Below are 56,077 nucleotides of genomic sequence, written 5' to 3' on the forward strand. Positions count from 1 at the left end.
CGTTGAGATTGATCGTCGCCGAATTGTGCATGATGTCGGCGTCGTTCTCGCCGGTGAAGATGTATCCCGCACCGCCCATGTCGGCCGCCAGCTGGTAAACCTCGTCGAACCGCTGGTCGACGACTTCGCGCACGAAGCGCTGGTCGCGCAGATCGCCGATTGCGAAATCGTCTGCCTCGGTTTCGGCATGCTCATGGAACTTCAGGTCAACGCCGCGGACCCAGAAGCCTTCATTCTTGAGGCGCTTGACCAAGTGTCCACCGATGAACCCACCGGCACCGCAAACCAGGGCAGTCTTCTGCATTTCAAGCATCCTTTGCTTTGCCCCCGAATTTCGATCCGATCCGTATCCGGCCGACATTCCCATGCCGCGCAGTGGCGAGTGGCTCCGGAAATTCGGGGAGGAAATTTGCGTGAGCCGCTTAGCAGCGTCGATCCGAGAATCAACTGCCGAGCTTGGCCGCGTTACAGCCTGAGATCTTCCATCTCGATCCCTTCGCGCACCACGCGCGCCGGATTTCCGGCCATGATCGTGTTGGATGGCACGTCCTTGGTGATAACTGCGCCCGATCCGATCACGCACTGGTCGCCGATTCGCACGCCGCCCATGATCACCGCGCCGATCCCGATGACGCACCATTCGCCAATATAGGTATGCACCTTCTCGCCATCGTAGCGGCCCAGGCTCTTCTTGGGCACGAGCTTGTGGCTGAGGATCGTCACCCGGCTGGTCAGGATCGTGTGCGCGCCGACATGGATTCCTTGCGGGAAATAGCGGTCTAGGTTCAGCCCGCGCTCTATCTCGCAACTCGGGTGGATATCGTATCCCGCCATCTTGTAGCGATACCAGCGTAGCCACTGCACCCGCTTCGCGATGCTCTGCCGCAGTCCCTTGGTTTCTTCGCTCACTGCGATTCCCCTGCTGGCGCCAGCAGCTGGCGCGCCCAGTTGTCGACCGAAAAGCGCTCTACCTCCAGCTCGGAGGTAATCGGCTTTGCCAGAAATTCCGGCACGGCCGAAAGATCGTGATCCTCGATGACCAGAAAACGATCGTCGCGGTAGAAATCCTCGGTCGCGATGCGCTTTTTCTCGGTCACCACCTTCACCCCGGCGGCCATGTTCTCGATAAGCCGCATCGTGTAGCCAGACTGCGCGTGGTTGGCGAAATCGAAGGTGCCGCGCGACCGTTCGATCAGATCGATGATCGCCTCGAAGGGCAGCGAATCGCCGGTTATTCCGGGCAGGCTCTTACCCTTACGCTTCAGCATCAATTGCACCGCCGGGCTGCACTTGAGGTGGAAGTGGGTGACGAGGCCGTGCACTTCGCAAAAGGCGTGGAGCTTCTCCAGCGCCTCGAACCGGGCGAGCGATCCGATCGCGCCCACGAAATAGAGATCGATGTCCTTCGGCCTGCTGCGATCGACCGCGTAGAAGGCGGGAATTGCGAATAGCGGCAGGTAGGTGACGCCGGCGGCCTGCGCATCGTCCGGGTCGAAGGTGAGGATGTGGTCGAAAAACGGCTTGTAAGGTCGGTAGTCGTGCGTGGTCAGCGAATCCCAGTTGTAGAGCACGAAGCGGGCCTGCGGCTGGAGTTCGCGCAACCGCTGCATATTCGCGTGGCTGACATGGTGGACCTGGATGAACAGCACAATGTCGTACTGTGTTGCCGCGCTCTCTTCGATGATCCGCGCATGATAGGCGTCGAGCCGCTTTTGGTAGGGGCCGGGGAGGAACTTCTTGGCGGTCTTGCTCCAGAAGTCGATGTGCTCGATCGGATGGAAATCGCTGGTGTAACCCAGCCGCTCGAACGCAGCTCGGATTTCCGTGGTGTAGGCATAGAAATCGATGCCGATGAACAGGATCTTGGGCATTGTTTCGCCTTAGCTGCGGACGGCCAGTGCACTCCGGGGGCGCGCGGTCGCCGCGCGGGCCTGGGGGGCTTTACGTGTCTTGAGCAGCAAGCCGCTGAACACGATCATCAGGATGAAAGGTGTGAAGATGAGCGGCTCCGACGTCATCGAAAGCAATACCAGCCCCGCCATCAGCAATCGTGGCCTGAACATCCTTTGGCGCAGCGCACTCCACAGGAATACGAGCCCCAACGGGATGCCGATCGAATAGAGAAGCGTTACGATTCCGTTGCTGTTCGAGCGTTCGGTCATGTTCTCGTCGGACAGGTCGAGGTCGCGATAGCCGACCTCCTGAGCGACGTCGAAATACCGTTCGTAATCGAACCCGATCCCGGTGAGGGGATTTTCCATCACCACGTTCAGGCCTGTGCGCAGATCGTATTCGCGCGCCTCGGCCGAGCCGCTGAATTCCCCGTAGAATTTCTCCGCGAGGTTATAGGTTGCGTAGGTCGCGATGGGCAGCAGCAGGATCGGACCTACGATCAGCACCGCGAGCTTCTGCATGCGCCCGGCCGTCTTGAGGAAGCGCCAATAGGCGACGCAATAAAGCATCACGAGAATGGCGGCACCCGTCGTCGACTGGGTCGCCATCACCGCGAGGGTGGCAAGGCCGACGTCGAAATACGAAAAACGCCGCAGAAAAAGGCATATGAAGAGAAATATGTTCAGATAGATTTGGAAGACGCCGGGCTCGAAGAAAAATCCATCGGGTCTTTTAAATAGCGTGGCCCCTACAATAAATTCATGGTAAGTGAAAATGTACAGAAAAGTAGTGTAAATAGTATTCTTGTACATAAATGTTGTGAAAAGCTGTGGCACAATCAATGCAAATAACGGGGTCAAGACCGCCTGAAATGCCATAAACTTAAGCATGATATAGAGATCTTCGGCAATCGCTCCGGGCCGCCTGTCGATATACATCGCGAGTAGGGCAAGGCCTGCGAGGAAATTCGAATACCGGATGAGCATGGGCGCAACCTGGAAGGATTGCCCGCCCAAAAGTGCGACGGCGACCGTGGCCAGCAGCAAAATCCAGATGGCGCCGAATTCTGCCTTGAACATGCGAAGCGGGTTCGTGAAGGCGAAGCAGATCGCAAGGACGAGCACCAGTAGCGGTTCGCGGGGAATTGTCTGAAGACCACCGGACATCAGGATGCCCGCAAACAGGGCAAGCTGGCGCATACGCAGCGCGGCCATATCGCGCATTGCCTGACTCTTGCCGGCCCGGATGGTCACGGCATCCATGTCAAAAGCCTTCGGGTGCGCTTGCGATCGCTTCGGGAAGGTCGCCAAGCGGCAAGGTGGCATGAAATGGCAGCAAGGGCGGGCGCTCGCCCAGACGCAGAGTCAGCATGTCTTGTTGCCCGTTCAAGCTCCCGGATCGGATGTTTCGCCTACACGCTCGGCAGTGGAGCAGCAAGCTACCCCTCTCTAGCGGATCGTCATTCGGAATTCCGGATAGCTGCGTGACAGTCGCCACCATCCGACTATAAGAATCGCGGCCATGGCCGCATAGATTGCGCTGCGCAGGATCATCATCCCGTCGAGCGTGAATGGTGCGTCGAACAGGATTGCGCCTCCCAGAATTCCCGCAGTGCTCGCCATGCCCACGCCATATGCCACGACATACCACCGATAATCGATCACCACGTTGAATGTGAGGGCGAATGGTGCCGAGAGGGTGAAGGCGATCAGCCCCGGCGCAAGCAGATAGACCCATCTCAGGTCGGGTACGTATTCGGGCAGGATCAGCTGCAAAAGCGGCTCTGCCAATAGCCACAATGCCAGGCAAGCCGCCGTGGCATATCCGGTGGTTACAATCAGAAGATGGCGCAATTCGCGCGAGACTGTGGCTTTTTCGCGCGCTTTGAAGGCGTTGACGATATTGGGCAGGAACACTTGCTGCACGAGATTGGGCGCGAGTTGGAACAGCGTCAGGAACAGGAAGGCGAGGTAAAGCCGACCAAGCGCCTCCAGCCCCAACTGGCCTGAAACATAGGAACGTTCCATCAGGTTCATCAGCTGGATTGCGATCCCGGTCAGGAACAGGGTGAAGCCTGCTGCAAAGATCACCCTGGACAGGCGTTTCGATGCCTTGAAACGCCGCGGCTTGAGCACTGCACCGCTTGCAAACGACAGGGCGACGAACAGCACGGGCTGAACCGCAATCGACAGCACAGCGACAAGTGCGGGGTCGAACGGGGCCAACCCCGGATACAGCAGCCCGACCAGCGCAAGCGATGCCAGCATCGAGATACCGTTGATCGCATTGACAGAACGCAGGCGCCCAGCCGCGACCATCTCGTTGGTCATCCATGACCGGATCAGCGTGCAGAACCCCGCCAGGGCAGTCAGCGCAGCGATCACGCGATAGAGGTCGCTGTCGATCCAGAAGGATACGATCAGGGCAGAAAGTCCGATCAGCGCGCCAATCGAAGCGAAGCCCGTATAGGCGAGATCGACGATGCGCTGTTTGTAGGCCGCGCCTGCATGGCACAGCAGGCGATAGCCACCATTGAGCAGCCCGAAATGCATCAGCCCGGAAAACAGGATCACCGACTGGACCAGCGCGACCAGCCCCAGATCCTCGTAGCCCAGTATTGTCATGAAGATGATGCCGCGCACCATCATCAGCACGTTGACGGCCAGCCCTACGGCCACGAATGCTGCGCGGGTCGCTAACATTGCTGTGCCAGCCGGCGAGTGTTGCGATCAGACCTGGAGGATCGAATCGATATACTCGCCGGGCAGGTCCGGGCGGACTTTGCGCGCCTGCTCCGCGGCGCGTTTGCGATGGCTGCCGAGCGGCTGCATCATCTCGGTATAGGGTACGTGGGTGTTGAAGGTGACGAACACTGCGGTGCGCGGAGTCTTGCACCGGCTGCCGAAGTGATAGCAGACTGCAGGATCGGTCAGGATCGCCTCGCCCGCCTTGCCGTAAAACCGCTCGTAGTGATCGTCGCCCGTTTCGGCCGCGATCTCATCGTCGGTCAGGCGGCGGATGACGGGAGAGCGATTGACCTTCTTGCTCTTTTCGCGGTCGATATAGGCAAACGGCCCGCCATCGTCATCCAGCACATCGTTGAGATAGAGGATGAAATGGAGCGACTGGCTGTCGCCGTAATCGCGATGCCACTTCTGGCTCTCGCGCAGCTTGCCCTCGGTCGGGAATGAGCGGATGACCTGGATGCTGGCAAACGAGAACTTGCCATCGAAATAGGCTTCCGCCGCATTGAGGATATCGTCCGAGAAGGCGAGACGAAAAACCGGATTGTCCGCGTGATAGTCTTCCGGAGGCATGACGTTGGTGAACGGATGCCCGCGCGTGGTGGGCACCACCTTTTCGGCGCGCGGCATGTACATATCCTGGATTTGCGCAACCAGGCCCTGATCGACAGGTAGCGCCGGGCAGCAGCCTACGGCATGCAATTGTGCTAGCCGGTCAGGATCGAAAGATGTTGCGCGGCGCGGCGGTGCGGCGCGCCCTACCAGCTGGTTCTTCACTTTGCCGAGCTTGCGCACCGGAACAAGGCGCCAGCGCAGGAAATTGGCGGTATCATGCAAAGCGGCACTAGCCATCACACTTCATTCCTTCATCAAGCCGGTGCCTGAGCCTTGGCACCCGAGCGCGACACCCAGATGTCGCTTGGGACATCGTCCCTTATTCGTTTGGCGGGAATCCCGACATAGGTCCCCGGTTCGGTGATCGAGCGATTGACCAGCGACATTGCGCCGATCACCACATTGTCACATATCTCTACCGGGCCGACGACCACCGAGTTCGCTCCAATAACCACATTGTCGCCCAAGCGGAATACGTCACCTGTCCGATGGCGTTCCAGATAGCGTTCGTTATCCGGCGCAGGCCCGACAAATTTTACGCCCGACATTACCGCCACACGGCCATCCGAGACGATCCCGTTGCCGCCCAGCAGCACGCCATTGGGATGCGAGGCCTGCAATTGGCGGACGTTGACCCGATAGGAGGTCACTTCGAAACCATATCGCAGCAGCAGCGAACGGTCGAGGATCATGGAGATCGCCCGGCCAACTAGCGGAACCTTGAAATGGAACCATTTCGACAGGCGCATGGTCCCGCGAATGTTGGATTCGACCATCCATAGTTTGACGAGAATACGTTTCACGTGCGCTGATTTAGGTCTTTGCCGCAATCTGCGCAATTCCCGCGCCTGCCACGATCGCATCGCGCACATCGGCAATATTGGCAGGATCGTACAGATGCGGATTGGGTAGCGGGCGACCCTTGTGGCTGAATTCGGCGAGCCCGGCGACGAAGCGTCGCGCGTCTTCGGGATCGACCCGCTCCATGTCTGCGACCGGCGTGCGCATGGCTTGGCGCAAATCCTGCCATGAGCCGATCCGGGTCACGCCCGGTACGCTGTCCCAGTAGATTTCGCCCATGACGCATACGCTCTTGCCAAGACACGCAGCTTCCCAGCCGACGCTGCTGGTGAGTGTCACTACCCGGTCGCAGCGGGTCAGGATCTCGCGTGCATGGACCTCCGCAGGCAGGAACACGAGGCTGGAATAGCGCGCCCGGATGTCTTGGAACTTGGGGCGTAGCAGCGCACCCTTGTCGACCGGATGCTCCTTCACGACGAGCGTCTGGTGTGGGCCGAGACACTTGAGGATGTTCTCGATCGTGGCGACTTGGTTGGCCATAAACTCGCTCATGTAATTGAGCGTGGCCTCCGGCTCCTGATGGAGCGGATAGAGGACGATCTCGCGGGTTTCCGGGATTGCGTCCAGCTCGTCGTAGCTACGTGTGAAGCTGGCCGAGAAGACCTGCAGGCGCTTGCCGTATTCCTCCGAGTAGCTTTCGTATCGGAAGGCGCCGGACTTGTCCGAATTGCGCGAACGCCGGTCGCGCAGCCGCCACTGCACCGACTTTGCTAGGCCGATCGCCACGGGCCTGAGGCTGCGCCGCCCCGCCAGGTTGCGAACGTAATAGGGTTTGTAGTCGCTTTGCCGCACCTGCTCCAGATAGGCATCGGCGAGTTCCAGCGCGTGCGGCGAGGGTTCCGGCAGGTCGAGCGACTGGCCCGACAGCGTGAGCGGATCCGGTTGCCAGTAGAACATGCCTTCGATGAGGCAGTACATCGGAGCCAGATACTCGATACCGCGCTGCCGCGTTTCGATCAGCAGGACTTCCGAAATTTCGATCGCAACGATCTCGTTGAGCACTGCGATGGGCGTATATTCGTCGAGCAGGCCGCGCCAGAAAGCGATTTCCTTGCCGAGGATTTCCAGCCGCGTTTCCTGGTCGTACCGGCCCAGGAACCGCTCCGACATCAGCGATGTCAGCAGGTAGTGCGGCGGGACCTCTGCGGGTTCGATCGTGTCGAAATCTTCCTCGAAACAAGCTGCGACCTCGCACCCCTTGGAACGAACTTGCTCGGCCTCTTCGCGAGTCAGCGTGACGAAGACCGCTTCGTAACGGTCGTCACGCAGTTCCGGATAGAAGCCGGTCTGGTATCCGCGCGCGAAGAAAAGGATGCGCGGCTTGGCCTTCGCCTGTTCGCTCATGCGTAGAAATTCCCGCTGCGTCCTTCGATGGACATGGAGGGGTCGATTTCTTCCAGCTTCACCGGTCGCCCCCCTTCGAGATGCGATTGCACGATCGCGAACAGGATCTTCTGTCCCGTCACGATATCGCGCTTGAGCAGCCGGTTGGCCGTCTGCGCCTCGGCATCGCCCTGCAAGGCTGCGACTAGCTGCCTGATCGGCACTAGCACACCCTGCGGCCCCGCTTCGCCGTCCCGTTCGATACGCTCAGGTTCGTGATAAGGGTTCGGACCTGCGGGACCGGTGGACGCAGGTGCGCCCGGATCGGGCATTTCGCGCCCCGAAACCCACAGGCTGTGGCCATTGGCGACCACCGCGATCTGCGCAGTTTCGGTCGCGAGCCGGAAATCGGTACCGGGCAGGCGGGTGATGTGGCCCGCAAACCCGCCATCGAAGAAGATGCTCGCATGCTCGACCAGCGGGTCGTTGACGATGGTCGAACCGTCGCGCTCCACCGCGCCCAGCCGCGCCTGGACCGCTTCCACACGCGCGCCCGCCGCCGCCATCAGGAACAGATCGACCGTATGCGGGTGCGACCAGTAGAGCGCGCGCTCCCCGAACTCGCCGTGCGCCTCTTTCAGGGCGCCGAAGCGCCCCGATTGCGCCATGTCGACAGCTTCGCGATAGGTCGCGAGATGGCGCCGCAATGCGCCAAGAGTCACGAACACATCGTCGCGCGCGAACAGTTCTTCGAGCTTCTCCAGCTCTGCGACCGAATTGCACACCGGCTTTTCGACATGCAGCGCCCGCGTGCCAGCCGCGATGGCATCGAGCATGATCTCGGCCCGCCCGATGGTGCGGGTCGCGACGCCGAGCAGGTCCGGCGCACCTGCGGCGAGCAGCGCCCGATGATCGGTGTAGAGCCGTTCGACACCATAGTGCTCGCCAGCACGCGCGAGGCTTTCCTCGTTGGGATCGCACAGCGCGATCAGGTCGACGCCGCCCGCTGTGTCGATCGCCTCGGCATGGGCAAGCGGGAAGAAGCTTTGCGGCCCATGCACACGCATGCTTTCGCTGCTGAATGCGCCCATGCGCCCGCAGCCGATCACGCCGGCGGTCAGGTCTTGCGGTGCGCTCATCGGTTCCATTCCAGCAGGTAGGTCACCGCGTCATCCTTACGTGCGTCGAGATCCCGGTATGCCTGCTCGATATCCTCGCCCGGATAGGTGCCCGAGATGATCGGTGCGGGGTCGAGACGTCCATCCTCGATCGCGCCGGCAAGAAAGGCGATATTGTCTCGCTGGTTGAACCGCGCGAAGCCCCGGCTGTCATTCTCGAGCGGGGACCAGCCGACCGCCTCGATCCGCAACTGCTTCATGTAGAAATGCTCGCTCGCCAGCGGGTTGAATTCGCCGGGAGCCTGCCCGCGACCGGGAAAGCCGAGGCAGGCAATCGTCGCATTCTGCGCAGCGGCCCGCAGGGCGAGATCGAAATCGCCCCAGCCATTGGTGGTCGCAATGACAATATCCGCTTCGCTTGCAGCTTCGTACTCGTCGCGAGCGAACACTGAACGCGCTCCATATTGGCGCGCAATATCCGCAGGCACCGCATGCCCGGATATCGCACTCACTTGCGCCCCGGCGAGGTTGGCCATCGCGACCGATGTCAGGCCCAATGCACCAAGGCCGATCACTAGCACCCTATGTCCAGCGCGCACATTGCTGCGCAGCACTGCATTATAGCCGAGGTGGAAGAGGTAGGCTGCGACAACGCGGTCGGCCCGCGCCTCGGGGGGCAAGACATAGACCGCGCCCGCCTGATCCGTCACGAAATGGCTGCGGTGCGATTGCAGGCTGAGTACGCGATCCCCAGGCTGGATACCGTCAACGCCCGGCCCGCATTCCAGCACGCGTGCGACATTGCAGTATCCCTGCAGGCGCGGATAGACCACGCCGGGCCTGAGCGGGGGGAGGCCACGCCATGCGGCCAGTTCCGTGCCCGGAGAGATCGCGGTAACGATCGTCTCGCACAGGATTTCGCCTTCCCCCGGGGACGCGAGCGGCTCTTCGCGCAGCGCAAGCTGACCTGGCTGTTCGAGCCAGACCGTTCGGGCGGACATGGAGGTCATCGCGCGCATCGCCCGCTGCTGCCACTGCGGGCTGCACCGGCTCGGCTCATGGGTCTATCAGCGCGAAAACACATGGCCACGCGCCCTGTCATCGCGGGGGCGAAATCGCAAGCGCTTCTCGTGCTGCGCGCAGGATTGGCTCAGTCGTCGTCTGCAGGGCCTTCGATAACATAAGGGGCCATCGCATCGCGCCAGGTCTTATTGCCCTTGGCCGCAAGGTGGATACCGTCCCACGTCATTTCAGGTTTCAAGCCATCCTCGTCCGCCATCACCTGGTTGAGATCGATAAAGGGAATGTCTTTCGCCTGCGCCATTTCGGCCAGCCGCTGGTTGAGCTCTCGTGCATTTCGACGCTTGCGCGGCGTACAAGCCGGATTTTCGCCGCAGATGAGAACGGATTGGACAACCGGCTCGACTTCGGCCGCCTGCAGATTGTCGACTAGGGCTTCGAACCTTGCGAAAATCTCATCGACCGGATTGTCGACCAGGATGTCATTATGCCCGATGAAGATGAACGCACGTTGCGGCCTGAGTTCAAGAATACCTGGAAGGCGATCCAACGCACCCTGTATCGTGTCGCCACCAACTCCGCGATTGGCGATGGACGCTTGCGGAAACATCTCTTCCAGGCGTGCATTGGCGGTCAGCGAATCGCCGATAATCACATTTCGGGCGCGAGTATTCCATTGAGGGTCGCTAGCGCCCACCTCCACCGCCTTGGGGTTGTCGATATACTCTGTCGGGTCGCGTGATCCGTCATCGCCATCGATGGCATTCTTCAGGGCCCGAACCTGCTCGTAGGGAAAGATCTCGTACGTCGCGGCGGCCATCCCCCCCGAAAAGGCAACCAGCGCCAGGGCGCCAATCCCAAGCCAGAGCCACAGGCTTTCAGTCTTAACAATCATGTCCGATCGCCGAACATGGGCGCGGTGTCGAAGCGGTTATTCATGGCGGCTTTCCTTCTTGTGGGACCCGCAGCCCTTCAGGGCAGGGGAATTCCCTCGCGGCGCATCCATCCGGCCAGGTGCCTGACCACAAGTTCGCTGCCAAGCTGCGAGAGATGGCCATTATTGTCGCGCAGCAAGGGGTATCCTTCTTCGGTGCGATAGTCGCACACGCCCTGGTCGCAAAACACTCCGGCAAGGTCGAAGTAATGGATATTCTCCTCGCGATCGGCGATTTCTTCCAGCAAGCGGAGGGTCTTCCCGGTCTGAGCGAGGTAATCCTCCTCGTCCATACGGCAATCGCGGGTAGCCGGACGAAGGGGGCGGGCGTAACAATCGGCCATATCGTATCTCAATTCGGCTTTTGGACCGATCAGGATGACCCTATGACCTAACGCCGAGAGATCGCTCATCTGCTTCGTAAGTGCGCGGCGGTATGCGTCGATATCGGGATAGTCCACTGACTGGCCCGGACGATCGGGTTTCAGCACGAACATGCGGCCATCAGTGCCGAAAACGGGCCACTGGTTCGATACGATAACCAGCGAACCCTTGGGCAGCCCGCGCAGGATCTTCCACTGCGCATCGCATTGATCGTAGGCTGCTGGCATCGACCTGCTCACCTCACAGGTTTCGATATTTACGATCGTTGCATTGCTGAATCCGGGGTGTGCGATCAGGCCCGGGTAGAGATGATTCACGTAGCTATTGCCGAACAGGAATACATCGGGTTCGCCGGATCGGTTTTGCATGCAGAATGCGCTGTATTCGGTCCCGTGCTCGGCGCGGCATAGATCGTTGGCCGTCCAGCGCCAGGCCACGCCTTCCAACTGCTCCTGCGCCACAATCGCGAGGCGGTCCGTACCCGCAGGTCGCAGAAACAGCATCGCGCCCGCCACGGCTGCGAGCGCCAGCGATCCGATCGCAAGGCCGCCAACGATCCTTTTGGTGCGCGCAGCCCGGCGCAGCGGGCGCTCTATCCAGAGGTACGTGATCGCGGCGAGCACCAACGCGCAGATCACCATTGCAAGACGAACCAACGCAGGCCCGCGCTCCTCTTCCGCCACGATCGAGAGGTAGCTGAGCAGCGGCCAGTGCCACAGGTAAAGCGGGTAGCTGATGAGGCCGATCCAAACGGCAGGCCTGATTGCAAGCAGGCGGTTTCCCAGCGAACGGGGACCGGTTGCGATGAGGATGCAGGTTGCCACTACGGGTGCCAACGTGATGAGGCCAGGGTGGAACATGGCTTCGTTTGCCAGCAGCATCGTTACGGTAAGCGCCCCGAGTGCGACGAGCGAGAGAATGCCGGACAATCGGTGGGAGGCCATCGCCGGGCCGCCGGTTCGCCCGGCATGCCACCATCCGAGCATAGCGCCTGCGGCCAGCTCCCACGCCCGCGTGAGGGGCGAATAGAAGTGCCACGCCTCGGGCAGTGCGCCGAAAAACGTGATGGCCAGGGACGCGGCGAGGATGCCTGTTATCAGCAACGCGAGATTGCGGCGCGACCCGGCCAGGGCAATCAGGGCCAGCGGCCAGACGATATAGAATTGCTCTTCGACTGCCAGCGACCAGAAATGGAGCAGGGGCTTCTGGTACGCATCGACGTCGAAATATCCGCTTTCACTGGCGAGCAGGATGTTCTCGACGAAAAACAAGCTGGCCCAGACGTGCTTCACCAGCCGGGCGAATTCATGGGAAAAGAGCAGGAAAGTGCCAACCAAGGCGGTTGTCGCCACCACCAGCAGCAATGCAGGAAAAAGGCGGCGGATACGGCGCGCGTAGAAATCCGTCAGGCTCATCTTCCCGGCGTGCTCGTGCTCTCGCATCAGCAGGCCGGTAATCAAATAGCCCGAGATGACGAAGAACACGTCCACGCCGAAAAATCCGCCGGGAAAATAGCCCGGGAAGGCGTGAAAACCTACCACGGAAAGGACCGCCATAGCCCGCAGCCCGTCGATATCGGGGCGGTAGGCGAGACTGGCGCCGCCTAACGCTTGGCTAGATGCGCCGGATGTCGTCATGCGGCAGTACACAGTCGGGCGCCCACGGCGGCAGGCATGAAATGGCCGTACGGCCAGCTTCGAGGGCAATCACGAGCGCGAAGGAATTGAGCCCGGCAACCCAGCGTGCGCCAGCCAGTGCAGCGCCCATGTCGAGGGAGGGATCGATCGATGTGCCCGAATGCCCATCGATCCACGTATCGTACTTGCCCGGTTCGTCGGACGGGTGGGGCCGTACGCGCATCGGGACTTCGGCGCCGATGCCGAGCGAGGCACGCTGCGCCATGAAGTGATCGAGCGCCTGGAACTCGCCCGGCGATCCGCGACCCCAGTCGTTGCGTGCGGGTTCTGCCACGAACAAGATGTCCCCCTCAGGAGGCACTGGCCCTGCTGCCTGCGCCTGATCGCGCAAATAGAGGTTGGTCAACTGTTCGACCCGCGTATCGGGGAAGGTGTCGCGCGCAATCGCCGCGGCGTAATCGTCACCCACAAGGATCGTGTCGGGTAGCTGGCGTATTCCGTCCCGCTTGAACCGGGGCGCGTAATTCACCCAGTGGTCGATTACCGCCACCGAGCGAATATCGCGCTGAGCCGCCATTACACGCGCATCGTGCTCCAAGTCGCTCGCCCAGCCGGTGCCGCTGAGGAGCGTAGCAGCTCCGTCGATCGCCTCCTCTGCGCCCGACAGCGGCGGATGGTCGGGGAACTGTGCGCGCCACAGCTTCTCCGCCGGGCCGGCGACGGCGACCTGCAAGTCCCTGCGCCCGCTCGCCGCAAGCCATGCGAAAAGGATGTTCGCCGCCCCCGCGTCATGCGCGACCACCGCGACCGGTCCCGGTAGCTCTCCGATCATGCGAAGCGCCCGTAAAGGACCATATCCTGCGGCGCGCCCTCGACGATTTCCTGCGCCACGCGCACGCCTTCGCGTGCCATGCCGGAGCGCTCCATCAGCTTCACCATGCCGCCATTGCAGGAGAGCGTACCTGCAGTGACCTTGCGGATTGCGCCGCCGTCGGGCGAGAGCAGCCAGTCGAGCAGCAGGTTCCATGCCTCCTGCCCGTAACCGCCCGACCAGTAGTCGCGATTGCCGATCATGATGCCGACATCGCAGGTGCCGTGGTGCGGGTTGGCGTAAGCGGTCATCGTCCCGATTGCCTTGTCGCTCCCCCTGTCATGGATCGAGACGAAGCGATTGGGCGTGCCTTCGAAGCTCGCGAGATACTCCCGGCAGGTGTCGAGCGTGTGGGTACGGAAGCGCTGGTTGGAAAAGCGGGTGACTTCCGGGTCCCCGAGCCAGCCGACATAGGCATTGGTGATATCCTGCGGACCGAACGGCCGCAACACCACCTTGTCGCCGGAAAGCTCGGGAAAGGGCGCCATGTTCAGTCCTTCAAGGCGTGGAGATTGTTCCATACCTTCCGGAACGCTGTCACAATGTCTGCCACATCCTCGCTCGGGAGTTCGTTGAGGCAGATCGACAGGCCGAGGAAGCTCGTATCGTGCAATTCCTCCGCCACCGGGCAGACACCGGTGCCATAGGCGAAATTGCGATCCTCGCGCAGGCTCCAGGGGAAGCTACCGGTGCCATAGGCGATCTGCTCGGTAAACAGCGGCAGGCGATGGATGTTGAGATAGCCGTTCATCAGCGCGGGCACGCCTTCGGCCTTCAGCGCCTCGATCAGTTGCGGGCGCGATACGCCCAGCGCCTCGGTATCGAGGATCATGCCGTAGACGTAATAGACGTTGGTCGCGCCTTCGAGCAGCTTGGGCGTTTGCAGGCCCTCCAGCCCGGCAAGGCCTTCGTTCAGCTCGTCCGCCACGCGCTGGCGGCCGGCAATCTGGTTGGCCAGCTTGTCGAGCTGCGAGGACGCAATCGCCGCCTCGATTTCGCCCATGCGGAAATTATAGCCGATGATATTGGCCAGATCCTCGCGCTTCTCGTGGTCGATCACGTTCTCGCCATGGTTGCGGATCAGCGCGAGGCGGCGCGCATATTCGTCGTCGTCGGTGACGAGGATGCCGCCTTCCCCGCAATGGATGTGCTTGTGATAATTGAGGCTGAAGCCGCCGATATCGTAGCCGGTCCCTGTGGGTGAGCCATCGTTCTTCGCGCCCGGCGCCTGCGCGGTATCGCCCAGCAGCTTGAGGCCGAACTCGTCCGCAATCTTGCGCAGCGCGGGCACGTCGGCGGACTGACCGAAAATATCGACCGCCAGGATCGCCTTCGTGCGATCGGTGACAGCTGCGCGCACGCTTTCGGGATCGAGGTTGAAGGTGTCGCGATCAATATCGGCAAACACGGGGATCGCGTTCCAGTGCAGGATCGCCATTGCGGTGGCGGACATGGTCCAGGGCGAGGTGATGATCTCGTCCCCAGGCTCCACGCCGATCGCGCCGACTTCGGCGATCAGCCCGCTGGTCCAGCTGTTGACTCCGAGCGCGTGCTTGACGCCGAAATATCCCGCCGCCTTCTTTTCGAAGGCGCGCACTTCCGTGCCGCCCATGAACATCTCGCCGCGCGAGCCGATATAGGCTGACAAGACGCCAGATTTGACGACGCGCGCCGCAGCGGCCTCTTCCTCCGGCCCGATCGTGCGGAACGGCGCGAGTTCGCGATCGATGACGGGGGTGCCGCCATACAGGGCCAGTTTTTCGGTCATGAGGGAGTGCCTTTGTCCAATCTATCGAATGCCTTGCGGCGGATGTCTTCGCACAGGCGCTGTGCGGCGAGCGCCGTCGCGCCAGTGCTCGCGAGCGGCGCATTCTGCTGGAGCGTCTTGTGGATATTGCCATAGGCGTTCGTCATCGCGCCATCCAGCGCCCCAGCCGAGGACGTGGCCGGACCCAGTTCGAGATAGCCCGCATAGACCGCGCTGTCCTCCACGACCCTGTGCTCGATCCGCCGGCCCCCATCGCGGAGGGCGACCTGCGCTTTCTCGAAGCTCAGCTCCAGTTCGAACTGCGTGACGTGACGCGCATCGCCCGCGACCAGGTGCACGGGCGCCTGGTTCTTCGCGGTCAGGATCGCGCTGACCGTGGGATCGTCGTCCCAGTGATCGAAGCGCGCGGGGCCGACCGAATGCAGTTCGAGATCGCCGATCAGGAAGCGCAGGAGGTCGACCATGTGCCCGCCATTATGGACGATGCCCTTGGTGTAGATCGCCGAGGCCGAAATCAGCGCGCCATATTTGCCGGCGGCGATCCGCCCCGCTTCCATGACGATCTTCGGTGCCCAGCGACGCAGGTAGTTCACGGCGAGAGGGATGCCGCCGGCTTCGTATCGGTTTGCCAGCTCCTCGGCCTGCGCAATTTCGGACCCGAGGGGCTTTTCGCAGAAAACGGCGCGGGGCTTCATCGTCGCCGCCCATTCCAGCTGTGCGGCATGATGCCCGGTGGGCGAGGCGATGACGATCAGGTCGAAATCGCCCGGTTTCGCGCCCAATGCGTCCAGTGAGGGGAGGGACTGCTGCACATCCCAGCGGCTGGCGAAGGCATTACGCGTCGCATCGTTCGGATCGACGCAGGCCATCAGTTCGAACCGGTCGTCGCGGGCAATCGCCCCGGCATGGCTCAGCGGCCAGTCTTGGGGCGAACGATCGGCGTCATAACCGCCCGCAATGGCGCCGCAGCCGATGATGAGGACGCGATACGCCATGATGCGATCAGGCGATCAAGTCCCAGCTCACCGGCGTGCCCTTGGTGAGCTTGCGGTTGACCCGCTTGCCCAGCAGCACGTCGTAATGCTTGGGCTCCAGCCCGAAGCCGGGGCGGACCGAGCGCAGGTTCTTTTCATCGAACGGCTCGCCCTCTTCCATGTCCTCGGCGACATAGAGCGAACGGCGGAACTGGCGCGAATTGTCCTCGGCCCTGGTGCCGCCATAAGTGACCTGGCCCAGCGACTGCCAAGCGCGCTCGGTCTCTTCGCGCAGAGCGCGCATTTCGTGGGGCTCCATGCTGAAGGCGCTGTCGACCCCGCCATCGGCGCGAGCGAGGGTGAAATGCTTCTCGATCAGCACCGCGCCCAACGCGGTTGCCGCCACGGACACTCCGGTGCCCATCGTGTGGTCCGACAGGCCGATCAGGCAGTCGAAGGTCTCGCGCATGTTCGGGATGGTGATGATGTTCGTGTTCTCGGGCGTCGCCGGATAGGTGCTGGTGCATTTGAGCACAACGAGCTGGTCGTTGCCCGCCTCGCGGCAGGTGCGCAGCGCCTCGCCGATCTCCACCACGCTGGCCATGCCGGTGGACAGGATCATCGGCTTGCCGGTTTCTGCGACCTTGCGGATTAGCGGCAGGTCGATCACTTCGAAGCTGGCGATCTTGTAGGCAGGCACGTCCAGCTCTTCGAGGAAATCGACCGCCGTCGCATCGAACGGAGTCGAGAAGCAGTGCATGCCCAGCTTCTTGCAATGCTCGATGATCGGCGCGTGCCAGTCCCACGGGGTATGCGCCTCGACATAAAGCTCGTGCAGCTGGCGCCCGTGCCAGAGCGATTTCTCGTCCTCGATCACGAAGCCGGGGCCATCGCAATCGAGTGTCATCGTGTCGGCGGTGTAGGTCTGCAGCTTTACCGCGTCCGCGCCACTTTCGGCCGCGGCGGTGACGATCTCCAGCGCGCGGTCGAGCGAGTGATTGTGGTTCCCGCTCATCTCGGCGATCAGGTAGGGGCGGGCGTCGGGGCCGATCGTGCGACCGTCGATGGCGATCGATTGCTGGCTCATGCGTGTACTTCCTGGATTTCAGGCCCGGATTCAGGCGATGATGCGTCCGGTGGCGAACGCTTCTGCGGCTTCCACCCCTATAGTCGCTCCGCGCCACCTTCCAAGGTGTTCGAGCGCTTCGACCGAGCGGCTGTGCGGCCACTCGCGCATTTCGGGCGCATAGGCGCGCAGCGCATCGAGCTTGGCTTCGAGATGATCGGTGATGTCGACGAAATAGTTGGGCGCAAAGGCGGGCAGCGAAGCGGGCGGGCGCCATTCCGTGCTCGACATGATCTCGAAGAACAGGACTTCGCGGATGCGATTGCCCGGCTGTGGGCGGGTGGCGGCGATCACGGCATCGTGGACCACGCGGTGGTCGATATTCACGTCCGAATTGGCATGGGTGATGATGCGGGTGGGAGCATGCTCGGCAATATGCCGCTCGACCACCTTCACCACGTCGAGCAGGTCGACCGAATCCATCCGGTTGTCGGGAAAATCCTCCAGCACGACGCTTTTTGCGCCGACGATCCGCCCGGCTTCCTGCGCGCAGCGGGCGAGTTCAGAGAGTTCTTCGCTCTTGCCTGCGCGGTCGCGCGTGTCCTCGCGGCTGGTCGCGCCTTCGGCCATGATGACGTGATGCACCGCCTCGCCTGCAGCAGACAGCTTTGCGACATAGCCGCCCGCGCCCAGGATCTCGTCGTCGGGATGGGCGGCGATCACCAAAGTCGTCATGCCTGGTCGTCCTTCTCGAAAATGCGCGCGCGGGCGATCACGGCGCCGGTCTCGTCGCGCCCGGCTTCGGTGAATTCTATCCGATAGCGCCCGGTCTCGGCAAAGGCGCTGGGATAACCCTCGGCATCGAGCATGCGGATGTAATCATAGACCGTGTCGAGCGTTTCGGCGCCATCAATTGCGCCCTGCTCAGGCGTGCGGCGCTTGAAGGGCGTGGGTTCGCCCTCCTGCGGCACGGGCTGCAAATCATTCTCGACCATCTCGCGGATCATCGGCAGCATCAGTGCGCGCGCACGGGCGAAGATTTCCTCCGCAGTCCCTTCCAGCGAAAGAGCATGCTTCAGGTAGACCGGGCCGGTATCGAGCCCCGCCTCGCATTGCAGTGCAGTCAGCTTGGTTTCGGTGTGCCCGCGCACGATTAGGTTCTGCAGCGGGCTGCCGCCGCGGCCATAGGGCACGTCGGTCATATGGAAGATCACCGCGCGGAAATGTTCATGGATTTCGGGCGGGATGATCCACGACCAGTGCGGGAAGAACACCCACTCCGCGCCGAACTCCTCCAGCGCCTCGCGGGTCAGTTCGTCGCGCTCGCGTAGGTGGAGGACTTCGTAATCGTCACGTGCGTCCAGCTCGGAGACCAGCAAATCGTAACGCGCATGGTGCGTGGCGATGGCTATCCGGCGGGTCATGGCGCCGCCCTAGCGAGGGAGGAGGCATTGGCCAACCGGGTCACGCCGCGTCCTTGCGCCAGCTTTCCGGGCCGGTGCGGGTATAGCCGCCACGTTCGAACAGCAGCTGCGAGGGGCGGTTCTTTTCCAGCACCGTCGCGGTGAAGGCGCCCGCGCCGCTCCCTGCTTCGCCCGCCGCAAGCAGTTTCGGCCCGAGGCCGAGGCCGTGAAAGGCGGGATCGAGATGGAGCGAGACTTCCGCCACCCCGTCCTCGATATCGAACCGGATCGAGCCAACTGGCTGCCCGCCGACTTCGCCGACGAACAGACGCCGATCGTCATCGGCCAGCACCCGCTCCAGCCAGGCGACGTGGCCGGCATATTCCATTTCGCCAGAATTGGTCATCATCGCACGGTTTTCAGGTGCGTTGCGCCAGTCGAACAGCGCCTGCGCGTCGCCCTGCGTGGCGGGGCGGACCTGCAGCGTATCCGCCAGCATTGCGACCGCGATCCGCGCCGCGCCATGGCCGTCAACGGTCGCGCGTGCCTTTTCGGCCAATTCGCGGCGGCGCTCGGGGGCGTCGATCAGGTCGCGCACTGTATTTGCAATCGCTTCGACCGTTGGCTCGTCAGCAGCCGCTGCGATTCCGCGCGCTGCGAGCTGCGGCACGACGACGTTCTGGTTGTCCGCAGCGACCACCAGCACGCTGGGCACACCCATGCAGCACCGCTCCCACGTCGCTCCGCCACCTGCGCCGATCTGCAGGTCATGCCGGGCGAAGAAGCCCGCGAGATCGGGCAGGTCGGTGGCGATGGTCGTGTCTTCGCGCTCAGCCACCCGCTTGCGCAAGCGGGGCAAATGCGGGTTCGCCGAAGTGGTGACGATCTCGACCGCGCCTTCGAACCCCGCGGCGATCACCGCGTCGAGCACCTTCTCGTTGAAATTGGGCGCGTCGCCTCCGCCCATGAAAATGCCGATACTGCGTACCTGCGGCGAGAAAACGTATTTCGGGCTCTCGGCATAGGCCGGGGCCAGCAGGCCGAAGCGCGGCCCGCCCAGCAGGCGCGGCTTGCGCTGCAGTACCGGGGCGTATTTTGCGCGGTGATCCTCGTGGACATTGTGATCGACCAGCAGGTCGGCGGAGAGCTGCCGGTCCGCCAAGTCGTCGATCACCGCGATGCGGCAATCGAGCCCACCGCGCACCGCATCGTGCCAGCGCGCATCGAAACTGTAGGAATCGAGCACCACCCAAGCGGGCTCGGCATCGCGCAAGGCTGCGATGGTGTGCTCCGCATCGTCCGATTGACCGACCCTAGCCCAATGGGCGTGGGGAATATCGCTGGCTTCGCCCCTGCCCTCCGCCATCGGCAGGACGCGCACCTCGCCGAAGCCCTCCTCGCGTATGATCGCGCCGCTATCGAGCCCCAGATCGCGTGTGACGAACACCACCTGGGCCCCGTGGGCGCGCAGTGCATGGGCGAGCGACAGCGAGCGGCGCACATGGCCGGTGCCCATTTCCACCGAGCCATCGACGCGGATTGCCACGCGCATGGGCTTACGCCTCAGTCGTGAAGGCGGAATACAGCCGCTCCGCGCGGTCCCAATCGTCCGGCGTGTCGATATCGACTACGCGCCATTCGGGCAGCACGATCGCGCGACCATTGGCGTGGACGTTCAGGCCCGCGGTCCAGGTATCGCCCTTGCCCCAGTAGAACTGCCCGGCATCGTAAAAAGCCGGCTCGAGGTCTTGCGTGCGGGTAAGCGTATGCTCCGGGTTGAACGGCGCGACAGCGCCTGTTTCATCGCGCTTCAAGGCGCGCTGGATCACCGAAGGAAATTCGGCGACCGGGAAGGTATAGCCCTCGCCGCCATGCTCTTCGAGCAATTCCAGCGCTGCAGCGAGATCTTTGGTGCGGATGAAGGGCACGCCGGGATATATGCAGCAGGCGTGGGTCACGTCCCAGCCCTGCTCACGGCAGGCTTCAACTGCGTGCGCGATCACGGGGACCGTGGGCGTGATATCGTCGGCCAGCTCTGCGGGGCGGCGGAAGGGCAGTTCGGCGCCCAGCTCGCGCGCGATGGCAGAGATTTCCTCGTCATCGGTGGAGACGACGACACGGTCGATCGCTTCGCACGCCAGCGCCGCTTCGATGGCGTAGCCGATCATCGGCTTGCCCGCGAACGGCTTGATGTTCTTGCGCGGGATTCGCTTGGAGCCGCCGCGTGCCGGGATCACCGCGATCTTCATGCCACGTGCTCGCGGATGATCTGCGCCACGCGGTCCTGTTCTTCGTCGCTCATCGCGGGGAAGAGCGGGATGGTGATTGCGCGGTCGTAATAGGCTTCGGAGGCAGGGAAATCGCCACGCTTGAAGCCCAGGCGCTCGTAATATGGCTGGGTGTGGATGGGGATATAATGCACGTTCACACCGATCCCTGCCTCGCGCATCGCGGCAAAGAGCGTCGCGCGATCACACTCCGCCTCGTCGGTCAGTTCTACGACATAGAGATGCCAGGCGGAGCTGCGGTCGTTATAGCGCTGCGGGAGTTTCAGCGGCAGGTCTGCAAGGATAGCGTCGTAGCGATCGGCACGCACAGCCCGTTCGGCCTGCATCGTGTCAATCCGTTCGAGCTGCGAAGCGCCCAGCGCGGCTTGCACATCGGTGATGCGGTAGTTGTAGCCCAGATCGACCTGCTCGTAATACCAGCCGCCCTCCGGTTCGCGTTCCAGCAGGGTCTCATCGCGGGTGACGCCGTGGGAGCGTAGCAGCGCGATCCGCTTGGCGAGGTCTGCATCCTGCGTTGTTACCATGCCGCCTTCGGCCGAGGTGACGATCTTCACCGCGTGAAAGCTGAATACGCTCGCGTCGGCATATTGTCCGCCGACAGGCTTACCCTGATAGTCGGCGCCGGTGGCGTGGCTGGCGTCCTGCAGGATCTTGAAGCCGTATTCGTCGGCCAGCTTGCGGATTTCGGCGAGGTCGCAGGGCATGCCCGAGAAATCGACCGGGATCACGACATCGGGCAGCGTGCCGCCCGTTTTTGCCGCTGCTAGCTTTTCCGCCAGCCGTTCGACCGACATGTTGCGGCTGGCCGGATCGATATCGACGAAATCGACCTCTGCCCCGCAATAGAGCGCGCAATTGGCGGAAGCGACAAAGCTGTTCGGGCTGGTCCACACGCGGCTGCCCGGTCCGACGCCCATGGCGAGGCAGGCAATGTGCAGTGCGGCAGTGGCATTGGATAGCGAGACGGCGTGCGCGACCTGGTGGCGCTCGGCAAATGCCTTTTCGAAACGCTCGATCGCGGGGCCTTGTGTCAGGAAATCGGACTTCAGCGCATCGACGACCGCGTCGATGTCTGCCTGTTCGATCTGCTGGCGGCTATAGGGGATGAAGGCCATCGCCGCGTCCCCCGCTCAGTCGATCGCCTGGCCGATGACGTGCTTTTCGATCAGCTCGCGGATCTGCTCTACGGTCAAGAAGTCCTCGTTATCGCCGCTGTTATAGGCGAAGCCGGGCTCGACCGGCTTGCCGCCGTTCGCTTCACAATATTGCTCGATCGTCTGCGCCATCCCGACCGGAAGGATCGCATAGTAATCGCCCATGTCGACCGTGTTGAAGCTGTCCGACGCGGTGATCATTTCCTCGTGGATCTTCTCCCCCGGGCGGATGCCGATGACTTCCTGCTTCGCATCGGGAGCGACTGCAGTGGCCACGTCGCCGATCCGGTAGGACGGGATCTTGGGCACCAGAACTTCGCCGCCCTGCGCATTCTCGATCGACCACAGGACCATCTCGACGCCTTCCTGCAGCGAGATGTTGAAGCGCGTCATGCGCGGATCGGTGATCGGCAGCACGCCATCGTCCTTCTTCGCCATGAAGAAGGGGATGACCGAGCCGCGCGAGCCCATGACATTGCCGTAGCGTACGACCGAGAAGCGCAAGTCGCGATTGCCGGTGACATTGTTGGCGGCAACGAACAGCTTGTCGCTGCACAGCTTTGTTGCGCCATACAGGTTGATCGGGGCTGCGGCCTTGTCGGTCGACAGGGCGACAACGCGCTCCACCTTGTTGTCGAGGCAGGCCTCGATCAGGTTCTGCGCGCCGAGCACGTTCGTCTTGATGCATTCGAACGGATTATATTCGGCCGCCGGAACCTGCTTCAGTGCCGCGGCGTGGACGACAATGTCGATCCCTTCGAGCGCGCGCTTGAGTCGCTCACCATCGCGAACGTCGCCGATGAAATAGCGGATTGCGGGGTACTCGGCGCGGGGGAAGAGCTGCTGCATCTCGAACTGTTTGAGCTCGTCGCGCGAATAGATGACCAATCGTTTCACGTCCGGATAGCGTTCCAGCACTGTGCGTACGAATGCCTTGCCGAACGAGCCGGTGCCACCGGTCACGAGGACGGATTTGTTGTTGAGCATGAGGAAGGAGAACTCGCCTGTCGCGTTGCTTCGGTAAGGGCGTCGCGCCGAGGACCGCTGGATCGCCCCCGACAATCGCCGACCCCTTACAACCGTGGAGCGCTTGGTGGCAACGGTCTTGTTGGACGAAGTCGCCCGCTGGTGCGATCTCCTTGCCGTTACGGCATTTGTTGGTCTATGGGCCAGCGCGGCTAGCTTCAATTCGGATAAAGACGCAGAACCCTGGTGGAGAACGATCCGCAGCCCATCCATGTGCGCCGACCGTTCAGTCCGATCCGGACAGCCATCCACTATGGCCTTGCATGGACACTGGTCGTCTTCGTTCCGCTGGTTGCCTATGATCAACTGGATACTGTCGAGGCATTTACCGATTCGGTCATGACCGCGACAGCCATTGCGGCAACCATTGCGCTGCATCTGGGGCTCTATCTCGTCGGGCGCGTGCTCAACCTGCCTGGCACCCGCGGCACCGTGCATGGCGTGCCGATCATGCTGACCACGTTTGTCATAGCTGCACTCGTGCTGTTTGCTTTTCGCATCGAGTACAGCCGCATATTCCTGCTCTACGCGACGATTGCTGCCACCCTGTTCGCGATCCGCATGCACTGGACCAATCCCAACCGGATCGGGCAGACCTTCCATGTCGTGCCTTTCGGCAAGGCGCGCAGGATGTTGGAAATCCCGAACCTGCCCCACCAGACGATGAGCGCGCCAGCGATTCCTGACGGAGAGCGTATCAGCATCGTCGCGGATTTCCGCGCCGACTTGCCCGACGAGTGGGAGCGATTGCTGGCCACTGCCTCGCTTTCGGGCGTGCCCGTCTACCATTACAAGCAACTGATCGAATCGCTGACCGGGCAAGTGAAGATCGAGCACTTGTCCGAAAACTCGTTCGGATCGCTGATCCCCAACCAGTCCTACACCCCGATCAAGCGGATGATCGACGTGATCGGCAGTATCATCGCTATCATCCTCGCCTCACCGATCATGCTGGCGCTGATGCTGCTCATCTGGCTCGAGGACCGGCAATCGCCATTCTATGTCCAGACCCGTACCGGGCACGGTGGCAGGCCCTTCAGGATGTACAAATTCCGATCGATGACCAGCCGGCCGCAGGTGCAGGGCGAGGCGGCGCGCGAGGATGCGATTACGCAGGATGGCGACAAGCGTATCACACGTATCGGGAGGATCATCCGCAAGATCAGGCTCGACGAACTGCCGCAGCTGTTCAACGTGCTGAAGGGCGAGATGAGCCTGATCGGCCCGCGCCCGGAAGCCAACCAGCTGGCCGAATGGTACGAGGAGCACCTCGCCTTCTATTCCTACCGCAACATCGTGAAGCCGGGCCTGACCGGCTGGGCACAGGTCAACCAGGGCCATGTCGCGACGCTGGAGGATATCGACATCAAGCTCCAGTACGACTTTTACTACATCAAGTACTTTTCGTTCTGGCTCGACGTGCTGATCGTGATGCGCACGATCCACACGATCGTGACGGGCTTCGGCTCGAAGTAGCTTAGCCGAGCAGGCGGGCGACCGTCTCGCCCAGCGAATCCTGCCAGCGCGGCGCGCAATGGCCGAAGGTTTCGGCGAATTTCGTGCAGTCGAGCCGCGAATTGGCGGGGCGCGCCGCTTTGGTCGGGTATTCGGAAGCGGGAATGCCGGTCACCGTACAGGTCGGCCCGCCGTGCTCCTCGCTGGCCGCGAAGATGGCGCGCGCGAAATCGGCCCAGTTGGTGCTGCCGGTTCCGGCGAAGTGGTAAATCGCATTGGCACCGTGGGCCGGCTCTGTCTGCCAGCGATCCGCGACCGCCAGCAGCGCATCGGCAATGTCGAGCGCCGAGGTCGGGTTGCCGTGCTGATCTTTGACCACGTTCAGCGCGTCGCGGCTCTCGGCGAGGCGCAGCATGGTCTTCACGAAATTGCCGCCGAAGGGGCTGTAAACCCAGGCGGTGCGCAGGACAGCAGAGGTCGCGCCCGATGCGGCCAGCGCTTCCTCGCCTGCCAGCTTCGTCTTCCCGTAGACACCAATCGGCCCGGTCGGGTCGTCCTCGCGCCATTCCCGTTCGCCGCTGCCGTCGAAGACGTAATCGGTCGAGAGGTGGAGCACCGGCGCGCCGATTGCGGCGGCAGCGCGCCCGATATGGCCGGGCGCCTTGCCATTGATCGCCATGGCGAGCTCGGGCTCGTCCTCGGCCTGATCGACGGCGGTGTAGGCGGCGGCCGAGATCACCAGATCGGGCCGCGTGGCCTCGATTGTCCGAGCGATGCTCGCGGGATCGGCAAGATCGAAATCGGGGCGCGCTGCGAATACGAGTTCATGCGCGCCGTTTCGTTCTGCCAGCGAGCGGGCGACCTGCCCCTCGCGCCCGGTCACCAGAATTTTCATTTTCTTCCGCCGAGCCGTTCGCCGCCATATTTGCCCGAGCGGATCGGCCCCCACCACCACTCGTTGTCGAGATACCAGTCGATGGTCTTCGCAAGGCCGCTCTCGAAACTTTCCTCCGGCGTCCAGCCGAGCTAGCGCGCAATCTTGCTCGCGTCGATCGCGTAGCGGCGGTCGTGCCCCGGGCGATCGGTGACGAAGGTGATGAGGTCGCGGCGCGATCCGCCGCCTTCCAGCGGGCGGCGCTCGTCGAGCGCATCGCAGATCGCCTCGACCACTTGCAGGTTTGTCCGCTCCTGATTGCCGCCGATATTGTAGCTTTCACCCAGCTTGCCCGTGGTCAGCACGGTGATGAGCGCGCGCGCATGATCGTCGACGAACAGCCAGTCGCGCACGTTCTCGCCCGTGCCGTAGACCGGCAGCGGCTTGCCTTCGAGCGCGTTGAGAATGACCAGCGGGATCAGCTTTTCGGGGAAGTGATAGGGCCCGTAATTGTTCGAGCAGTTGGAAAGGACCACCGGCAGTCCGTAGGTCTCATGCCAGGCGCGCACGAAATGGTCGCTCGCGGCCTTCGATGCCGAATAGGGCGAGGAGGGCGCGTAGGGGGTCTCTTCGCTGAAAAGACTGTCGTCGAAATCGAGATCGCCGAACACCTCGTCGGTCGAGATGTGGTGGAAGCGGAAAGCTTCCCTTTTCGCGCCCTCCAGCCCGCGCCAGTATTCGAGTGCTGCGTCGAGCAGGCGGAACGTGCCGACGACATTGGTCTCCACGAAGGCGCCCGGCCCATCGATCGAGCGGTCGACATGGCTTTCTGCGGCGAGGTGCATGATCCCGTCGACCTGCTCCTCGCGCAGCAGGCCCAGCACCAGCTCGCTGTCGAGAATATCGCCCTCGACCAGCCGGTGATTGGTCGCGTTTGCGATCACCTTCAGGCTTTCGGGGTTGCCCGCATAGGTCAGCTTGTCGAGATTGATGACGCGCTTGCCGTCGCGCACCAGCATGCGCACCACTGCCGAGCCGATGAAGCCCGCGCCGCCGGTGACGAGAATCGTGTCCATCGGTCTCAACCCTCGTAGATAAAGGGGGAATCGAAATCGGCGAAGAGCGGCGCGTCGACGTCTTTTTCCGACAGGGTCGGCTCCGCGCCCACATCGGGCCAGTCGATGCCCAGCGCGGGATCGTTCCAGCGGATCGCGCCCTCGTGGTCCTTCGAATAGGGCCCGCTGACCTTGTAGAGCACCTCGGTATCGGGCTCGATCGTCATGAAGCAGTGCGCGAAACCGATGGGCACGAGCAGCTGGTTCCACTTGTCCGCCGACAGGGTCACGCCGACATGCTGCCCGTAGGTGGGCGAACCTTTGCGGATGTCGAGCGCGACATCGTAAACCGCGCCGCGCAGCACGCGGACCAGCTTGTCCTGCGCCACGGGCGGCACCTGAAAGTGCAGCCCGCGCACCGTGCCCACCTGCGCGGAGAAGGACTGGTTGTCCTGAATCCAATCAATATCGATGCCTTCCGCCTCGAATGCCGAGCGCTTGAAGACTTCGGAGAAGAACCCGCGATGATCGCCGTATTTGGGCGGGGTCACCTCGATTACATCGGGGATCGCGTGGCGGACAAACGCGGTCACGCGCGGCCCTCCGCCAGCTTTCTCAGGTAGCTGCCGTAGCCGGTCTTGCCCATCATCGCGCTGCGCTCGAGCAGCGCCTCCTCGTCCAGCCATCCCTGCCGGAAGGCGACTTCCTCGGGGCAGGCGATCTTGATCCCGGTGCGATGCTCGATCGTGCGCACGAAGCTCGATGCCTCGTGCAGGCTTTCGTGGGTGCCGGTGTCGAGCCAGGCATAGCCGCGCCCGAGCCGGGTGATATGGAGGTCGCCCCGCTCCATATACGCGCGGTTGACGTCTGTGATCTCCAGCTCGCCGCGATGGCTGGGCTTCACCTCGCGGGCAATGTCGACCACGTCGCTGTCGTAGAAATAGAGGCCCGTCACCGCCCAGTTGGACTTGGGCTTCGCGGGCTTTTCCTCGATGCTGGTCGCCCGCCCGGTCTCTGGATCGAACGCGGCGACGCCATACCGCTCGGGGTCGTCGACTTGATAGGCGAAGACGTTGGCTCCGCCCGCTGCGGCCTCGGCGGCGGCGGTGCGGCACTTCTCGCCCATCTTTTCGCCGTGGTAGATATTGTCGCCCAGGATCAGCGCGCTGGGGCCTCCGGAGACGAAATCCGCGCCGATGATGAAGGCTTCGGCGAGGCCGTTGGGCTGGGGCTGCTCGGCGTAGCTCAGCTCGATCCCGAAGGCGGAACCGTCACCCAGCAGCGCCTTGAACATGGGCAGGTCGCGCGGGGTGGAGATGACCAGGATTTCACGAATGCCCGCCAGCATCAGGACCGACAGCGGGTAGTAGATCATCGGCTTGTCGAACACCGGCAGCAGCTGCTTCGACAGTGCCATGGTGGCGGGATAGAGGCGCGTGCCGCTGCCCCCGGCCAGGATGATGCCTTTCACGAAAGAATGCCCCCGGTTTGCTTGCGAGAAAGTTCCGTCCGCGCGCCCCTAGCGCCCGACCCCGGGGGAGTCACCCCTGTTTGGGCCTGCGTGTCACCCCAGTGCGATATCGGGCGCGTCTTCCTGCTTCATGCCCACGATGTGATAGCCCGCATCGACGTGGTGCGTCTCGCCGGTCACCCCCGATGAAAGGTCGGACAGGAAATAAAGCCCCGATCCGCCAACATCCTCGATCGTCACATTGCGGCGCAGCGGCGAGTTCAGCTCGTTCCACTTGAGGATGTAGCGGAAATCCCCGATCCCGCTGGCAGCCAGCGTCTTGATCGGCCCTGCGCTGATCGCATTGACGCGAATATTGTCCGGGCCGAGGTCGTTGGCGAGATATTGCACGCTGGTTTCCAGTGCCGCCTTGGCGACGCCCATAACGTTGTAATGCGGGATGACCTTTTCAGCGCCGTAATAGGTTAGCGTCAGGATGCTGCCCCCGTCGCTCATCATCGCCGCGGCGCGCTTGGCCACAGCAACCAGCGAGTAGGCAGAGATGTTCATCGTCATCAGGAAATTGTCGAGGCTGGTATCGATATATTTCCCGCGCAGTTCGTTCTTATCCGAAAAGCCGATCGCGTGGACCACGAAATCCAGCCGATCCCAATGACCTTTCAGCGTGTCGAACGCTGCGTCGAGGTTGGCCATGTCGCTCACATCGCAGGGGATCAGGATGTCCGATCCCAATTGCTCGGCCAGCGGTCGCACGCGCTTTTCCAAGGCCTCGCCCTGGAAGGTGAAGGCCAGTTCGGCCCCATGCTCGGCCAGCTTCTTCGCAATGCCCCATGCGAGCGACTTGTCATTGGCGAGCCCCATGATGAGCCCGCGCTTGCCCTCCATTAACTGGGTCATTGGTCCTTCCTTTCCATTGCCAGCGCCTCTGGCGCGATCTGCGGCTCTCCTCCGCCCCGCCCGGTCAGCCGCTGTTCCTCGGGCGTTTCGGCGAGCGCTGCGTTTAGCTGTGCCCCGATAACGAGGCCAAGGCCGACGAGCCAGAAAAACAGCAGCGTGATGATGATCCCCGCGAGCGATCCATAGGTGAGATTATAGGCGAAGAAGCTGCGCAGAAGCGGAGGCAGTGCGACCGTCACTCCGACCCACCACAGCGTTGTGGCGACTGCGCCGGGCCACTTGGGGTAGCGTTTGCGGCGATAGGGACTGGGCGTGAGGATGTAGAACAGCGCGTAGATCGATCCGAACAGGCCGAAGCCCGGCACGAACCGGGCGAGAGACAGCTTGTCGAGAGCATCGCTCAGCAGTGGGAAATAGGCGTCGATCACCTGTTGCGCCGCGCCGATGGAGACCTGCGCGATCAGCGAGAGCATCAGCAGGATGACAGCGCCGATAATCATCGCGGTCGAAGCGAGACGGTAGAGCCAGAAAGCCTGCGTGGGTTCGGTGCCATAGGCGCGCCGCAGCAGATCGCGGATCGTCTCGATCAGGCTGCCGACGGTCCACAGGCCCACTGCGCCGCCCGCCCACAAAAGCCACCCCTGCCGCGAATCGATCACATTGCGTGCGACCGGTTCGATCACTTCGGCCACGACCGGTGGCATGGCGAGCAGGATGGCATTGATGCTCGCCGCACGCTCGCTGCCTTCGCCCAATGCTGCGAAAATGGCGGCCCCGGTGATGAAAAACGGGAAAATCGCCAGCATCGACATGTAGGCAAGGTTTCCAGCGTAGAGAAACCCGTCGTTGAATGTGCCGACCGCCACCCTCCGTGCCACCTCGTAAGAATGCCAGTGCTTCTTGACCGGCCCGGCCAGCGTGCTGCGCAGTTCCATTGCCTCGCGGCGACGGTCTTCGGGTGTCAGCGAGTGGATCTGTCGCGATTCACGGTCGGGCAGCGCTTGGCGCAAGCGTGGGATGATACGGCGCAGCGGCAAATCAGGCGCCCAGATCGGCCCGCGGGTCGCTCGTGTCGGTCCAGTCGCCCAGCGCATCCTGCAGCGGGCCGATATCGTCCGGCAGCACGATCTGGATCGTCACCAGCTGGTCGCCGCGCCCACCGCCCTTGCGCGAAAAACCCTTGCCCGCCAGCCGCATCGTGGTTCCGCCCGACGTGCCCGGCTTGATCGTGAGCATGACCGGCCCGTCGACCGTGGGCGCGCGCACCTTTGCACCCTTGACCGCTTCGGACAGCGTGATCGGCAGGTCCAGCCGCACGCGATCGCCATCCCGTTCGAAATGCGCATGCTTTTCGACCTGGATAGTGACGATCGCATCGCCGGCGCCGCCCGGGCCCTGCTCGCCCTTGCCGCGAAGCCGCATCTGCGTGCCGCTTTCGACCCCGGCAGGAAGCTTGAGGTCGATCGTCTTGCCGTCCTGCAACGTAATCCGCTGATCGATCAGTCGCGCCGCATCGACGAAGGGTACGCGCAGGCGATAGGCAATGTCGGCGCCCTTTCGTGGAGGAGGCGCCCCGCGCCGCCCGAACCCGCCTTGCGGGCCCCCGCCTCCCATGCCGCCCATTCCGCCGGCCCGGCCGCCGCCGAACAGGCCCTCGAACAGGTCGCCTAGGTCCACTTCCTCGCCGCCGAAGCCGCCAAAATCCTGCCCCGGATGGCGGCCACCCGCGCCGGGCCTGCCTCCTCCGCCGAAGCCTCCTCCGCCGCCCATTCCGCCGAAGGGATTGGCGGGATTGCCTTCGATATCGATCTCGCCCCGATCGTAGCGGGCGCGTTGCGTCCTGTCGGACAGCAAGTCGTACGCCTTGGTGATGTCCGAAAAGCGCTCTGCCGCGTTGGGATTGTCCTTGTTACGGTCCGGATGCAGCTCTTTCGCAAGCTTGCGATAGGCGCTCTTGATCTCTTGTTCGGACGCGGAACGCCCGACGCCCAGAATGTCATATGGATCCGCCATCGGGCACTAGCTAATTTCGCAGGGGCATAGGCGCAAGGAAATTGGCACGCCTGCCCCTTTGGCAGACAAGCAATCGCAATGGCTTGGGCGCAACCGGCTGGCGGCGATTGCACGGATCGGCGCGCAATGCTCAAGTCGGGGCGCGAATGCCTGCAAGAGTGCCCTAGTCCGATGCGAGTCCTGGTCGATATCGTCCATCCAGCCGATGTGCTGTTCTTCCGCCATCCGCTCCAGCGGCTGATGAGCGAGGGCGCGGAAGTGCTGATTGCTTCGCGCGAGAAGGATGTCGCGTGCGACCTGCTCTACGAATTCGGCCTGCCGCACCGGGTCGCATCGCGCGCCGGCAAGGGCACTTTCGGGCTCGCCCGTGAACTGGTGCTGCGCGATGCTGCCATATTCCGCATGGCGCGCCGGTTCAGGCCCGATGCCATGGTCGGTTTCGGCGGGGTGGCGATTGCGCATGTCGGCAAGCTGACCGGCATCCCGTCGGTGAGCTTCTACGCCGCAGACACGGCCAACCTCCAAACGCGCCTGACCTGGCCCTTCATCACGAAGCTCTACGTGCCCGAGCCCTATGCAGGCCCGGTGCCCGAGGGCCGCACGACGCGCTTTCCGGGCGTGAAAGAGCTGTCCTACTTCCACCCAGAGAATTTCGTGGTCGATCCCGATGTCGCGCGACGCAATGGCTGGGATGAGACGCGGGGGAATGTTTTCATCCGCACGGTCGGCTGGGGAGCGAACCACGATCTGGGCAAGTCCGGCTGGTCGGATGCGGACCTGGCGGCGCTCGTCGAGCACCTTTCGAAGCGCGCAAAGGTGCATATTTCGAGCGAACGGGCGCTGCCGCCGCAGCTTGATCAGCATCTCTACCGGGGGGACCGAAGCGCCTTGCACCACGTGATGGCGCAGTGCCGCCTCTATGTCGGCGAAAGCGCCACCATGGCGCACGAGGCGGCTTTCCTGGGCGTACCCGCGATTTACGATGGGGCCGACCACCCCGGCACCACGCGCGAGCTGGCGGCGCATGGGATGCTGGTGGCCTTGCGCCAACCCGGAATTGCTCCGCTTTTAGAGACGGTAGAGGATATGCTGGGCGAGCAGCGCCGCACACAGGTGATGCAGGCGCGCGATGCCTATCTGGCAGAGCGCCCCAATCTGGCGGGATATATTGCCGATGCGATCCGGCAGGCTGCGCTCTAGGCGGACGTGTCTTCGACCAGCGCGAGGCTGGCGCCGTCCGCCAGTTCCAGCCCTGCGATGCCTCGGGACAAGGTGCAGGTGCCCACATCGAGGGGTGTGCCATCCAGCGCGATACCTTCCGCCAGTGGGAGCAGCAGAACGTCGTCGGCAAAACGGCCCTTGGGCACCGATGCCCCACTTGCCAGCTTGGCCACGCGAAAGAACTCGCCATCGATTAGCTCGGCATAGCCAGTCGCTGGAGCGTGGCTGTGCAGGGCGGTGTCGTAGGGCCCACGATGAGCAACCTGCAACCCGTCCTCGAGGTGCAGTTGGCGAGGGCGCCCGTAATCGTAGAGGCGGTATGTGATGTCGCTGTTCTGCTGCACTTCGAGCAGGCTAATCCCGGCACCGATCGCATGCACCGTGCCGGCGGGGATCGAGAAGAAATCGCCCGCCTGCACTTCGACATAGCCGAGTGCATCCTCGATACTGCCGTCGAGCGCGGCGGCGCGCAGGTCGTCTACGCTCATCTCCCCGGTCAGCCCTACCGCGAGCTTCGCGCCGGGTTCCGCGTCGAGGACATACCAGCATTCGTTCTTACCGCGCTTGCCGGCTGGGGCCTGCGCGTCGTCGGGGTGCACCTGCACGCTGAGCGCTGCGTCGGTGAAGATGAACTTGACCAGAAGGTTGGCGAGCTCGGGCGGCGGATCGAACCAGATTTCGCCGAGGGGTTCGTCACCCGGGTTGGTGAAGGGCGGCGGAGGAACCTGCCGGCCCCAGACCTTGTGCACCAGATGGGTGGGCAGCTGCCTCATGGCCGCGAAACGCCTTCGAGCTTGCCGACGCCCTGCGCGCCCCTCGCGTTGGTGACGAGAATGTCGTCCCCATCGACCACCACGATCACGTCTTCCATCCCGACCACCGAAACGCGCGGCCCATCGCTGTCGACCATTACATTGGTGCAGTCGCGCAATTCGTGCTCGCCTGTTGATTCGCCACCGCGCGCCTCGCGCAAGGCGTCCCAGTTGCCGATATCGGACCATCCCATTGAGACCGGGACCATCGCGGCCTTGGCGGTGTTCTCCATCACCGCATAATCGACCGAATCGCCGTCGATTTGAGCAAACGGTGCTTCTGCAGGGCGGAAGACCTGCCCGTCGCCCTCGCCCCCGGCCACCGCTTCGGCGCATAGCCGCGCCATCTCGGGCCGGTGGGTCGCGAGTTCTTCAAGAAAGCGCTCGCGCCCGAAGGCGAAGATCCCGCCGTTCCAGCTATAGCGCCCATCCGCGAGGAATGTCTCGGCGGTTTCGAGGTCCGGCTTCTCGACGAAGGCTTCAAGCGCGTACCCGCCCGGAAGTTCCTCGCCGCGCCGCAGGTAGCCATAGCCGGTATGGGGGCTGATCGCCTCGATTCCGAAGCTGACGAGATAGCCCTGCTGCGCCAGCCCCGCCGCAGCCTCGGCCGCAGAGCGGAAGGCTGCCTCGTCGGCAATATGATGGTCGCTCGGGCAGATCAGCAGCACGCTGCCTTCGGGTGCGCGGTGAGCGGCGAGTGCGATGGCGGGCGCAGTGTTGCGGCCCGTGGGCTCGGCAATGATCGACAGCGCTTTGCCGCCCTGCTCGCGCACCAGCGGCACATGGACCTCGCCTGCCACCACGATGGGCGCGGTAAACAGGGCTGGGTCGGCCACCCGGTCGATCGCCTGCTGGAACAGGGTCCGCTCGCCGAGCAGGGGCAGGAAGGGCTTGGGCTTGGCGCGTCGGCTGCGCGGCCACAGGCGGGTCCCCCCACCGCCGCACAGGATCACAGGCTGGATGTTCGCCGTCATGGCAAACGGCTCTAGCGAGGCATCTTTGCAAATCAAATGCCGTAATTGCCTGCGTCCGCCCGCGCAGCTAGAGCCCGGACATGAGCGCACCAGAGCCAATGCCGACGACAAGCGCGCTGCCCGACAGCGATCCGCTGGACCTTTTCGAGACCTGGTTTGCCGAGGCACGCGAGGCAGAGCCCAACGATTCGAACGCCATGGCGCTGGCCACCGCGACCCCCGACGGGCGGCCTTCTGTTCGCATGGTGCTGCTGAAAGGGCATGGGACAGAAGGCTTCACCTTCTATACCAATGCGCAAAGCCGCAAGGGCGAGGAAATCCGCGCGAACATGCATGCAGCGCTGCTGTTCCACTGGAAGAGCCTGCGCCGCCAGATCCGTATCGAGGGCCCGTTAAGCCAGGTCGCGGACGACGTGGCTGACGCCTATTTCCATTCGCGTTCGCGCCCATCTCAACTGGGTGCGGTCGCATCCGATCAGTCCCGTCCGCTGGACGACCGGGCTACATTCGTGGAGCGCTACGCGCGAGCAGAAGCGCGGTTCGAAGGCGGCGAGGTCGAGCGGCCGCCCCACTGGACCGGGTTCACGCTGACGCCCGAACGGATCGAGTTCTGGCTCGACCGGGCCAATCGCCTGCACGATCGCCGGGTCTTCACCCGCAATGCTGCTGGCGACGGGTGGACGAGCACATTGTTATATCCATGAGAGGCGGGACGGCCAAGGACAGGGCGAACCTTGGGCGCAGCGCTGCCATCGCGTCGATCGTGACTGCACTGTTCCTCGTCGGCCTGAAGCTCTGGGCCGTCTGGCAGACCGATTCGATGGCTTTGCTAGGTTCGCTGGCGGACAGCACGCTCGACCTGGTGGCCAGCCTCGTCACGCTGACCGGCGTGATCATCGCCGCGCGACCGGCGGACCGCACCCACCGGTTCGGCCATGGGAAAGCGCAAGCACTGGCGGCCATCTTCCAGGTCATGCTGATCGCCCTCTCGGCAGCGGGCATCGCCATGCGTTCGACAGAGGCATTGGTCGAGGGCGAGAGATTGGCCGCTGCCGGGGAGGGCATCGTCGTGAGCGTGATCGCGATATGCGCAACCTTCGCGTTGCTCGCCTATCAGCGCTTTGTTATCGCGCGCACGCGATCGGTCGCGATCAGTGCCGACCATGTGCATTACCAGAGCGACCTGCTGCTCAACCTTGCGGTCATCGCGGCGCTGGTGCTCGATCGCTATCTCGGTCTGGCAGGCGCTGACCCGCTTTTCGGCCTCGGCATTGCTGCCTGGCTGCTATGGGGCGCATGGCGCGCGGGCGGCGAAGCGATCGACCACCTGATGGATCGCGAATGGCCCGAGGAAAAGCGCCTGCGCTTCATCGCCATTACCGCAGCCCACCCGGAACTCTCCCGCATGCACGACCTGCGCACGCGTACCAGTGGCGGGATCGATTTCGTGCAATTTCATGTGGACCTTCCCGGCGACTACACCGTTGAAAAGGCGCACGACATTATCGAACGGGTCGAGGATGACCTGCGCGCCGAATTCCCCGACGCGGAGGTTCTCATTCATATCGACCCTGCCGGACACGTGGACGATCCTGCCAATGCCCTGGTCGAGGAAGACCAGTTCAAGAAACTTGGAGAGAAGCCGATGACCAGCGACCGCACCGGACACGAGGCATGAGCACACTGCCTTACTGGCATGTTGATGCCTTTGCCGACCGCCCCTTCACCGGCAATCAGGCGGCCGTAATGCCGCTGAGCGGCTGGCTGCCCGACGCCACGCTGCAACGCATTGCCGAGGAGAATAACTTCGCGGAGACTGCCTTCGTGGTCCGCGATGATGGCGGCGCGTCGGACTGGGAATTGCGCTGGTTCACACCCACCAGTGAAGTTGCGCTATGTGGCCACGCAACTCTTGCCGCAGGGCATGTCCTGTTGGGTCGCGAAAAGAAGGACTCGGTTTCCTTTCGTACGCGCAAGGCCGGTATCCTCGAAGTGCGCGGGATCGACCAGGGCTACGAGCTGGCATTGCCGATCACCACGGTGAAAGAAGCGGAATATCCCGCGCTGCTTTCGGCCCTGCATGTCAATGCACCGCTGTTCGAATCGGTGAGCGGCGCCGAGCAGACCACCATCGTGCTGCTGGAAAACGAAGCGGCGGTGCGTGCGCTCAATCCCGACATGAGGGCCTTGGGCAAGATCGACCGGATGGTGATTTGCACCGCACCGGGCGAAGAGACCGATATCGTCAGCCGCGTGTTCGTGCCTGCCTGGGGCGTGCCCGAGGATAGCGTGACAGGGTCTGCCCATGCCGCTCTGGCTCCGTTCTGGGCCGAGCGTCTGGGCCGCGATACGATAAGCGCGTTTCAGGCGTCGACTCGCGGTGGCCTGCTGCAGTGCCGGATGGATGGCGAACGTGTCTGGCTGGGCGGGCCGTGCGTCACTGTCGTGGAAGGCAATTTCCACCTGCCCGAATAGCCCTGCAGATAGCTCTATCGGGTCGGGTAAAGTTCGATCACGTCGTTGATCTGGCGCAGCAGTGCGCGCCGCTGCTCGGCATCCGAATGGCCCAGCCGCACCACGGTGAGCTGCTGTTGCGGCGAGACGACGATGTACTGCCCCATGTGGCCGATTGCGGCGAAGATGCCGCTGGGGCTGTCGATCGGGTAGAGTGAATCCTTGGGATCGCCAGCCTGCGTGTTGAGCCAGGTCTGCCCGCCGTAGAACGGCGCGGGCGGGCTCGGCTCCAGCATGAATTCGATCCACTGGCGCGGGACCAGCTGAGTGCCGCGATAGCTCCCGCGATTGCGCAGGAATTCGCCGAAGCGTGCCCAGTCGCGCAGGCTCGCATGGATCGTGCTGCCCCCGATCAGGGTGCCCGCCGCATCATATTCGGGCACCATCGAGGTCATCCCCAGCGGGCCGAACAACCGTGTCTTGAGATAGGTATCGACCGCCTTGCGACGCGTTTCGGGGTCTTTGCTGCCCTCGCTCAGCACGTCGGCGGCGATATCGGCGAGGATCACGGTCGTATTGCTCGAATATTCGAACTTCTCGCCCGGCTCGGCTTCAAGCGGTTGCTCTTCCGCAAATTTGGCCATGTCATCGCGCTGGTCGAGGAACAGCATGCGCACTTCGCTCGATTCGTAGGGCACTTCGCCACTCTCTGTATGGTCGAGGCCGGACCGCATTTGCAGCAGGTGGCGCAGCGTGATTTCCGCGCGCGCATCGCCGGGGCGCTGCCATTCGGGAACCGGGGCAGGAGCATCCAGCTCCAGTGCGCCATCGGCCACCAGCATGCCGATCATCACCGCAGTTACCGTCTTGGCCATCGACCAGCTAATGAACCGGGTGTCGGCATCGTAGCCATCGGCATAGTGCTCGGCCACGATTTCCCCGCCGTTCATGACCAGCGCGGCGCGCGTTTCGCCCAGGCCCTGCTCGGTCTCGAACAGGTCACCGAATTCCAGCGCCAGCCGCTCCCTGCCAACCCCAGGGCTCTCAGCGATAAGGGAAAGTTCGGCATCGGTGGGGCCGGGATCGGGCTCTGCGCCGCCGCCGCAGGCAGCAAGCGACAGGAGAAGGCAGAGAGGGGTTGCAAGCGCGAGGTGGCGAGGCGAGAACATGGGCACAGCAATTCGCACGAGAGGCGCCCGCTTGGCAACGACCGAAACATACTCCCGCGATGTGCCCGCGCGTAGCCTGTGGCCGCGCATCCTTCTGGTACTCGTGCTGGTCCTGCTGACCATCGTCGCCGTGGCGTGGTTCGCGAACCGGACTACGATCAACGGTTATGCGCAGACCGGCGCGTCCTATGCCGCGCGTGTCGCATGCTCATGCCGCTATATTGGCGGTCGCTCGATCGGCGATTGCGCGAAGGATAAGGTCGGCGGGATGGAACTGGTGCGGCTGTCCGACGACCCGAAGAGCAAGAGCGTTACGGCGACTTTCCCGCTCGTCGCGAGTCAGACAGCGACCTACCGTGAAGGCTATGGCTGCGTCCTCGAACAGTGGGAAGACTAGGCCGATCCTAGGCCGCCGGCACCGTCCGCTCGATCCAGCCGCCGCCGACCACCCGCGCGCCAGCATAGATCACTGCCGCCTGGCCGGGCGCCACGCCGAACTCGGGCGTGGTGAAGGTGAGCGTCACAGCGTCCCCATCGCCTAGCGAACCTTGCAACTCCACCGGCACGGGCTTGGACAGCGAACGGACCTTGGCAGTGAGCGGCAGGTCGGGCAGCGGGCCGATGCGATTCGTGTCGACCAGCTGCGCGCTGGCCGTGGCCAGCATAGCCTTGGGGCCGACGCGCACTTCGGCGATATCGGCATCGAGTTCGACTACGTAGAGCGGTTCGGGTTGCCCGCCGATTTCCAGCCCCCGCCGCTGGCCGACGGTAAAATGGATCACGCCCGCATGCTCGCCCAGCGTTTCGCCGGTCTGGGCGTGGACGATCGCGCCCGATCTTCCGCCTTCGGGGCGCAAGCTCTTGACGATCTTGGCGTAATTCCCGTCCGGCACGAAGCAGATATCCTGGCTGTCCGGCTTGGCGGCATTGCGCAGGCCCGAGTGTTCCGCCAGTTCGCGCACTCGCGTCTTGGGCATGCCGCCCAGCGGGAAGCGCAGGAAATCGAGCTGGTCTTGCGTGGTCGCGAAGAGGAAATAGGACTGGTCGCGGCTGGCATCCTGCGCCCGGTGCAGTTCGGGCCCGCCGGGGCCGATGGCGCGGCGCACATAGTGCCCGGTCGCGAGGCAATCGGCATCCAGTTCGCGCGCCATGGCGAGCAGGTCGGTGAACTTGGGCCCCATATTGCAGCGGATGCACGGTACTGGCGTACGGCCTGCGAGGTAATCGTCGGCAAACTGCTCGACCACCGATTCGCGGAAGGCGCTTTCGTGATCGAACACGTAGTGCGCGATGCCCAGCCGGTCCGCCACGGCGCGCGCATCTGCAATATCGTCGCCCGCACAGCACGCGCCCTTCCGCCCCGTCGCCGCGCCGTAATCGTAGAGCTGGAGCGTGATCCCGACCACGTCGGCGCCGGTTTTTGCCGCTAGAGCCGCCACGACCGAGCTGTCGACACCGCCGGACATCGCGACAACGATGCGGCAATCGGCGGCGGCGCGGGGCAGATCGAACAGGCGGGCAGCCTCGTCTGCAGTCAAGGTAGCGGCGGGATCGGTCATGTGTGCTTGTGCGCGCATATAGACGCTGCCGGGTGCGAGACAAGCTAACCGGCTGTACGAGCGATGCGGCTATTGGCCCGCCTTTACCGCTTGTTGACCATCATCGCGTTAGGGATCGTCTCATGTTCGAAGGACTTGAACACATTACCGCGCCAGACGATGCGACGGGCGAAGACGGGCTGCGGCGCGTCGGCTGGGCGGAGCTTGCCGCCGCGATCAGCCTGTCGCGCAGCATGCACAAGGGCGAGGATCGCCTGCTGGCGAAAGTGGGCCCGTCCTTCGACTACACCGAACGAAAAGACGAATGCGGCGTTAACCCTAGCTCTTTAGCGAGCCGCAAAGCACCCGGGGATAGAGACAGGCTTAGCGTAGCCCATACCCCCAGGCGCCACCGAGAGAACCGATGATCGAGAACCAGAGAATCAAACCAGACCAAGTGATCGGCCCGCTGGGCGAGCCGCTGACGCTGGCCGACCTGCCGAGCCCCAGGACCAAGCGATGGGTCATCCGTCGCAAGGCAGAAGTGGTGGCAGCCGTGAATGGCGGCCTGCTTACGATCGACGAGGTTCTCGAACGTTACGGTCTGACGCTGGAGGAATTCGCATCCTGGCAGCGCGCGGTCGACCGTTCGGGCATGCAGGGCCTGCGTGTTACCCGTATCCAGCATTATCGCGACTTGTACGAACGCCAGCTCAAATACTGACCCATTGACGGCCGATCCGGGCAGGAGAATTCATCTCTGCCCGGGAACCTGCCGTCCCCCCTCTCCGTTGCACACCCGTAACCCAGACGGGTGCAATAAAAACAGGAGTTGGGACATGAGTTGGATTATCGCGATCATCGTCGGGGGCGTGGCGGGCTGGATTGCCAGCATGGTCATGGGCCGCGATGCGTCGATGGGCATTTTCTGGAACATCATTGTCGGCCTGATCGGTTCGCTGATCGGCAACTGGGTTGGCAACACCTTCCTCGGCGTGGGCGGCCCGATCGGTTCGTTCAGCCTTGAAGGCTTTCTGGTTGCCATCCTCGGTGCTGTGATCCTGCTGGCAATTGCCAATTTGGTTCAGCGCGGACGCCTTCGCTAGCCAAAGCTGCAAGCTAACACATGGGGCGGTCCGACCTTGGGGTTGGGCCGCCCTTTTTCGTGCTTCTGTACCATCGGCACGGTCGCTGTTTCTTTCGTCAGGTGGACTTTGCAGTTGGTAGAGCAGTCGATTGCCTGTGGTGTCTTGTGCGCGTAAGGCGCCGGTGGATCGGATTTCGCCTATCCGCAACAGGGATCGGCTAATACCCGCAACTGCGATGGGAGCCGGACGATGAACTACCAACCGCCGACCGGCCATGAGGAAGACGGACGCCGCATGACGCAAAGTTATACTACAACTACGGTCGATCAGCCTTCGGACGGAAACCGCACGCGGAACATCGTGATTGCGGTGATCCTGGCGCTCGTGATTGCACTTGTCGCCGGATGGTTCGCGCTGAGCGCCACCACCGAAGCACCCGAAAAGGCGGGGGCGGGCGACCAAGCGCCGGAGATCACCGTGATCCAGCCGGGGAGCGGCACGATCGAGGGCACGATTACCGCCACCGGCACGATTGCCGCACGGCGATCGCTCCCGGTAGGCGTGGTTGGTGAAGGCGGTCGCGTCGTCTCGGTCAATGTCGAGCAAGGCCAGTGGGTCCGCGCGGGCCAGGTGCTCGCCTCCATCGACCGCTCGGTGCAGAACCAGCAGGCGCGCGCGCAGGCTGCGCAGATTCAGGTTGCGAGAGCAGATGCAGAATTGGCGCAGAACAACCTCGATCGCGCACTTCAGCTCGTCGAGCGCGGGTTCGTCTCGACCGCCGATGTCGACCGCCTGACCGCGACGCGCGACGCCGCGCGGGCGAGGGTCGATGTGGCGCAGGCGCAGCTGGGCGAGCTTCGAGAGCGCAATGCACGGCTCAGCATCGTCGCCCCGGCCGCGGGTCTGGTGCTCGAACGCAATATCGAACCCGGCCAGACGGTCAGCGCAGGGATCGCCTCCGCCTTCGTGATTGCACAGGGCGGGCAGATGGAACTGCGCGCACGCGTTGGCGAAGCGGACCTGCAGCAGCTGGGCGTGGGCGTGGCGGCCGAGGTATCACCGGTCGGCTCAAGCGAGCGCTACACGGGCCAGATCTGGCAGATCGAGCCAACGGTCGACGAACAGAGCCGCCAGGGCACCGCGCGCATCGCGCTCGCCTATCGCCCCGGTCTTCGTCCGGGCGGGTTCGCGACCGCCACAATCAGAAGCGGTACGACCGTGGCCCCCTTGCTGCCCGAAAGCGCGGTTTTGGCCGACGACAATGGCAGCTATGTCTACATCGTCGACAAGGCGAACACGGTGCAACGTCGACCGGTCGAAACCGGTATGATCACCGGGCAGGGCATAGCGATTACCAAGGGCCTGACCGGCAACGAACGGATCGTGCTGACTGCCGGCGGCTTCCTTAATCCTGGTGAGCGGGTGAACCCCGTGATCCGCAAGAAGTAGCCTGCCATGAACTTCCGTAACATCTCCGCCTGGTCGATCCGCAATCCGGTCATCCCGCTGGTGTTCTTCACCGCGCTGCTGTTTGCTGGCCTGCTCAGCTTCTCGCAGATGGACGTGGTGAATAATCCGGAAGTCGAGTTCCCTGCGGTCAATGTCAGTATCTCGCAGCCCGGCGCCGCGCCGACCGAGATCGAGAACCAGATCACCCAGCTGGTCGAATCCGCAGTGCGATCGATCAATGGCGTGAAAACGATCAACTCGACCGCGTCCGAGGGCAATTCGAGCACCTTCATCGAATTCGAGATCGGCACAGATCCGGACGATGCGGTTTCGGAAGTGACCAACGCCATCAACACCGTGCGGGGATCGCTGCCCGACGGCATCCTGGAACCGCGCGTGTCGAAGCAGGAAATTTCCGGCGGCTTCCTCGGCATTTATGCCGTCGAGGCGGACGACATGACGCTGGAGCAACTCAGTTGGTTTATCGACGATGTCGTAGCCAAGAGACTGTTGGGCGTTGAGGGAATGGCCGAGGTCAACCGGTTTGCCGGAGTGGACCGCGAGATCGAGGTGATCCTCGATCCTGAAAAGATCCAGTCATACGGAGTAACCGCCAGCCAGCTTAACGGCGCGCTGCGGCAGAACAACCTGAATGCCGCAGGCGGCGCAGCCGAGGTTGGCGGCACGCGCCAGTCGGTCCGCGTGCTCGGCAACCGCCAGGATGCCTACACTCTCTCGCAGCAGCAGATTCAGTTGGGCGACGGGCGGACGATCAAGCTGGCCGACGTGGCGACCGTGCGCGATGGTTTCTCCGAACAGACCTCGATCAGTAAGGTGCGCGACAAGGAAGTCGTAAACTTCGCGATGTCGCGCGCCAAAGGTGCCTCCGACGTATCGACCTTTCACGATGCCCTGGCAGAGATCGAGAAGATCGAGGCCGAGAATCCGGGCGTGAATTTCATCCCGCTGTTCAACACGGTCAAATATACCGAGGAACAGTACGAAAGCTCGATGGCGATGATGATCGAGGGCGCGCTGCTCGCGGTCGTGGTGGTGTTCTTCTTCCTGCGAGACTGGCGCGCGACCTTCATCTCTGCGGTCGCGATCCCGCTCTCGGCAATTCCGACCTTCTGGTTCATGGATCTGCTCGGGTTCAACCTGAACTCGCTATCATTGCTGGCACTGGCGCTGGTGGCAGGGGTGCTGGTCGACGATGCGATCGTGGAGATCGAAAACATTGTCAGACACATGCGAATGGGCAAGAACGCGTACCAGGCGTCGATCGACGCGGCGGACGAGATCGGCCTGCCGGTGGTCGCGACCAGCTTCTGCATCGTCGCGGTGTTCCTCCCCGTGGGCCTGATGCCGGGCATCTCGGGCCAGTTCTTCAAGAACTTCGGCATCACCGTGGTGATCGCGGTGCTTATGTCGCTCGCGGTCGCGCGCATGATCACACCGATGCTGGCAGCTTACTTCCTCAAGTCGAAGGGCCATGCGAGCCACGGCGAAGGGCCCGTGATGGATCGCTACATGAGCATCCTTCACTGGTCGCTAGAACGCGGCAAGATGCTCCGTCGGCGCGAAGGCATCGAGCCGCCGAGCAAACGCTTCATTTACCTGCCGATGCTGCTGGTGACCGTGCTGTTGCTGATCGTCATCACAGGCCTCGTTTTCTTCGCCGTCAATGGGGCGCTGGCCGGACTGGGGCTGGCGGAAGCTGCGGGCAATGCGGTCGCAACATCGCCAGATTCGAAGATCGGCACGTTCTACAACCGCGCGGTCGGGATGGTGCAGCTGATCCTCGCTGGCGCAGTTGCCTTTGGCGCCGGTTGGCTTTTGCTCAAATTGCTCGGCCTACCATTCATGGCGTTCGGTCAACGCGCGCGTGACGTGTGGCGCTATCTCGAAGCGCGTTTCTACGATCACCGCGTCTGGATGCTGATGATCGGCTTCTTCTCGCTGCTGCTGACAATCCAGCTGTTCATGCAAGTGCCCGCACAATTCCAGCCGCTTGTCGATAGCGACAACAGCCAGGTCCAGATCGAGATGGTGCCGGGCACCACGCTGGAAGATACCGAGCTGGTCGCCGATCGGGTCGCCGCGATGTTGTATGAGCAGCCCGAGGTCGAACGTGCGCTGGAGCGCGTGCGCATGGGCAGCGCCACGATCTACATCACACTGTCGCCCGATCGCGAACGCAAATCGTTCCAGTTCGAGCGCGAACTGGCGCCAGAACTGGCCAAGATTCCCGATGCCCGTGTGCGATTCCAGTCGCAGGGCGGCGGGTTCGGCAGTGGGCGCGACATTACCGTGATGCTCGCCGGTTCGGACCCTGTCCTGCTCGAGGAGACCGCTTCGGAGCTGGTCGAGCAGATGAAAGGGCTCGATACACTGGTTGCGCCGCGGATCGAAGCCGATCTCAACCGGCCCGAGCTGATCATCAAACCGCGCCCCGACCTGGCGGCCGAGCTCGGCGTGTCGACCATCGCGCTCAGCCAGACGATCCGGATCGCAACCTTGGGCGAGATCGAGCAGAACGCAGCCAAGTTCTCGCTGTCCGACCGGCAGATCCCCATCCGGGTCAAACTGCCCGAAAGTTCGCGCGAGAGCCTGACCACGATCGAAAACCTGCCCGTCCCCACGCTTCGTGGGGGCACCGTCCCGCTCAGCCGCGTGGCAGATATCAGCTTCGGCTCGGGACCAACCGCGATCCAACGTTATAACCAGAGCCGTCGGGTCCTCGTCGGCGCGGACCTTGCCCAGGGCGTGGTCAGCGGCGAGGCACGCACCCAGATCGATGCCCTGCCCGCGTTGCAGGACCTGCCACAGGGTGTCTCCCGCGATGCCGTGGGCGACGAGCAATGGCAGCAGGAACTGGTTACCAGCCTGATCTATGCCGTCATCTCCGGCGTCTTGCTGGTGTTCGCGGTGCTCGTGCTGCTGGACAAGCGGTTGATGAGCCCGCTCGGCACCATGACCCGCCTTGCGCTCGCGCCGCTGGGCGGCATCTTCCTCGTCTGGATCGTCGGCCAGCCGCAATCCATGCCCGTTTATATCGGTGTGTTGCTGCTGCTGGGCATTGTCTCCAAGAACTCGATCCTGCTGATCGACTTCGCGATCGAGGCGATGGACGAAGGCCGCGACAAGATGGAAGCGATCCTCGATGCAGGTCACAAGCGTGCGCAGCCGATCGTTATGACGACCTTCGCGATGACCGCGGGGATGATCCCGACCGCGCTTTCCGGCATACTCGGTTCCGGTGACGGTGCATGGCGTGCCCCGATGGGCACGATGGTGATCGGCGGACTGGTCGTCTCGACCTTGCTCACGCTGCTGATTGTGCCCGCGGGCTTCAGCCTTGCCGACGGGTTCGAAAAGCGGGTCGGCCCGTGGCTGCGCGATAGGTTGCTCAGCTATCGTCCAGGCGACGACACCGATGGCCGCTATCGCGGCGACGGTGAGCAGGAACCTGCGCCGGCCGAGTGACGCGCACGCCCATCTCACCTGCCCTCGGTTCGGTCGCGACGCCCGATCGTGCCATGGCGATGCGCCGCACCGCCACGCTGATGCTGGTATTGATGGCGGGCGTGTTCGCCGCCAGCCATGTGGCGATGGGTGCGTACCCTGCATGGGCTCCTGCGCTAGGGTACCTTAACGCCTTTGCCGAAGCGGCGATGGTGGGCGGCCTGGCCGACTGGTTTGCAGTGACCGCGCTGTTCCGCCATCCGCTCGGCCTGCCGATCCCGCATACCGCGATCATTCCGAAAAAGAAGGACCGGATAGCGGACACGATGGCGCAGTTCCTGCGCGCAAACTTCCTCACCCCATCGGTGGTTGCCCGGCGGATGCGGCGGATGAACGTTGCGGCGAGCGCGGGTGACTTCCTTACCAAGACCGAGGATGGAGAGCGATCGCGCCTGATGGGCGGCGGGGCAGAGCTTCTCGCCGAAGTGCTCGAATCGCTGGATCCGGAGCGGCTGGGCATGCGCGTACGCTCGGGTCTGGCGAGCCAGCTGGCGAAGGTCGAGCTTGCTCCGCTGCTGGGCGGGCTGTTGGAAAACCTCATTGCCGACGGACGTCATCGTCCACTGCTCGACGGGCTGATCCGCTGGGCGGGCCTGACGCTGGAAGATAACGAGGAGGCCGTGCGCGAGATTATCCGGTCGCGCGCCAATTCTGTCTTGCGCTGGACCGGGCTCGACAGCCGCATATCCAGTTCTGTGCTCGATGGCGTTTATCGCCTGCTGGCAGAAGTGCTGGTCGATCCCGAGCACCCGATGCGCGGCAAGATCGACGCGAGCCTGATCAAGCTGGCGCAGCAACTCAAGACCGATCCCGCGATGCAGGCCAAGGTCGAGGCGGCAAAGAACGATCTGCTGGAGAACCCCGCGCTCGCCGACTGGTGGATGGGCGTGTGGGAGCGGATGCGCGTGTCGCTGATCGCGCGGGCGCGTGATCCGGAAAGTGCACTGGGCGACGAACTGCGCGGGGCACTGCGCGAAGTCGGCAGCGCACTGCAGGGCGATCCGCGGCTGCAGGCGCAGATCAACCGTTTCGCGCGCCGCACCGCGGTTGGCCTGACCTCACGCTATGGCGAGCAGATCACCGCGCTTGTCTCCGAAACGGTGAAACGCTGGGATGCGGGCACGGTGACCGACCGGATCGAAAGCGCAGTCGGGCGCGACCTGCAGTTCATCCGCATCAACGGCACGCTGGTGGGTGGGCTCGTCGGCATTACGCTTCATGCCATCACCCACGCATTCTGATCGGCCTTAGAACCGCGCGTCTTCCGGATAGCCGCCGGTGAATTGGTTATCCGCCGCGAAATTGGTGAAGCTCATGCTGATGGAACGATCAAGCGCAGTGACATGATGCCACCAGCCGATCGGCAGGAAGATCGCCTCGCCCTTGCAAATCGTGCATTCCAGCATGGGCGGCAGGTCCTCGCTGTCGCTCTCGAAATCGCTTGGTTCGCGCTCGCTGAAGCAGTGCACCGCATTACGCATCCGTGCGACTTCCCAACTGGGCACCATGCGCACATGCTTGCGCCCTTCGACTTGTACCAGCAGGTTGTTGGTCAGGTCGTGATGGAATGGCGTCAAGGTGCCGGCCGAGCCCATCCAGAAGAAGCCGTCGAGCCCGCCGCTCGGCTGCAGGATCGAGACAGGGCCGAGATCTTCCCACAGCGGTGCGAGCGCCTGCTTGTTGGTCGTGTCGTTATAGGCGGTGATGTAGAAATCGTTCGACGGCTTGTCGCGCCGCAGCAGGGCGATGATCTCGCGCAAGGGGGCATGTCGCCTGTGCGGATCCTTGTCGATTTCGTAGCTCGTCGCCTTGCCGCGATCGCCCTGCACTTCCACCACCGCATCGCCCAGCCTGCTCTCCAGATAGTCGAGCGTCCATTTCTTCAGCGCGGGCCAGTGATCGACCAGTCCGGTCAGCTTCACCGGGCGGTTGGCGAAATAGAACTCGCGGAAGAACCGTTCGGGCTCGATCGCGTCGATCTCAGGAATGGTGAGGTCATCGGGATTGTGGCGCGCGAGGCGGGCATAGATATCGAGCGTCCAGTCGCGTTTGCTGACCCGGTTGGCGAGGCGGTGGCTCACCGCCCGTGCCGCGCTGAACATCGGGTCTTTCTGTGCCTGCTGCAGCTCGTGACTGGCCTGCAATTCGCTCAGCCCGCTGGCGATCAACCGGTCGCGGATACCGGCATCGTCGCGCCCTTCGCCAAGCGCCTCGGCAATAAGGCGGCGGCGATCTGCCTGCACCTTTTCGCGCTGCTTCTTGCTGATCGTTGCCATGAGTGGAGTTTAGTCGGCCAGGACCGAAGCCTCAATATGCGCAGGATGCGCGCGCCAGAGGGTCTCGCCATGGTGCATGGCTACCAATCAATCACAAACGAGACCGAACTCAGGAAAACAGATTTGATCGGCTGTCCTTCTGCATCCAAGGCCGGTTCGAACTCCGCTCGCCGGATCAGTCGCGCGCACGTGACCTTGGAGAAGTCGGCAGGTTCGGTTGCACCTTGGATAGAGCAATCGACAGGCTTTCCATGTTCATCGACGATCAGGCGATAGTGTACCATTCCCTGTGAACCGGCTCTTACGGCCATGATCGGATAATCTCGGTCTAGAAGCCAGTCATCAATATCGTTCAAGGGTTGGGCCCGCCGCGTCAGCTTCCGATGCGCTTCGACATCGAGCCCCCACCGAGCCATCAGGTCTGCCATGCAGATCTGCAGGCCTTTCACTGTCTCTCCCATCGGTCCGGTCGCGAGGCGAATGCTCTTGTTCTTCTTTAACTCCAGCCATTCGATCCTTGCGGCATCCTCTGCCGTGAAGCCGCGCGCCAGAACGTCGATGGTCTCGTCGCCCTGTTCCGCAGCCGGTTCGCCCCGTTGTTCAGCAGTCCAAGGGCCCAGCACCGCATACATGAAGATGGCAGCAGGCTTCAGTTCTCCAAGATCTCCGAACCAGGCTTCAGGCTCGAAAGATGCATCACTCGGCCCGAACTGGATCGAGACCGGACTTGGTTTCGCGGTGCGGCCAAGCTTTTTCACCGGACGACCGGCAACCACCATCGAAAAGAGATCCCCGGGCTCGTACTGATCGATCACCAGCGCGACCCGATCCTTCCCTTCGCCGAAAAATCGTTGCAGTCGGCAGCTGTCCTCCGCGAACTGAAGGTTCCACTCCGTCGAAGGCCGAAGAACCAGCGGCTCGTCCTTCGCGCTGGCGGCGGAAGCAAGAACCGCCGAGGCGACCATCGTCACCCCGGCGGCTGAAAATGCAATTTTTCGTGCGATCATGAGCGGGCAAATTACCGCCCGATCATGACGCAATCAAGTCTTTGGCGTATCAGAGCTTTTCGGTCAGCTCCGGCACGGCCTTGAACAGGTCTGCGACAAGGCCGATGTCCGCCACCTGGAAGATCGGGGCATCCTCGTCCTTGTGGATGGCGATGAGGACCTTGGAATCCTTCATCCCGGCAAGGTGCTGGATCGCGCCCGAGATGCCGATCGCGAAATAGACCTCCGGCGCCACGATCTTGCCGGTCTGGCCGACCTGGTAATCGTTCGGCACATAGCCCGCGTCGACTGCCGCACGGCTCGCGCCGATGGCGGCGCCCAGCTTGTCCGCCAGCGGAGTGATATACTCCTCGAACGTCTCGGCGTCCTTCAGCGCACGTCCGCCCGAGACGACGACCTTCGCGCTGGTCAGCTCGGGACGTTCGCTTTCGGCCAGCTCGCGGCTCACGAATTCCGAAGTGCTCGCGGCGCCCGGGCCGCTGACTGCTTCCACGGTGCCGCTGCCGCCTTCGGCGTCGGCCTTGTCGAACGCCGTACCGCGCACCGTCAGCACCAGCTTTTCATCGGTGCTTTCGACCGTCGCGATGGCGTTGCCGGCGTAGATCGGGCGGGTGAAGGTCTTGTCGCCTTCCACGCTCATCACTTCGGAAATCTGCATCACGTCGAGCAGCGCAGCAACGCGCGGGGCAATGTTCTTGCCGGTGGTGGTGGCAGGCGCGACGAAAGCGTCGTGATCGGCCATCAGCTTGGCGACCAGCGGCGCGACGTTTTCAGCCAGCATATCCTTGTAGGCGGCATCGTCCGCAAGGTGGACCTTGCCCACACCGGCGATCTTGGCGGCTTCATCGGCCACGCCTGCGCAGCTTGCACCAGCGACCAGCAAGTGCACTTCGCCCAGCTTGGATGCAGCGGTCACCGTGGCGAGCGTCGCGTCCTTTACTTCTTCGTTGTCGTGTTCGACCAGAACCAGAGTTTTCATTGTTCTATCCTTACAGTCTGGCCCGTCCGCCCTGAGCTTGTCGAAGGGTATTTCGAACGGGCCGCTCGCGCTTCGACAGGCTCAGCACGAACGGAATTTTCGTGAGCCTTACGCGATGCCCAGTGCCTTCACCTTGGCGACCAGCGCGTCGACACCCTCGACTTTCTCACCGGCCTGGCGCACGGGCGGTTCGGAAACCTTGAGCGTCTTGAGGCGCGGCGCGGTATCGACACCGAAGTCGGCGGGCGTCTTGGTATCGAGCGGCTTCTTCTTCGCCTTCATGATGTTCGGCAGCGAGGCATAGCGCGGCTCGTTCAGGCGCAGGTCGGTGGTGACGATGGCCGGAAGCGTCAGTTTGACCGTTTCGAGCCCGCCGTCGACTTCGCGCTTCACGGTCACGCTATCGCCTTCGAGCGTGATCGTATTGGCGAAGGTGCCCTGAGGCCGGTCGAGCAATGCTGCGAGCATCTGGCCCGTCTGGTTGCTGTCGTCCGAGATCGACTGCTTGCCCAGCAGCACGAGACCCGGCTGCTCCTCGTCGACGATTGCCTTCAGGATCTTGGCGACCGCCAGCGGCTCCAGATCTTCGTCCGTTTCGACCAGGATCGCGCGGTCGGCACCCATGGCAAGTGCGGTGCGCAGCGTTTCCTGCGCCTTTGCCGGGCCGATCGAGACCGCGACGATTTCTTCGGCGTTGCCCGCTTCCTTGATGCGGATCGCTTCTTCCACCGCAATCTCGTCGAACGGGTTCATGCTCATCTTCACATTGGCGAGATCGACGCCGGAGCCGTCCGCCTTGACGCGCGGTTTCACATTGTAATCGATCACCCGCTTGACGGGGACGAGTATTTTCATGGGTCGTGTCCTTTCCCGTGATCGGCCCGGTGTGACTCCACCCGCGCCGCAGAATGCTTTGCCAGTCCAATGGCTGCGGGCGGTGTTGCGTTCCGGAAACTGCCCCGTCAAGGGCGTGCGCGCAGCATCGCAGACGCGTAGCGTAAGCGAGCCGAAAGCGAAGGGCGAACGATCACGCCCAAGCCGCTGCGAATCATGCTAAAGCTGAATGCGGAACCATCGTGCCGCAGGGGGTTTGCGAAAGAATGGCCGATACGCCGAAAAACGTCTGTGGCATACTGGAGCGCCTGACCGAGATCGGCGACAAGCATGATCGCGCGTCGATCGGCGATATCATCGAGGCGTTCGGCAGCCGGTCCTATGGCCCGGTACTACTAGTGCCCGCCCTGATCGGCGTATCGCCCGTCGGCGGCATTCCGGGTGTACCCACCTTCCTCGCGGTGACCTTGCTGCTGATCGCGGTCCAGCTTGTCTTCGGCAAGGAGCACCTGTGGCTACCAGGCATCCTCAAGAACCGCTCCGTCGAGGGCGAGAAGCTCGCCAACGCGGCAGAGGATATGGAGAAGGTCGGCAAGTGGATGGACAAGGTATTCCACGGGCGGCTTGAAATATTTACCGGACCGACTGCGGGCCGCATCGCAGCCGGGGTGATCGCGCTCCTGTGCCTCGCCGTGCCCCCGCTGGAGCTACTGCCTTTTGCCGTCGCACTGCCGATGGCGGTGATCGCGGCCTTTGGCATTGCGCTGACCGTGCGCGACGGGCTGCTGATGCTGATCGCATTCCTGGGTAGCGGGGCCGCCTTCTACGTCCTCATCACGCAGGTGCTGATAGGCAGCGGAGGTAGTGGTGCCGGTGGCAGCGGCGGCGGGCTGATCCTCGGGTTGATTTAGTGTGGCAGGCCGAAGCGGGTTGGAGAGAAATTTCCATCCGCCTGTCGAATTGCGATCCCGAACGGCGTCTTTGTTGCGTCAAGACTCTGCATCATGTGCCCAAGTTGCAGGTGAGGAGACATTTTCGACGGGAGGAATGCGATGTTTGCAATCGGAAGAGTTTTCGGAACAGTCCTGGCGGTGGCCATGTTGGCCGAATCGGCGATCGCGCAAGAACCAGCGCACGAGACCCGAATAGGCCAGGAAGGATTTGTTTCGCCTCGGGCAACGCTGGCGCAGGTGGACTGGCTGGTTGGCCGGTGGACTGGTGAAGGCATTGGCGGTGCCCCGGCTATGGAAAGCTGGTTGCCGCCGACAGGCGATACGATGGTCGGAACCTTCGTTCAGACGACCGGCGCCACCGGAGACGGGGGCGGAATCCGCTTCACCGAGCATATGTACCTGATGGAGGAAGAAGGCACACTGGTGCTGCGCCTCAAGCACTTCAACGCCGACCTGACCGGGTGGGAGGAGAAGGACGGCATGCTGACCTTCCGCCTCCTCGCCATTGAGCCGTGCGCAGCCTATTTTCAAGCATTGACACTGCGTTGCGCGGATCCGGAGGCACCGGGCGAAGGCCTCTTCGTAGCCGTGCGCATGAAGAGCGACGGCGAGAAGGTAAATGAACTGATATTCCGCTTCGACGCAATGTGAGACGAGAGGAGGCGCGGGCCAGCCCGCGCCCCTCCTGGCTTACTTGCCCTTGTTGACCTCGGCCACGATCTTGCGCGCGGCATCGCCCAGATCGTCGGCAGGGACGATCGCGAGGCCGGAATTGGCCAGGATTTCCTTGCCCTTCTCGACGTTGGTGCCTTCGAGGCGGACGACCAGCGGGACCTGGATGTTCACTTCCTTGGCCGCCGCGACGATGCCTTCGGCAATCACGTCGCACTTCATGATGCCGCCGAAGATATTGACCAAGATGCCTTCCACTGCCGGGTCCTTGAGGATCAGCTTGAAGGCGGCGGTTACCTTCTCCTTATTGGCGCCGCCGCCGACATCGAGGAAATTGGCCGGGAAGGCGCCGTTCAGCTTGATGATGTCCATCGTTGCCATGGCAAGGCCTGCGCCGTTCACCATGCAGCCGATATTTCCGTCGAGCTTGATGTAGGCGAGATCATATTCGCTCGCTTCGACCTCGGCTTCGTCTTCCTCGGTCACGTCGCGCAGTTCTTCGACCGCCTTCTGACGATACATCGCGTTCGACTCGAAGCTCATCTTGGTGTCGAGCACCAACAGGTTGCCGTCTTCTGTCTCGACCAGCGGATTGATCTCCAGCATCGCGCAATCATAGGCGAGGAAGGCTTCGTAGAGCTGCTTGGCCAGCTTCTGCGCCTGCTTGTTGAGATCGCCTTCCAGCTTCAGCGCGAAGGCAACGCTGCGCCCGTGGTGCGGCATGAAGCCCTGCGCCGGGTCGATGGTGATGGTGGTGATTTTCTCGGGAGTGGAATGCGCCACTTCCTCGATATCCATTCCGCCCTCGGTCGAGGCGACGATGGCGACTTCGCCCGAAGCGCGGTCTACCAGCAGCGCCAGGTAGTATTCCTTGGCAATATCGACCCCGTCAGTGACGTAGAGTCGGTTCACTTCCTTGCCCGCATCGCCCGTCTGCACGGTCACCAGCGTGTTGCCGAGCATTTCCTTGGCGTCGCGCTCTACGTCTTCAATCGACTTCGCCAACCGCACGCCGCCTTTGGCATCAGGGCCCAGTTCCTTGAACTTGCCCTTGCCGCGGCCACCAGCGTGGATCTGCGCTTTCACCACGTAGAGCGGCCCGGGCAGCTGCTTTGCGCCCGCGACAGCCTCTTCCACGCTCATCGCCGGGATACCCTTGGGAATGGCGATTCCGTGCTTCGCCAGCAGTTCCTTGGCCTGATATTCGTGGATATTCATGGGGGCGTACCGTCCTTCCGGGCTTTGTGCAGGTGCGGGATAAATGTTTTGCGGTTGCGCATAAGCATGGATGCGTGCGCTTGAAAAGGGCGAGCCTGCGGCGCACATCGGCAAGTGGCACCATGATCGATTATCTGCGTCTGGAAGCGATAGTCCGCGAAGCCGGGCTGATCGCCATGACCCGCTGGCCGGGCGCGGGGCACAGCGTCGAAAGCTGGGAGAAAAGCGCCAACAATCCGGTGTGCGAGGCCGACCTTGAGGTGGATGAATTTCTTCGCCGCGAACTGACCTCGCTCTTGCCGAGCGCGGGCTGGCTCTCCGAAGAGAGTGCCGACGCAGCCGAGCGGTTGCAAGACAGGCTTGTGTGGGTGGTCGACCCGATCGACGGCACGCGCGATTTTCTGCGGGGTCGGACGGGCTGGGCCGTGTCGGTCGCGCTGGTATCCTCGGGCCGCCCGCTGATCGCTTGCCTCGAATCGCCCCCACGCAAGGAAAGCTGGCAGGCGACCGCAGGGAAGGGTGCTACGTTGAATGGTCGCCGTCTTGCTGCATCCACGCGAACCGAGTGGGAAGGTGCGCGTGTCCCGGCTGCCGATCTTGCGAAAGCGGACCAAGGTCTGGTGTCAGTCGAGCAGCCCAACGGGATTGCCCTGCGCGCAGCAATGGTCGCGGCCAACCGGGCAGATATCCTTGCGACGATGCGCTGGGGGTATGAATGGGATATCGCGGCTGCATCCTTGATTGCGCGCGAAGCCGGTGCCGCTGTCAGCGATATTTTCGGCCAGCCCCTGGGCTACAACAAGCGCGATCCGCGCAGTTTCGGGCTGCTGGTCTGCGCGCCGAAGCTTCATCCGGCGGCTATCGCGCATTTCGGCGAAAGGGCGCGGGACCGGCTGGGCAGGGATTCCAGCTCTCGATAGAAAAGGGGGCCGAAGCGCTCGGCTCCGACCCCCTTCGCTTAATTGGCAGATAATCGCGTTTAGCGGTTCGCTGCGCTGACCTGTTCCTGGCTGATCGGAACGATCTTGATTTCCACGCGGCGGTTGAGCGGCTCGTTGACATTGTCGCCGGTGCGAACGCGCAGGTACTGCGGATCTTCGCCATAACCGCGGGTTGCGATGCGGGCGCGCGAGACACCGCGCGAAACGAGGTAGTCGGCAACGGCCGCGGCACGCTGTTCCGACAGATTCTGGTTATAGCCCGGGCTGCCGGTCGTGTCGGTGAACCCGTACACGTCGATCAGGCTGTTGGGATAGCGGATCAGGCTGTTCGCCACCGTGTCCAGCGTGGAGCGGAAGCCTGCATTGATGCTGGCCGAGTTCGTGGCGAAGGTCACGCCATCGGGCAGGCGCACCAAGATTGCGTCCTGATCGCCGATTTCCTCGACATCGACGCCGCTACCGGCGGTCTGTTCGTCAAGCTCGCGAATCTGGTCGTCGAACTGGTCGCCAATCACGGCACCGGCAGTACCGCCGATGCCTGCGCCGATAATGCGCGCGGCATCGCCACCGATTACGCCGCCGAGCAGGTAGCCGAGTGTGCCGCCGATCGCGGCCCCTATGCCGGTGCGGCTGATCTTCTGCTCGCCGGTGTTGGGGTCGGTCACGCAAGCGGAGGTGCTCACCAGGGCCGCTGCGGCCACCGACGAGAGGATAATACGGGAGGTTTTCATGTTGGCAGTCCCTCTTTCTTGTGTCTGCGCGGCAGGCCGCGCACTATTATTCAGGGCTCGCGTTCCACCCACGCTCGCCGCCCCCGTAACGAGTCCCCGCCACGCAAGTTCCCGTCTGGCACGCTTTCGGCCTTGTTCCCGATGACTGCTGGCGCGGCGCGCATTTTGTGCTAGCGCGGGCACCGACGTGACACCATTCCCCTGGACAGACCTGATCATCATCGCCGGGCTGATCGTGCTCAACGGCATCTTTGCGATGTCGGAGCTGGCGATCGTTTCGGCCAAGACCACGCGCCTTCAGGCAAAGGCAGACGCGGGCAGCCATGGTGCGCAAACCGCGCTCGACCTGGCGAGCGACCCGGGCAAGTTCCTTTCGACCGTACAGATCGGCATCACGCTGGTCGGGATTATCGCGGGCGCCTATTCCGGCTCCAGCCTCGGCGGCCCGGTGGGTGAGCGGCTGGAAGCGCTGTTCGACCTCACGCCCGACCGTGCGGCGCAGATCGGCTTCTTCCTCGTCATCGTGCTGACCACCTATTGCAGCCTCGTGATCGGCGAACTGGTGCCCAAACAGCTGGCTCTTCGCGCGGCGGATCGCATCGCGATGGTGATGGCACGCCCGATGAAATGGCTGGCGACGATAGCGGCGCCGGTGGTGTGGGTGCTCGATTTCTCCTCCGCCACCATCGTTCGCCTGTTCGGAGTGCGCCCCGGCGGGCAGACCAGCGTCACTGCCGAGGAATTGCAGATGCTGTTTGCCGAGGCGACGCGCAGCGGCGTGTTGGAGGCCGAACAGAGCGCCATCCTGAAGGGCGTGGTGCGGCTGGCCGATCGGCCTGTGCGAGAGGTGATGACCCCGCGCACAGAACTCGACTGGATCGATGCCGAGGCCGACCGCGCCGAAATCGAGCAGACGATCGCCGAAAGCCCGCATTCGCTGCTGCCGGTCGCGGAGGGTTCGCCCGACAAGGTGATAGGCGTGGTCAAGGTGCGCGAAGTGCTGGCCGCGATGGTCGGCGGGGCTCCTTTCCGGCTGTCCGATCTCGCCAGGCGTGCCGAAGTGGTCCCCGACCAGCTTGATGCGATGGACGCGCTGCGCGTGCTCCAGCAGGCCGATGTCGCGATGGCGATGGTGCATGATGAATACGGGCACCTGGACGGGATCGTGACGCCCATTGACTTGCTGACAGCCATCGTGGGCCAGTTCGAAAGCGACAAGGACCAGGGCGAAATCCCCGAGATTATCGAGCGTGCCGACGGATCGCTGCTGGTTTCGGGTGCACTACCTGCCGAAACGCTCGGCGACCGGCTCGACCTCGATTATGGCGAGGATCGCGATTTCGCCACGGCGGCGGGTTTCGCGCTGTCGGTGCTCAGGCACCTGCCCGAGGA

Annotated in this window: 55 protein-coding genes and 1 pseudogene (1 of these 56 cut by a window edge); 16 read left to right on the plus strand and 40 right to left on the minus strand. The window is 63.1% G+C overall.

What is annotated here, in order from left to right:
* The 23 genes from ACEQXE_RS10250 to pseB form a co-directional block, all read right to left on the minus strand.
* Positions 1–304: NAD-dependent epimerase/dehydratase family protein (locus ACEQXE_RS10250; protein WP_370179054.1), on the minus strand; the 304-nt coding region annotated here is incomplete at its 3' end.
* A 161-nt stretch (positions 305–465) separates the two neighbouring features.
* Positions 466–909 carry a DapH/DapD/GlmU-related protein gene (locus tag ACEQXE_RS10255; RefSeq protein ID WP_370179056.1) on the minus strand — a complete coding sequence of 148 codons (444 nt, stop codon included), beginning with the start codon at positions 907–909 and terminating at the stop codon, positions 466–468.
* A complete protein-coding gene (locus ACEQXE_RS10260; RefSeq protein WP_370179059.1) occupies positions 906–1,871 on the minus strand; it encodes a hypothetical protein in 966 nt (321 codons plus the stop codon). Before ACEQXE_RS10260 ends, ACEQXE_RS10255 begins: the two co-directional genes overlap by 4 nt.
* Positions 1,872–1,880: 9 nt before the next feature.
* Complete coding sequence (locus tag ACEQXE_RS10265; protein WP_370179061.1) at positions 1,881–3,155, minus strand: O-antigen ligase family protein; 1,275 nt, start codon at positions 3,153–3,155, stop codon at positions 1,881–1,883.
* Positions 3,156–3,341: 186 nt separating this feature from the next.
* Positions 3,342–4,595, minus strand: a complete 1,254-nt coding sequence (locus tag ACEQXE_RS10270) for a lipopolysaccharide biosynthesis protein (protein ID WP_370179063.1) — start codon at positions 4,593–4,595, stop codon at positions 3,342–3,344.
* Positions 4,596–4,622: 27 nt separating this feature from the next.
* Entirely contained in the window at positions 4,623–5,489 is an 867-nt protein-coding gene (locus tag ACEQXE_RS10275; RefSeq protein ID WP_370179066.1) for a hypothetical protein, read from the minus strand.
* Between the two features lie 17 nt (positions 5,490–5,506).
* Positions 5,507–6,055, minus strand: coding sequence for a DapH/DapD/GlmU-related protein (locus tag ACEQXE_RS10280; protein WP_370179069.1), 549 nt, complete (start codon positions 6,053–6,055; stop codon positions 5,507–5,509).
* A 10-nt stretch (positions 6,056–6,065) separates the two neighbouring features.
* On the minus strand, positions 6,066–7,457 hold the full coding sequence (locus ACEQXE_RS10285; RefSeq protein WP_370179071.1) for a hypothetical protein: 1,392 nt from the start codon (positions 7,455–7,457) through the stop codon (positions 6,066–6,068).
* Positions 7,454–8,575: a Gfo/Idh/MocA family protein gene (locus ACEQXE_RS10290; protein WP_370179074.1), complete on the minus strand. Its 1,122-nt coding sequence runs from the start codon at positions 8,573–8,575 to the stop codon at positions 7,454–7,456. The genes ACEQXE_RS10285 and ACEQXE_RS10290 overlap by 4 nt, the downstream gene beginning before the upstream one ends.
* Positions 8,572–9,564 carry a zinc-binding alcohol dehydrogenase gene (locus tag ACEQXE_RS10295; RefSeq protein ID WP_370179075.1) on the minus strand — a complete coding sequence of 331 codons (993 nt, stop codon included), beginning with the start codon at positions 9,562–9,564 and terminating at the stop codon, positions 8,572–8,574. Before ACEQXE_RS10295 ends, ACEQXE_RS10290 begins: the two co-directional genes overlap by 4 nt.
* A 140-nt stretch (positions 9,565–9,704) precedes the next feature.
* Positions 9,705–10,394, minus strand: a complete 690-nt coding sequence (locus ACEQXE_RS10300) for a GDSL-type esterase/lipase family protein (RefSeq protein ID WP_370182610.1) — start codon at positions 10,392–10,394, stop codon at positions 9,705–9,707.
* A gap of 152 nt (positions 10,395–10,546) precedes the next feature.
* On the minus strand, positions 10,547–12,529 hold the full coding sequence (locus tag ACEQXE_RS10305; protein WP_370179079.1) for an acyltransferase family protein: 1,983 nt from the start codon (positions 12,527–12,529) through the stop codon (positions 10,547–10,549).
* The gene (locus ACEQXE_RS10310; RefSeq protein WP_370179081.1) at positions 12,507–13,361 is read right to left on the minus strand and encodes a hypothetical protein; all 855 of its coding nucleotides are present in this window, start codon (positions 13,359–13,361) and stop codon (positions 12,507–12,509) included. Before ACEQXE_RS10310 ends, ACEQXE_RS10305 begins: the two co-directional genes overlap by 23 nt.
* Positions 13,358–13,888 carry a GNAT family N-acetyltransferase gene (locus tag ACEQXE_RS10315; RefSeq protein WP_370179084.1) on the minus strand — a complete coding sequence of 177 codons (531 nt, stop codon included), beginning with the start codon at positions 13,886–13,888 and terminating at the stop codon, positions 13,358–13,360. The genes ACEQXE_RS10310 and ACEQXE_RS10315 overlap by 4 nt, the downstream gene beginning before the upstream one ends.
* Positions 13,889–13,890: 2 nt before the next feature.
* Positions 13,891–15,168, minus strand: coding sequence for a DegT/DnrJ/EryC1/StrS family aminotransferase (locus ACEQXE_RS10320; RefSeq protein WP_370179085.1), 1,278 nt, complete (start codon positions 15,166–15,168; stop codon positions 13,891–13,893).
* Positions 15,165–16,163: a Gfo/Idh/MocA family protein gene (locus tag ACEQXE_RS10325; protein ID WP_370179087.1), complete on the minus strand. Its 999-nt coding sequence runs from the start codon at positions 16,161–16,163 to the stop codon at positions 15,165–15,167. The genes ACEQXE_RS10320 and ACEQXE_RS10325 overlap by 4 nt, the downstream gene beginning before the upstream one ends.
* A 7-nt stretch (positions 16,164–16,170) precedes the next feature.
* Complete coding sequence (gene pseI, locus ACEQXE_RS10330; protein ID WP_370179088.1) at positions 16,171–17,229, minus strand: pseudaminic acid synthase; 1,059 nt, start codon at positions 17,227–17,229, stop codon at positions 16,171–16,173.
* 30 nt (positions 17,230–17,259) lie between these two features.
* Positions 17,260–17,943: a PIG-L deacetylase family protein gene (locus ACEQXE_RS10335; protein ID WP_370179090.1), complete on the minus strand. Its 684-nt coding sequence runs from the start codon at positions 17,941–17,943 to the stop codon at positions 17,260–17,262.
* Positions 17,940–18,632, minus strand: coding sequence for a formyltransferase family protein (locus ACEQXE_RS10340; protein WP_370179092.1), 693 nt, complete (start codon positions 18,630–18,632; stop codon positions 17,940–17,942). The genes ACEQXE_RS10335 and ACEQXE_RS10340 overlap by 4 nt, the downstream gene beginning before the upstream one ends.
* A 40-nt stretch (positions 18,633–18,672) precedes the next feature.
* Entirely contained in the window at positions 18,673–20,163 is a 1,491-nt protein-coding gene (pseG, locus tag ACEQXE_RS10345) for a UDP-2,4-diacetamido-2,4,6-trideoxy-beta-L-altropyranose hydrolase (protein ID WP_370179093.1), read from the minus strand.
* 4 nt (positions 20,164–20,167) lie between these two features.
* Complete coding sequence (gene pseF, locus ACEQXE_RS10350; RefSeq protein ID WP_370179094.1) at positions 20,168–20,860, minus strand: pseudaminic acid cytidylyltransferase; 693 nt, start codon at positions 20,858–20,860, stop codon at positions 20,168–20,170.
* A complete protein-coding gene (gene pseC, locus ACEQXE_RS10355; RefSeq protein WP_370179095.1) occupies positions 20,857–22,014 on the minus strand; it encodes a UDP-4-amino-4,6-dideoxy-N-acetyl-beta-L-altrosamine transaminase in 1,158 nt (385 codons plus the stop codon). Before pseC ends, pseF begins: the two co-directional genes overlap by 4 nt.
* A 15-nt stretch (positions 22,015–22,029) precedes the next feature.
* A complete protein-coding gene (gene pseB / locus ACEQXE_RS10360) occupies positions 22,030–23,040 on the minus strand; it encodes a UDP-N-acetylglucosamine 4,6-dehydratase (inverting) (protein WP_370179096.1) in 1,011 nt (336 codons plus the stop codon).
* A gap of 225 nt (positions 23,041–23,265) precedes the next feature.
* Here pseB and ACEQXE_RS10365 point away from each other — a divergent pair, with 225 nt between their 5' ends.
* On the plus strand, positions 23,266–24,555 hold the full coding sequence (locus ACEQXE_RS10365; protein ID WP_370179097.1) for a sugar transferase: 1,290 nt from the start codon (positions 23,266–23,268) through the stop codon (positions 24,553–24,555).
* 1 nt (position 24,556) lies between these two features.
* Here ACEQXE_RS10365 and rfbD read toward each other — a convergent pair whose 3' ends face one another.
* The 7 genes and pseudogenes from rfbD to ACEQXE_RS10400 form a co-directional block, all read right to left on the minus strand.
* Entirely contained in the window at positions 24,557–25,429 is an 873-nt protein-coding gene (gene rfbD / locus ACEQXE_RS10370; protein ID WP_370179098.1) for a dTDP-4-dehydrorhamnose reductase, read from the minus strand.
* Positions 25,426–26,484: pseudogene (rfbB, locus tag ACEQXE_RS10375) on the minus strand (dTDP-glucose 4,6-dehydratase). Before rfbB ends, rfbD begins: the two are co-directional and overlap by 4 nt.
* A 5-nt stretch (positions 26,485–26,489) precedes the next feature.
* On the minus strand, positions 26,490–27,056 hold the full coding sequence (gene rfbC, locus ACEQXE_RS10380) for a dTDP-4-dehydrorhamnose 3,5-epimerase (RefSeq protein ID WP_370179099.1): 567 nt from the start codon (positions 27,054–27,056) through the stop codon (positions 26,490–26,492).
* The gene (gene rfbA / locus ACEQXE_RS10385; protein ID WP_370179101.1) at positions 27,053–27,934 is read right to left on the minus strand and encodes a glucose-1-phosphate thymidylyltransferase RfbA; all 882 of its coding nucleotides are present in this window, start codon (positions 27,932–27,934) and stop codon (positions 27,053–27,055) included. The genes rfbC and rfbA overlap by 4 nt, the downstream gene beginning before the upstream one ends.
* Before the next feature lie 93 nt (positions 27,935–28,027).
* Entirely contained in the window at positions 28,028–28,831 is an 804-nt protein-coding gene (gene fabI, locus ACEQXE_RS10390; RefSeq protein ID WP_370179102.1) for an enoyl-ACP reductase FabI, read from the minus strand.
* A complete protein-coding gene (locus tag ACEQXE_RS10395; RefSeq protein WP_370179171.1) occupies positions 28,828–29,862 on the minus strand; it encodes a YihY/virulence factor BrkB family protein in 1,035 nt (344 codons plus the stop codon). The genes fabI and ACEQXE_RS10395 overlap by 4 nt, the downstream gene beginning before the upstream one ends.
* 7 nt (positions 29,863–29,869) lie before the next feature.
* Entirely contained in the window at positions 29,870–30,844 is a 975-nt protein-coding gene (locus ACEQXE_RS10400) for a DnaJ C-terminal domain-containing protein (RefSeq protein WP_370179103.1), read from the minus strand.
* 171 nt (positions 30,845–31,015) lie between these two features.
* Between ACEQXE_RS10400 and ACEQXE_RS10405 the strand changes: the two genes are divergently transcribed.
* Complete coding sequence (locus tag ACEQXE_RS10405; RefSeq protein WP_370179105.1) at positions 31,016–32,044, plus strand: DUF354 domain-containing protein; 1,029 nt, start codon at positions 31,016–31,018, stop codon at positions 32,042–32,044.
* On the opposite strand, the gene ACEQXE_RS10410 is transcribed toward ACEQXE_RS10405, so the two are convergent.
* Both ACEQXE_RS10410 and ACEQXE_RS10415 read right to left on the minus strand, forming a co-directional pair.
* Positions 32,041–32,838, minus strand: a complete 798-nt coding sequence (locus ACEQXE_RS10410; protein WP_370179106.1) for a class I mannose-6-phosphate isomerase — start codon at positions 32,836–32,838, stop codon at positions 32,041–32,043. The genes ACEQXE_RS10405 and ACEQXE_RS10410 overlap by 4 nt on opposite strands.
* Complete coding sequence (locus ACEQXE_RS10415; RefSeq protein WP_370179107.1) at positions 32,835–33,851, minus strand: mannose-1-phosphate guanylyltransferase; 1,017 nt, start codon at positions 33,849–33,851, stop codon at positions 32,835–32,837. The genes ACEQXE_RS10410 and ACEQXE_RS10415 overlap by 4 nt, the downstream gene beginning before the upstream one ends.
* Positions 33,852–33,931: 80 nt before the next feature.
* Between ACEQXE_RS10415 and pdxH the strand changes: the two genes are divergently transcribed.
* From pdxH to ACEQXE_RS10430, 3 genes are read left to right on the plus strand one after another with little or no spacing between them, the layout of a single operon-like run.
* The gene (pdxH, locus tag ACEQXE_RS10420) at positions 33,932–34,555 is read left to right on the plus strand and encodes a pyridoxamine 5'-phosphate oxidase (protein WP_370179109.1); all 624 of its coding nucleotides are present in this window, start codon (positions 33,932–33,934) and stop codon (positions 34,553–34,555) included.
* Positions 34,552–35,529, plus strand: coding sequence for a cation diffusion facilitator family transporter (locus ACEQXE_RS10425; protein WP_370179110.1), 978 nt, complete (start codon positions 34,552–34,554; stop codon positions 35,527–35,529). The genes pdxH and ACEQXE_RS10425 overlap by 4 nt, the downstream gene beginning before the upstream one ends.
* Positions 35,526–36,326, plus strand: a complete 801-nt coding sequence (locus ACEQXE_RS10430; RefSeq protein WP_370179112.1) for a PhzF family phenazine biosynthesis protein — start codon at positions 35,526–35,528, stop codon at positions 36,324–36,326. The genes ACEQXE_RS10425 and ACEQXE_RS10430 overlap by 4 nt, the downstream gene beginning before the upstream one ends.
* A gap of 14 nt (positions 36,327–36,340) precedes the next feature.
* Here the strand turns inward: ACEQXE_RS10430 and ACEQXE_RS10435 are convergent, their stop codons facing one another.
* Entirely contained in the window at positions 36,341–37,474 is a 1,134-nt protein-coding gene (locus tag ACEQXE_RS10435; RefSeq protein WP_370179114.1) for a serine hydrolase domain-containing protein, read from the minus strand.
* A gap of 31 nt (positions 37,475–37,505) precedes the next feature.
* On the opposite strand from ACEQXE_RS10435, the gene ACEQXE_RS10440 reads away from it, so the two are divergent.
* Positions 37,506–37,871 carry a hypothetical protein gene (locus ACEQXE_RS10440; protein ID WP_370179115.1) on the plus strand — a complete coding sequence of 122 codons (366 nt, stop codon included), beginning with the start codon at positions 37,506–37,508 and terminating at the stop codon, positions 37,869–37,871.
* A 7-nt stretch (positions 37,872–37,878) separates the two neighbouring features.
* On the opposite strand, the gene mnmA is transcribed toward ACEQXE_RS10440, so the two are convergent.
* On the minus strand, positions 37,879–39,033 hold the full coding sequence (gene mnmA, locus ACEQXE_RS10445) for a tRNA 2-thiouridine(34) synthase MnmA (RefSeq protein WP_370179116.1): 1,155 nt from the start codon (positions 39,031–39,033) through the stop codon (positions 37,879–37,881).
* A gap of 122 nt (positions 39,034–39,155) precedes the next feature.
* On the opposite strand from mnmA, the gene ACEQXE_RS10450 reads away from it, so the two are divergent.
* The 6 genes from ACEQXE_RS10450 (at position 39,156) to ACEQXE_RS10475 (ending at position 46,315) form a co-directional block, all read left to right on the plus strand.
* A complete protein-coding gene (locus tag ACEQXE_RS10450; RefSeq protein ID WP_370179117.1) occupies positions 39,156–39,440 on the plus strand; it encodes a hypothetical protein in 285 nt (94 codons plus the stop codon).
* A complete protein-coding gene (locus ACEQXE_RS10455) occupies positions 39,437–39,736 on the plus strand; it encodes a DUF1153 domain-containing protein (RefSeq protein ID WP_370179119.1) in 300 nt (99 codons plus the stop codon). The genes ACEQXE_RS10450 and ACEQXE_RS10455 overlap by 4 nt, the downstream gene beginning before the upstream one ends.
* Before the next feature lie 115 nt (positions 39,737–39,851).
* The gene (locus tag ACEQXE_RS10460; protein ID WP_370179120.1) at positions 39,852–40,118 is read left to right on the plus strand and encodes a GlsB/YeaQ/YmgE family stress response membrane protein; all 267 of its coding nucleotides are present in this window, start codon (positions 39,852–39,854) and stop codon (positions 40,116–40,118) included.
* 231 nt (positions 40,119–40,349) lie between these two features.
* Complete coding sequence (locus ACEQXE_RS10465; protein ID WP_370179122.1) at positions 40,350–41,549, plus strand: efflux RND transporter periplasmic adaptor subunit; 1,200 nt, start codon at positions 40,350–40,352, stop codon at positions 41,547–41,549.
* A 6-nt stretch (positions 41,550–41,555) separates the two neighbouring features.
* The gene (locus tag ACEQXE_RS10470) at positions 41,556–45,035 is read left to right on the plus strand and encodes an efflux RND transporter permease subunit (RefSeq protein ID WP_370179123.1); all 3,480 of its coding nucleotides are present in this window, start codon (positions 41,556–41,558) and stop codon (positions 45,033–45,035) included.
* A gap of 59 nt (positions 45,036–45,094) precedes the next feature.
* Positions 45,095–46,315, plus strand: a complete 1,221-nt coding sequence (locus tag ACEQXE_RS10475) for a DUF445 domain-containing protein (protein ID WP_370179173.1) — start codon at positions 45,095–45,097, stop codon at positions 46,313–46,315.
* 6 nt (positions 46,316–46,321) lie between these two features.
* On the opposite strand, the gene ACEQXE_RS10480 is transcribed toward ACEQXE_RS10475, so the two are convergent.
* From ACEQXE_RS10480 to ACEQXE_RS10495, 4 genes are all read right to left on the minus strand, one after another.
* Entirely contained in the window at positions 46,322–47,350 is a 1,029-nt protein-coding gene (locus tag ACEQXE_RS10480) for a cupin-like domain-containing protein (RefSeq protein ID WP_370179124.1), read from the minus strand.
* Between the two features lie 80 nt (positions 47,351–47,430).
* Positions 47,431–48,357 (minus strand): energy transducer TonB, encoded by a 927-nt coding sequence (locus ACEQXE_RS10485; protein ID WP_370179126.1) that lies wholly within the window; start codon positions 48,355–48,357, stop codon positions 47,431–47,433.
* 49 nt (positions 48,358–48,406) lie between these two features.
* A complete protein-coding gene (locus ACEQXE_RS10490; protein ID WP_370179127.1) occupies positions 48,407–49,336 on the minus strand; it encodes an electron transfer flavoprotein subunit alpha/FixB family protein in 930 nt (309 codons plus the stop codon).
* A gap of 108 nt (positions 49,337–49,444) precedes the next feature.
* The gene (locus ACEQXE_RS10495; RefSeq protein ID WP_370179129.1) at positions 49,445–50,191 is read right to left on the minus strand and encodes an electron transfer flavoprotein subunit beta/FixA family protein; all 747 of its coding nucleotides are present in this window, start codon (positions 50,189–50,191) and stop codon (positions 49,445–49,447) included.
* A gap of 245 nt (positions 50,192–50,436) precedes the next feature.
* On the opposite strand from ACEQXE_RS10495, the gene ACEQXE_RS10500 reads away from it, so the two are divergent.
* Entirely contained in the window at positions 50,437–51,081 is a 645-nt protein-coding gene (locus tag ACEQXE_RS10500; RefSeq protein ID WP_370179131.1) for an exopolysaccharide biosynthesis protein, read from the plus strand.
* A 186-nt stretch (positions 51,082–51,267) separates the two neighbouring features.
* Entirely contained in the window at positions 51,268–51,774 is a 507-nt protein-coding gene (locus ACEQXE_RS10505; protein ID WP_370179133.1) for a DUF6265 family protein, read from the plus strand.
* Between the two features lie 39 nt (positions 51,775–51,813).
* Here ACEQXE_RS10505 and sucC read toward each other — a convergent pair whose 3' ends face one another.
* Positions 51,814–53,013, minus strand: coding sequence for an ADP-forming succinate--CoA ligase subunit beta (sucC, locus tag ACEQXE_RS10510; RefSeq protein ID WP_370179134.1), 1,200 nt, complete (start codon positions 53,011–53,013; stop codon positions 51,814–51,816).
* Positions 53,014–53,135: 122 nt separating this feature from the next.
* Here sucC and ACEQXE_RS10515 point away from each other — a divergent pair, with 122 nt between their 5' ends.
* A complete protein-coding gene (locus tag ACEQXE_RS10515) occupies positions 53,136–53,933 on the plus strand; it encodes a 3'(2'),5'-bisphosphate nucleotidase CysQ (RefSeq protein WP_370179136.1) in 798 nt (265 codons plus the stop codon).
* 59 nt (positions 53,934–53,992) lie between these two features.
* Here the strand turns inward: ACEQXE_RS10515 and ACEQXE_RS10520 are convergent, their stop codons facing one another.
* Positions 53,993–54,685 carry an OmpA family protein gene (locus ACEQXE_RS10520; protein WP_370179138.1) on the minus strand — a complete coding sequence of 231 codons (693 nt, stop codon included), beginning with the start codon at positions 54,683–54,685 and terminating at the stop codon, positions 53,993–53,995.
* A 187-nt stretch (positions 54,686–54,872) separates the two neighbouring features.
* Here ACEQXE_RS10520 and ACEQXE_RS10525 point away from each other — a divergent pair, with 187 nt between their 5' ends.
* A protein-coding gene (locus ACEQXE_RS10525) for a hemolysin family protein (RefSeq protein WP_370179139.1) crosses the window boundary here: on the plus strand, positions 54,873–56,077 show its 5' portion. Its footprint extends 124 nt past the window's final position; the window shows 1,205 of its 1,329 coding nt (coding positions 1–1,205); it begins with the start codon at positions 54,873–54,875; its stop codon lies beyond the right edge, outside the window.

The organism is Alteriqipengyuania sp. (assembly GCF_964222115.1).
Classification (GTDB): Bacteria; Pseudomonadota; Alphaproteobacteria; order Sphingomonadales; family Sphingomonadaceae; genus Alteriqipengyuania.

What these genes read in the sequence shown, in the direction of transcription:
- ACEQXE_RS10260 (WP_370179059.1), bottom strand. Translation starts at nt 1,871, where the DNA reads ATGCCCAAGATCCTGTTCATCGGCATCGATTTCTATGCCTACACCACG.
- ACEQXE_RS10265 (WP_370179061.1), bottom strand. Translation starts at nt 3,155, where the DNA reads ATGGATGCCGTGACCATCCGGGCCGGCAAGAGTCAGGCAATGCGCGAT.
- ACEQXE_RS10270 (WP_370179063.1), bottom strand. Translation starts at nt 4,595, where the DNA reads ATGTTAGCGACCCGCGCAGCATTCGTGGCCGTAGGGCTGGCCGTCAAC.
- ACEQXE_RS10275 (WP_370179066.1), bottom strand. Translation starts at nt 5,489, where the DNA reads ATGGCTAGTGCCGCTTTGCATGATACCGCCAATTTCCTGCGCTGGCGC.
- ACEQXE_RS10285 (WP_370179071.1), bottom strand. Translation starts at nt 7,457, where the DNA reads ATGAGCGAACAGGCGAAGGCCAAGCCGCGCATCCTTTTCTTCGCGCGC.
- ACEQXE_RS10290 (WP_370179074.1), bottom strand. Translation starts at nt 8,575, where the DNA reads ATGAGCGCACCGCAAGACCTGACCGCCGGCGTGATCGGCTGCGGGCGC.
- ACEQXE_RS10295 (WP_370179075.1), bottom strand. Translation starts at nt 9,564, where the DNA reads ATGACCTCCATGTCCGCCCGAACGGTCTGGCTCGAACAGCCAGGTCAG.
- ACEQXE_RS10300 (WP_370182610.1), bottom strand. Translation starts at nt 10,394, where the DNA reads ATGGCCGCCGCGACGTACGAGATCTTTCCCTACGAGCAGGTTCGGGCC.
- ACEQXE_RS10305 (WP_370179079.1), bottom strand. Translation starts at nt 12,529, where the DNA reads ATGACGACATCCGGCGCATCTAGCCAAGCGTTAGGCGGCGCCAGTCTC.
- ACEQXE_RS10310 (WP_370179081.1), bottom strand. Translation starts at nt 13,361, where the DNA reads ATGATCGGAGAGCTACCGGGACCGGTCGCGGTGGTCGCGCATGACGCG.
- ACEQXE_RS10315 (WP_370179084.1), bottom strand. Translation starts at nt 13,888, where the DNA reads ATGGCGCCCTTTCCCGAGCTTTCCGGCGACAAGGTGGTGTTGCGGCCG.
- ACEQXE_RS10320 (WP_370179085.1), bottom strand. Translation starts at nt 15,168, where the DNA reads ATGACCGAAAAACTGGCCCTGTATGGCGGCACCCCCGTCATCGATCGC.
- ACEQXE_RS10325 (WP_370179087.1), bottom strand. Translation starts at nt 16,163, where the DNA reads ATGGCGTATCGCGTCCTCATCATCGGCTGCGGCGCCATTGCGGGCGGT.
- pseI (WP_370179088.1), bottom strand. Translation starts at nt 17,229, where the DNA reads ATGAGCCAGCAATCGATCGCCATCGACGGTCGCACGATCGGCCCCGAC.
- ACEQXE_RS10335 (WP_370179090.1), bottom strand. Translation starts at nt 17,943, where the DNA reads ATGACGACTTTGGTGATCGCCGCCCATCCCGACGACGAGATCCTGGGC.
- ACEQXE_RS10340 (WP_370179092.1), bottom strand. Translation starts at nt 18,632, where the DNA reads ATGACCCGCCGGATAGCCATCGCCACGCACCATGCGCGTTACGATTTG.
- pseG (WP_370179093.1), bottom strand. Translation starts at nt 20,163, where the DNA reads ATGCGCGTGGCAATCCGCGTCGATGGCTCGGTGGAAATGGGCACCGGC.
- pseF (WP_370179094.1), bottom strand. Translation starts at nt 20,860, where the DNA reads ATGAAGATCGCGGTGATCCCGGCACGCGGCGGCTCCAAGCGAATCCCG.
- pseC (WP_370179095.1), bottom strand. Translation starts at nt 22,014, where the DNA reads ATGGCCTTCATCCCCTATAGCCGCCAGCAGATCGAACAGGCAGACATC.
- pseB (WP_370179096.1), bottom strand. Translation starts at nt 23,040, where the DNA reads ATGCTCAACAACAAATCCGTCCTCGTGACCGGTGGCACCGGCTCGTTC.
- rfbD (WP_370179098.1), bottom strand. Translation starts at nt 25,429, where the DNA reads ATGAAAATTCTGGTGACCGGGCGCGAGGGGCAGGTCGCCCGCTCGCTG.
- fabI (WP_370179102.1), bottom strand. Translation starts at nt 28,831, where the DNA reads ATGACCCAGTTAATGGAGGGCAAGCGCGGGCTCATCATGGGGCTCGCC.
- ACEQXE_RS10400 (WP_370179103.1), bottom strand. Translation starts at nt 30,844, where the DNA reads ATGGCGGATCCATATGACATTCTGGGCGTCGGGCGTTCCGCGTCCGAA.
- ACEQXE_RS10405 (WP_370179105.1), top strand. Translation starts at nt 31,016, where the DNA reads ATGCGAGTCCTGGTCGATATCGTCCATCCAGCCGATGTGCTGTTCTTC.
- ACEQXE_RS10410 (WP_370179106.1), bottom strand. Translation starts at nt 32,838, where the DNA reads ATGAGGCAGCTGCCCACCCATCTGGTGCACAAGGTCTGGGGCCGGCAG.
- ACEQXE_RS10415 (WP_370179107.1), bottom strand. Translation starts at nt 33,851, where the DNA reads ATGACGGCGAACATCCAGCCTGTGATCCTGTGCGGCGGTGGGGGGACC.
- pdxH (WP_370179109.1), top strand. Translation starts at nt 33,932, where the DNA reads ATGAGCGCACCAGAGCCAATGCCGACGACAAGCGCGCTGCCCGACAGC.
- ACEQXE_RS10425 (WP_370179110.1), top strand. Translation starts at nt 34,552, where the DNA reads ATGAGAGGCGGGACGGCCAAGGACAGGGCGAACCTTGGGCGCAGCGCT.
- ACEQXE_RS10430 (WP_370179112.1), top strand. Translation starts at nt 35,526, where the DNA reads ATGAGCACACTGCCTTACTGGCATGTTGATGCCTTTGCCGACCGCCCC.
- ACEQXE_RS10435 (WP_370179114.1), bottom strand. Translation starts at nt 37,474, where the DNA reads ATGTTCTCGCCTCGCCACCTCGCGCTTGCAACCCCTCTCTGCCTTCTC.
- mnmA (WP_370179116.1), bottom strand. Translation starts at nt 39,033, where the DNA reads ATGACCGATCCCGCCGCTACCTTGACTGCAGACGAGGCTGCCCGCCTG.
- ACEQXE_RS10450 (WP_370179117.1), top strand. Translation starts at nt 39,156, where the DNA reads ATGTTCGAAGGACTTGAACACATTACCGCGCCAGACGATGCGACGGGC.
- ACEQXE_RS10455 (WP_370179119.1), top strand. Translation starts at nt 39,437, where the DNA reads ATGATCGAGAACCAGAGAATCAAACCAGACCAAGTGATCGGCCCGCTG.
- ACEQXE_RS10460 (WP_370179120.1), top strand. Translation starts at nt 39,852, where the DNA reads ATGAGTTGGATTATCGCGATCATCGTCGGGGGCGTGGCGGGCTGGATT.
- ACEQXE_RS10465 (WP_370179122.1), top strand. Translation starts at nt 40,350, where the DNA reads ATGAACTACCAACCGCCGACCGGCCATGAGGAAGACGGACGCCGCATG.
- ACEQXE_RS10470 (WP_370179123.1), top strand. Translation starts at nt 41,556, where the DNA reads ATGAACTTCCGTAACATCTCCGCCTGGTCGATCCGCAATCCGGTCATC.
- ACEQXE_RS10475 (WP_370179173.1), top strand. Translation starts at nt 45,095, where the DNA reads ATGCGCCGCACCGCCACGCTGATGCTGGTATTGATGGCGGGCGTGTTC.
- ACEQXE_RS10480 (WP_370179124.1), bottom strand. Translation starts at nt 47,350, where the DNA reads ATGGCAACGATCAGCAAGAAGCAGCGCGAAAAGGTGCAGGCAGATCGC.
- ACEQXE_RS10485 (WP_370179126.1), bottom strand. Translation starts at nt 48,357, where the DNA reads ATGATCGCACGAAAAATTGCATTTTCAGCCGCCGGGGTGACGATGGTC.
- ACEQXE_RS10490 (WP_370179127.1), bottom strand. Translation starts at nt 49,336, where the DNA reads ATGAAAACTCTGGTTCTGGTCGAACACGACAACGAAGAAGTAAAGGAC.
- ACEQXE_RS10495 (WP_370179129.1), bottom strand. Translation starts at nt 50,191, where the DNA reads ATGAAAATACTCGTCCCCGTCAAGCGGGTGATCGATTACAATGTGAAA.
- ACEQXE_RS10500 (WP_370179131.1), top strand. Translation starts at nt 50,437, where the DNA reads ATGGCCGATACGCCGAAAAACGTCTGTGGCATACTGGAGCGCCTGACC.
- ACEQXE_RS10505 (WP_370179133.1), top strand. Translation starts at nt 51,268, where the DNA reads ATGTTGGCCGAATCGGCGATCGCGCAAGAACCAGCGCACGAGACCCGA.
- sucC (WP_370179134.1), bottom strand. Translation starts at nt 53,013, where the DNA reads ATGAATATCCACGAATATCAGGCCAAGGAACTGCTGGCGAAGCACGGA.
- ACEQXE_RS10515 (WP_370179136.1), top strand. Translation starts at nt 53,136, where the DNA reads ATGATCGATTATCTGCGTCTGGAAGCGATAGTCCGCGAAGCCGGGCTG.
- ACEQXE_RS10520 (WP_370179138.1), bottom strand. Translation starts at nt 54,685, where the DNA reads ATGAAAACCTCCCGTATTATCCTCTCGTCGGTGGCCGCAGCGGCCCTG.